This is a genomic window from Lampropedia puyangensis, from assembly GCF_004833285.1.
Lineage (GTDB): Bacteria > Pseudomonadota > Gammaproteobacteria > Burkholderiales > Burkholderiaceae_C > Lampropedia > Lampropedia puyangensis.
On sequence record NZ_STFG01000012.1, the window covers coordinates 56,167 to 113,449 of the forward strand.

Sequence of the window (57,283 nt, forward strand, 5' to 3'; positions counted from 1 at the left end):
GCTTTCATGCGTTTGGCGTTTTCTTCCTCATAGCCCATAGAGGTCCAGACATCGGTGGTGACCAGGTGTGCGCCTACGCAAGCTTCTTGCGGACTCTCAAAAGTTTGGAAGTGGGCTGGATCGGCTTTGGCACCAAGCGCTAATTTTTCATCTAGCTCATACCCTGTTGGGGCGCTGATGTGGAGTTTGAAATCCAGCAGTTGCGCGGCTTGCAGCCAAGTATTGGCCATGTTGTTGCCATCTCCGATCCAAGCGACAGTTTTTCCTTGGATTGGGCCACGATGCTCAATGAAAGTAAAAATGTCGGCCAGAATTTGGCAGGGATGGAATTCGTTGGTCAGCCCGTTGATGACGGGTACACGCGAGAACTCTGCAAATTTTTCGATTTTTGTTTGTTCGTAGGTGCGGATCATCACCAAATCGACCATGCGACTGATCACGCGTGCACTGTCCTCAATGGGTTCAGAGCGTCCTAACTGGCTGTCGTTGGTAGTCAGGTGGACAACTGAGCCACCTAATTGGTACATGCCTGCTTCAAAACTCACGCGCGTACGCGTACTGGCCTTTTCAAAAATCATGGCCAGCGTGTGGTCAGTCAGAGTTTTGTGGTTTTCGTATTTTTTGAACATCTGCTTCAACTTGGCCGCACGCGCTAGCAGGTAGGCGTATTCGTCGGCTGAAAAGTCGTTGAATTGCAGGTAATGTTTGATGGTACTCATGGCAAGTTCTTTGGTCGCAAGGCATTGGGCCCCCGACTGAGGATTTTCAGCCAAGGGCATGCCAAGCCAGATTACTGCGGTTGATCGAGGAATTTTTGGACGACAGGCAGCAAGCGATCAACCAGCTCATCGGCTTCTGCTTCGTTCATGATCAAGGCGGGCAGCAGTCGGACGACGCGGTCGGCGGTGACGCTGATCAACAGGCCTTCATCTGCAGCCTGTTGAATCAAGGCTGCGCATGGGCGGTTGAGCTCTATGCCGATCATCAAACCTTCGCCGCGGATTTCCACAAAGCCAGGCAATGAGCCAAAACTTTCGCGCAGGCGCTTGTGAAGGTGCGCGCCAACGCGTGTGGCATTGTCCAGGAGTTGGTCTTCTTCAATGATGCGGATGGTTTCTACGGCGGCGCGCATAGCCAACGGGTTGCCGCCAAATGTCGTGCCGTGGTTGCCCGGTTGAAAAATATGGGCTGCTTTGGGGCCTGCTACCACAGCGCCAATGGGAACGCCTGAGGCCAAACCTTTGGCTAGCGCCATGACATCGGGCTTGATATCAGCCCATTGGTGCGCAAACCATTTTCCTGTACGCCCCATGCCGCATTGCACTTCGTCAACCATCATCAGCCAATTGCGCGCATCGCATAGCGCGCGAACTTGCTTGAGGTACTCCATGCGTGCAGGGTGGATGCCGCCTTCGCCTTGAATGACTTCAAAAAATACCGCTGTGATTTCCTCTTCACCCTCGACGATGCGCTCAAGTGCGTCGAAATCGTTCAGTGGTACACGGATGAAGCCTTCAACTAAGGGGAGAAAACCCGCATGAATTTTCGGATTGGCCGTGGCAGACAGGGTTGCAATAGAGCGGCCGTGGAAGGCTTGTTCGCACACCACTACTTTGGGATTTTTGTAGCCGCGGTCGTTGCCCAGCTTGCGGGCGAGCTTGAGCGCTGCTTCGTTGGCTTCAAGGCCAGAGTTGCAGAAGAACACATTGGTCATGCCCGAGAGTTCAACTAATTTTTTGGCTAGCTGTTCTTGACCAGGGACGTGGTAGTAATTGGAGGTGTGAATCAGCTTAGCTACTTGGTCTTGCAAGGCAGGGACCAGTTTGGGGTGGTTGTGCCCCAAAGTGTTGACGGCAATGCCACTCAAGCCATCCAGATACTCTCGGCCGTTGGTATCCCATACGCGTACGCCTTGGCCTCGCTCCAATGCAATGGTGACTCGACCGTAGGTGTTCATGACATGGGGGGATGCAACGGGGGCATCGTGGCTCATAGCGTAGCTCCTTCTGGCTTTGCGACAAAACGTACATTCTATGCGAGCCATTTGTCGGTTGAGTGACGTAATGGGTCCATTACGCAGTTGATTGGCACTGGAGAAGCCGAACTGTATTTTTTTGTCGCTATGGAACATGAGAATGCAAAAATAGCCATTCCAAGTGACAAAAAAATGTAAACTGACGAGATGTATGTCTGTCGTTAGGGAGATCGCTGATGGGTGATCGTGTGTCTGCCCCTCCGACGTTTCGGCTGGGGTACTTTGCGCTTCCCGCAGAAGATGTGGAGGAGCTGCGGCTATGGGTGGAGTCGTCTCAAGTCGCGATGCCTATGCGTATAGAAATGGTGCGCAAAGGGCCTTTTTCTGCCATTGCAACAGATATTGGGAGCATGTTGGTGCCCCAGCGGGTGGCACAGCTCAGCAAAATTGGTTGCCCCGTTCTATTAATTGCCGAGCATGACCCCACTGGGGCCGTGCAGGCGTCTGTCAGGTCTTCGATGCCACAGGCGGTAGTGATCCCGCGGCCTTTGCGCACAGATGTCTTGTCAGTGTGCTTGAATGCTTTGGCGCCGCTGACGCGTGCGGCCCCTGAGGTCTTGTTGGCCTGTGTTCATGCCTTGACGCCTTTGGTTCGCGTCATTTCTGAAAAACATGTTGGCGCTGCGCCAGAGTTTGTGGCGCGCAGTCCTGCTGCAGTTGTGGCGCAACGCGATCAATCCGAGCCACCGGCGCGTGCGGGTGAGGGCGCCGCTTTGGCGCACCAGCGTCCTCCGGTGCAAGAAGACGATCTACGCACCACTTTAATGGGGCGCTTGCCTGAAGCCTTGGGTTTGCAAACAGATATGGGGAATTTGCCTGAATTGGGTGAATCCTCTGCATTGAGCCCAGCCATTGCGGTGGACGACGATAGCTTGCAAGAGGTGTTTTCCCAAGAAGCTTTATTTGCTACGGCTGATTTGACAGAGCGTGTAGAAGCTCCGCAAGCTATTGAAGAGGAGTTTGAACCTGTTGAAGCCACTGCGCCTATTTCTGTGCAGCAGGAATGGGAGGCGATGGAAGAGTCCGTGGAGGCCAGTACGGCGTTTGCCCCGGCGGTTTTGGTATTGACCGATGTGGTGAGTGATTCTCAGCCATCAGATCCCTTGTCAGAGGATTCCCCATCAGAGCCGGTGACCCGTGCGTTGGAGTCTGAAAGGCCGGTGCTACAAGGCGCAGAGTCGGTAGCATCCTCTACGGAAGTGCTAACTGCTCAGAATTTAGCCTCCGCAGAGGTTTCGGTGCCTCGCGCGCATGACACGGATGCAGCGCGCCGCTACCAACGTCTTGTGCGGGCCGTTGCGGATTGGAAGGACGCAGGTGTCAAAGTCGATTCCATGGCGCGCTACAAGCTCAAAGGCTGGCCTACCGAGCAGTGGCTGCAGGAAGATCCGTTGCGCGTGCGGGTGGCGTCTCTGTTGGCCAGCAAGCCGCTCATGCTCAATGAAGTGGCCAGTGCCACTGGCGCATCGTGGGTGCAGTGTCAGGCATGCTTGAGTGGCTTGATGGCGGCAGGCTTGCTGCAGCGGCAATCCAAAAGCGCCACGCTCGATGTCGTTCGGAAAACGGCATCGAAGTAATGAGTGCATGGGCAGGTGGCTATGGCTGATTAGCGGGTTTGCTTTTTGATCGGACGGCTCCAGCCTTGCACGGTGATGGCCTTGGCACGGGTGACGGTGAGGCTGTTGGCTGGGGTATCTTTGGAAATGGTTGAGCCCGCCCCAATGGTGCCGCCAGCACCCACTGTGACTGGCGCAACCAGTACGCTGTTGCTGCCCACATGGACATCTGCCTCAATCACTGTTTTGTGTTTGTTGGCGCCGTCGTAGTTGGCGGTGATGGCTCCTGCGCCATAGTTCACGCGTTCTCCCACGCTGGCATCGCCCAAATAGGCCAAATGGTTGGCCTTGGCGCCATTGGCAAGCGTGGAGTTCTTGACCTCTACAAAATTCCCGATATGCACGTCGTTGGCTAATGTTGCACCTGGCCGCAAGCGGGCAAAGGGGCCAATGCGGGCGTCATCGCCCACGGTGACGCCCGCAGTTTCACCATCAATGTGTGTGTAAGCGGCGATCAGGCAGTGATGGCCAATGCTGGCTTGGCTGATGTGGCAATAGGCGCCAATGTGTGAGCCAGCACCAATGTGTACTTGGCCACTGAAAATACAGCCTACATCAATCTCAACATCGTTTGCGCATTCCAAATGGCCTGCTAAAGCACTGCCAGGGGCTGCACGCAGGTCAAACCGGGCTGGATCGGCCAGGCGCACGCCTTGTTCCATGAGTTGTTGGGCTTGCAGTTGCTGGTATTGGCGCTCGGTGTGTGCGAGTTGCGCAGGGCTGTTGATGCCTGCCACTTCCCAAGCCTGAGTGGCTGGCAGGCAATGGGTTTGCACCTCCACGCCATCAGCGACGGCCATTCCAATCACGTCGGTCAGATAGTACTCTTGTTGTGCATTGTTGTTGGTTAACTTGGCCAACCAGGGTTTCAACAGTCGGGCGGGGAAGGCCATGATGCCGCTGTTGATTTCGCGGATGGCGCGTTGCTCTTCGTTGGCATCTTTGTGCTCGACAATCGCTTGTACGTGCCCGGTCGCGTTGCGTACGATTCGTCCGTAGCCGGTCGGGTCTTGCAGCGCCACCGTGAGCAGGGCTACCCGCTCGTTATTGCATAGCGCCACCACGGCTTGCAGTGATGCAGGCTGAACCAGCGGAACATCCCCTAATGTAATGAGTACGATGGCCTCGTCGTCAAGTGCGGTTGAAGTCAACTGAACCGCATGCCCTGTGCCATTTTGTGGTTCCTGCAACACGGTAGTGCACTGTGCTGTGTTCAGCAGCACTTGGCGGTGGCGATCAATGTATGCATTGACATCTGTTGCACCATGTCCGGTGACAGCGATCAAGTGGCGTGGCTTTAATGTGCCGCATGCCTGCAAGACATGTGCGAGCATGGCACGGCCACCCAGTGGCTGCAATACCTTTGGGGTTTGACTTTTCATTCGCGTTCCCTTGCCTGCGGCAAGTACAACGACAGTGAGTGGGTGAGAAGGAGCGAGAGGTGCGTTCATAGTCATCCAGCGCTTGCTTTGGTGGAGATCCAAACGCAAGACAAAATAAACAGCCATTATCGCGGCTATGGACTGCTGCTATTCGGGCGGTGAGACGGGATGGCCTCGTTATTACGGTTCTTTGCGGCTTACGGGGCGTGGATAATGCGCACTGGGCAGTGGTTGCTGCAACCTAAGATAAAAAGAGATTTGACATGAATTGGACATATTTGGCATTGGCTGCGTTGGGCGCGTATGTGTTGGGTTCAATCCCATTTGCTGTAGTGGTCAGCCGTGCTATGCGGTTAAAAGACCCGCGAACCTTTGGCAGTGGGAACCCCGGCGCGACCAACGTACTGCGCTCAGGCAGCAAGGTGGCTGCCGGATTGACCTTATTGCTTGATGCTGCCAAAGGTTGGTTGCCGGTGGCATTGGTAGGCTGGTTCGGGGCCCCCTATGGACTGTGGGAAGGGGCGCAGGCCTTGGTAGGATTGGCTGCGTTTGCTGGCCATGTGTGGCCTGTATTCTTGGGTTTTAAAGGCGGCAAAGGGGTGGCTACTGCCATTGGAGTGCTGCTGGGCTTGAGTGGCTGGCTGGCGCTGGCGACGTTGGCTGTGTGGGCACTGGTGCTTGCCATTTCCAAGATGTCATCGCTGTCTTCGATTGTGGCAGCCCTGATTTTACCTTTGGTGTACTTGCTCGGCGGTGGGCCACTTTGGGATTACAACCGCACCGTGTTGTTTGCGTTGGTTCTGATGGTTGTGATTCTGGTTTACCGCCATGCAGCCAATATAAGCCGCATTCTTGCTGGCACTGAGCCGCGAGTTGGCGCATCCAAGAAGTCCATGGTTGAGCAGCAGTCCAAACCTACCCGAAAGAAGAAGGCTCGTTAAAGATGTCTAAAAAAAGACGCTGCCATGACTTTGTGTGGTTATGTCAACGTCTTTGTTGCTGCGGCGCAAGGGCGTCGCGCTTTTGTAGGTTCAGCCTCTACTGGTGGCGGAGTGTTGCCGCATTCCCTGGCGAGCGGTGAACAGGCCCAGGCTGACCAGTGTCCGGTGACTAAGGCTAGTGCCCAGCGCAGACCAAGGCAGGCTGCTGAGGATTTTGGGTTTTCCACTGGAGGTAAGGTACACCGGGGGCTTGTCGTAGGCTTGGCCTTGTGCATCAATCACGCCTGCCACGATAGGATGGTTGATTTCTGCGGAGCGTCTGAGCACGATAGCCATTTCCTGGGTGTCAAGTTTGACTAGGGTTCCTGGTGGATACAGGCCGGCCATCGTGGCCAAGGCTTTGCCTACTTCATCACGGGGATCGAAGCGTTGTCCCATGATGGCGCGCAAAGAATCTGCCACAGTACGCCCTGGCCGTGATTTGCGCGGGCTGATCATGGCCGCGTAGCGGTCAATGGACGACAGAATACGCGTTAACCGCTGCGGCACGCTCAGTGAGGCTAGAGGGAGCGTCTCAACAGGGGGGTGGTGGTGCTCAAGCACTACTTGCAGCCAGACGGGGTCTTTAATGCCCCATTGGTTGAGTAATTGGGTGCCTAAGGTTGCATGGTTTTTGATGATTTCTTCTTGCGCAAGTGAGGGGCGTTCCGCTTGAATGGCCAGCCGATCTTGTTGCTCCGTCATACCGACGTTCATCGTCAGCGCGCTATGCACCAGCGTCTTGCGTTCAAAGTCAGACAGGTTCAGGGCTTGACCAACCAATTGGCACAAGGTGGCGCACACCAGCGCATGGGAGGTGCTGTAGCCGGCTGTGGAGGTAGCTGCTACTTGGAACATCAGGTACAGCGCAGTGTCGCTGTCTTGTGCAATCAAGTCATTGAGCCAGCGGCGAATATCGATGATTTTTTGCTCGAAACCGTTGACTTGCTGTGGATAGTGCAGTGCTGTCTGGAGTGACGATTCGAGATCGCTCCAAGCTGAGACAAGGCGTTCATACCCTTGTTCGTTCAATGCGCCGGAATCTGAGGGGGCTGTGTTCGATAGCATAGGCAATCACTTTCAATGCTAGAAATGGGAGGCGCTACAGAGAGAGTAAAGCACGGGCTCTATCGCGGCTCCAGCACCATGGATGTGGCGTCGCGTGTCATACGGTAATGGTTCAGAAATGAGTTGCCCAACAAGGCAAAAGGCATGGGTTGTTGCACGATGGTGGCGCTGACATTGTGTTGTTGTAACTCTCCTACGCGTAGATTGGGCAGTGTGATGAGCCAGCCTTGGGTTTGGCCGTTGGCAGTATTGACGGTGATGGAGCGGCCTTTTTGAAAGTCGATTCCTAGCCGTGCTGCCAACTGGGCATCAAGTGATACGGTCGAGGCTCCGGTATCGACGAGAAACTGTACGTTTTGGCCATTGATTTGACCATTTGCGTAATAGTGCCCACCAGGTTGCGCAGGTAATTTCAAGGTTTGCGCTGCATGGCTACTCAGGCGTGTGGGTGTTTGTCCCACGGTCAGTGTGAGCTTTTCACCTTGGGTTGCGAAAGTAGCTGTATTACGGTCAATGCTCAGCAGGGTGATACCGTCGCGCGGCTGGCCGACGGTGAGCGTGCGTGATTTGCCATCACCGAGTACAACAATGGCACGGTTGGTGCCCACTGTGCCAACCAAACGCAAATCCTGTGCGGATGCCGCGCTAGGAAGGCTAGAAGCCAATACGCCGCACAGCCCCAATGGCACAAGCCATGAATGAAACCACAGTCTTCCGTATGGCTGGTGGGTTGAGGCGTTCATCGCTGTATTCCTGAAAGCTTAGTCGCGGAAGTTATTGAAAGACAGGGGCATTTCTGTCACTTCTTTGCGAATCAGCGCCATGGCCGCTTGCAAGTCGTCTCGTTTGGCGCCGGATACCCGAACGCTATCACCCTGGATGGAGGCTTGCACTTTCAATTTACTGTCTTTGATGTGCTTTTGAATTTGTTTGGCCAGTGTCGCGTCAATCCCGTTGCGCACGCGCACGATCTGTTTGACTTTGTCGCCCCCTATTTTCTGGGCTTTGTCGATGTCCAGAAAACGCACATCTACATTGCGTTTCGTGAGTTTATTGCGAAGAATATCCTCTACTTGCTGCAGTTGAAAGTCGGCATCGCCAAACAACGTAATTTCCTTTTCCTTGAGTTCAATGGCTGCAGAAGTGCCCTTGAAGTCAAAGCGGGTTGTGATTTCTTTGCTGGTGTTGTCCACCGCGTTGCGAACTTCGACCAAATCGGCCTCGAGTACAGTATCAAAAGAAGGCATACCAATTCCACATTCAAACAAACTATCCACTGGTGCGAGCGCTGATGCCAGCGCGTGGGCATTAGGCCCTTGGCTGTAATTAGGTGTAATTGCGCATTGATCAAAATCACCTTGCAGCAGCAGTGGGACAATACACCCGATGTTAGTTGAAAAAAATGTCTCTCTGAAGTCCTTTAACACCTTTGGTATCGCGGCCAAGGCTTTGGGGCTGGTTCGTATCCGTTCGGTGGAGGACGCGCAGGCGTTTGCGCGGCTGTCTTTAGAGCAACGTGCTGCAGAATTGCCTCCCAGTAAAAGGGTGGCGCCCGAGTGGGATGCGCTAGTGCTTGGCGGTGGCAGCAACATGGTGCTCACTGGCGACGTGCGGCGCCCTGTGCTGAAAATGGAAATCATGGGCAAGCGCATCGTTGAAGAGAACGAGCATGGCTGGTTGATTGAAGCTGGAGCTGGCGAACGTTGGCACGATTTAGTGCAATGGACGGTGGAGCACCACATGCCAGGCTTGGAAAACATGGCCTTGATCCCGGGAACGGTGGGCGCGGCGCCGGTCCAAAATATCGGTGCTTACGGCGTTGAGCTCAAAGACCGCTTCCATTCTTTGGATGCGGTGGACCTGTGGACAGGGCAGCGCTTCAATCTCGATGGAGCGCAGTGTGCTTTTAGGTACCGAGATTCGATTTTCAAGCATGTGCCAGCAGGTGCTCCACGTGTGGCAGGCCTGAGCGGTTCTTCTATTGCTGAGGGTGCAGGCTTGCAACGTCTATCGGCATCAGACCTTTTTTTCGGTAGTGCGCTGAATGCCCAGAGCCTAGCGCGACCGCAAGCAATTGCCCAAGGAATGGGCTTGGCCGGGCGCGCTGTGATTACGCACGTACGGCTTTGGTTGCCCAAGCAATGGACGCCGGTGTTGGACTACCATGATTTGGAGCGCTGCATGGCGCAGACCGGAGTGCACTCACCCAATGCACAGCAGATTTTTGATTGGGTCGTCCAGGTGCGGCGTGACAAATTGCCTGATCCGCAAGAAATTGGCAATGTGGGGAGTTTTTTCAAAAACCCGACGGTTACCGCAGAGCAATGCAATGACATTATTGCGCGCGAGCCCCGTATCGTGCATTACCCCATGCCCGATGGCAGTGTGAAGCTGGCTGCGGGCTGGATGATTGATGCGTGCGGCTGGAAGGGTAAATCGGTTGGGCATGCGGGTGTGTACCCCAAGCAGGCCTTAGTACTGGTGAACCTAGGCAAAGGAGATAGCAGTGCCACGGGGGGCGAAGTCATGACCTTGGCCAAGGCCATTCAAACCAGTGTGTATGAGCGGTATGGCATCCGGCTGGAGCCAGAGCCGGTCGTGGTCTAATGGATCGTTGATTGGTGCATTGCGCACGTTCTCTCTTTGTTTTGTCAGGGTAAGGCCGATTCTATGCAGCAAGTTCATTCACCTGAGATTCAGCACATTGATGCCTTTTGGGTCGCCGGTGCTCAAGTGCGAACACAAAATGCGGCGGAGTTCAATCCGCTAACGGCCAAATTGCCAGCACTGTGGGGGCAGTTTTTCACTGGCGGAATGGGGGTACATACCCCCAAAAAGACGCCAGACGCACGGGTTTTGGCCTCTACCACGACTACGCCAGCAATGAACTGGGGCTCTACAGTGTGGTTGCAGGTGTTGCAGTCCATGCGCCCGATCCTTCCATGGCTTCTGTGCAGGTGGCTGCAGGGCCTTATTTGGTGTTCACTGGCCAAGGGCCGATGCCTCAGACAGTGGTACAAACTTGGGGGCGGGTGTGGGCTTATTTTCAAGGTGATGTGCCCCATCAGCGGGCGTTTACGACCGATTTTGAAGCGTATAGCGGCACTGATTCTGTGGCCATTTACATCGCTGTTAAAGAGAAATAAGACGCGCGAGACTCTGCGCGGTTACCCTACATCGTCTCGCGTTACGATCATGTTATGACCAAGCATACTGTTCGCCTATATGGCATTCCCAATTGCGATACCGTGAAAAAAAGCCGTCAGTGGTTTGCAGACCATGGGATAGAGGTGCAATTTCACGATTTCAAGAAGCAAGGCCTTGAAACTGCCACTATGGCTGAATGGGCACAAGCCCTTGGCGTGGAGGTGCTGTTAAATCGCAAAGGCACTACTTGGCGTCAATTCAGCGACAGCGAGCAAGCCATGGCAGCCACGGCCAATGGGGCGCAGGCTTTGATGCTGGCGCATACCAGCAGTATCAAGCGACCTGTGGTGCAGTGGGGTGGGCAAACACCACGCTGGACAGTTGGGTTCGTGCCTGAGCAATGGCAGGTTTGGTTGGCCGAGGGCTGACTTTAGGCCGCAATGTGCTGCGGCCTTTTCAAGGCAATTGCCAGTGGCCACGCCAGGGTTGTGTAGGCCAGCTCGCTTGGGCGGCTGCGGTGGCCACCAGCGTGATTTGGTGAGCCGCGCGGTTGCGTACAGCCAAGGCGTACCAAAGAGTTTGGATGGAACGCTGATCCAGGGCTGCTGTGGGTTCATCCAACAGCACCAATGGGCGTGGCGATAGCAATGCCGCCAACAGAAACACTTTGCGGCGTGTGCCAGTCGAGAGCATGTACATGGTTTTGTGCAAGTGTGCATGCAGTCCCAGCCCGTTGAGCAGGAAGTCTTGGCTGCGGCGATGTGGGCTCCATGCCCTTCCATCTTCGTCTTTTGCAGGCTGCAGCAAATAGGCCAATACATCGTGGCCACTCATGGCGTCCCAGCGTGTGTCGTTCGGATCTTCACAAAATACTTGTGCAGGCCAAGCTTTGCTGCCCCAAGCCACGTCTTGTAAAGCAATAGAAGCAAACGCGCTTGAGGCAGGAGGCTTGCCAGCCAAAAGGTTCAGCAACATGGTTTTGCCACTGCCCGATTCACCATGCACGCCATGTACGCCTGGTGCCATGTTCCAGTTGGTCAGTCGTAGCAAAGCTGCACTGTCGCCAGCAGGATAGTGCAAAGTCTCTATCGTGAGTGAGGCTGTGTTTCGGACTTGGGGCGTTGTCATGCGCTAGGCGTTTTTGGCGTATCGTTTTGGGGGGCGCTTGCGGATGCGCCAGCAGGAGGGGGAGCCATGTTTTGTTCTGATGGTTGCGGCGTTGCCGCTACGGATGCGACAACGCGTGCATAACGGCGGTAGGTCCAATATGCACTGGCCCAGTCCATCAAAACTACGAGGCGATTGCGAAAACCAATCAAAAAGTACACGTGGGCGAATAGCCAGAACTGCCAAGCCAGTAAGCCCGAGAAGCGCAAGTGGCGCCCACCTGGTAGCGGCAGATCCACCACCGCAGCATTGCGACCAATGGTGGCGAGGTTACCGTAATTCTTGTACCGGAAGGCCTGCATCGCCTCGCCTTGAATTTGGCGCTGGATGTTGGCTGCAGCCAGTCGGCCCATTTGTTTGGCTGCCGGCGATACGCCCGGGACAGGGGTGGGTTCTGTCCCTGGATCGTGGCTTTTTGCTGCGGCCAGATCACCAATGGCAAAAATCGAATGACTGGCGTCCACCGTCAATTCTGGGGTAACGATGATGCGACCTGCGCGGTCTGTTTCTGCGCCAGTGGCATGGGCCAGCTGTTTACCCAAGGGCGATGCAGCAACACCTGCGGCCCAGATAATGCATGAACTGGGCATGGCCGTTTCCTCTTGTGTGTCGCCAACAGGGGTGCTGTAGCGCAGGCCTTCTGCGTCAATATGGGTCACGCGCGCGTTGAGCAGCACTTTGACCCCCAATTTTTCGAGTTGTTCTTTGGCGCGCTGGCTCAAGCGTTCCGGCATGGTTTGCAGCACGCGAGAACCTCCTTCGATCAAAAAGGTTCGCGCATCGGCTGGGTTGATGCGACGAAACTCGCCTTTGAGCGTGTGGCGCGCAATTTCAGCAATGGTCCCGGCCATTTCAACACCGGTAGGACCCGCACCAATGATGGCAAAGGTCAGCAAGGCTTGGCGTTCAACTGGGTCGTTGCTCAATTCGGCTCTCTCAAAGGCCTCGACCACTTTGCGGCGAATATCAAACGCATCGCGCAATGTTTTGAGGCCAATCGCATAAGGCGCCCAATGGTCGTTGCCAAAATAACTGTGCGTGGCCCCTGCCGCCACAATCAACCAGTCGTAGTGCAAGCGCTCACCGTTGGTCAGTAGCACTTGCTTTTGCGCAGCGTCAAACTCGGCCACCTCAGCTTGCAGCGTAGTCACTTGCGGCCGATCGTGCATGATGGTGCGCACTGGCGCTGCAATGGAGGGCGCAGCCAAACCAGCCGTGGCCACTTGGTAAAGCAAGGGCTGAAACAGATGGTGGTTGGCCTTGTCAATCAAGGTAATTTGAACATACGGAATTTTGCACAAGGCGCGGGTGGCTTCCAGGCCACCAAAACCGGCACCAACCACAATGACTTGGCGGGGAACAGGGGTCGTCATAACAGGCTTGTCTATATTTCTGAGGAGTAGGCGCAAGAGTGAGGGCGCACAGCCAATGTATTCTTGTGCCAGATTGCAGCGCTATTGTCGCTGCAGTTTGCGTGATTGTTAGGGTAAATACTGAGTGGAAATGACGTTTTATTGACTGTGGTTTCTTTGCCATGCCAAAGGGATTCGCATTGTCATCAGTGCTCTGGAGGGACGAAACAGCGACAATAGCGGGTTATTGAGCGCGCAAAACACTATGCCCACGACTACTTCCACGAACAAAAGCACCCCTAAAGTAGGGTTCGTTAGCCTTGGCTGTCCCAAGGCATTGACCGATTCCGAATTGATCCTCACCCAATTGAGTGCCGAAGGCTATCAAACGTCGAAAACCTTCGATGGGGCCGATCTGGTCATCGTCAACACCTGCGGCTTTATTGATGATGCAGTCAAGGAGAGCTTGGACACCATCAGTGAGGCCTTGGCTGAGAACGGTAAAGTCATTGTGACCGGGTGTCTTGGTGCCCGGGCCGCAGAAGATGGCAGCAACTTGGTGCAACAGGTGCACCCCAGTGTGCTGGCTGTGACGGGGCCGCATGCCACGCAAGAAGTGATGGATGCGGTGCACACCCATTTGCCCAAGCCACACGATCCTTTCCTTGATTTAGTGCCCGGTGGATTTGGTGAGGCAGGGCTCAAGCTCACCCCTAAACACTATGCGTATTTGAAGATCAGTGAAGGCTGCAACCACCGTTGTACGTTTTGCATCATTCCGTCTATGCGGGGTGATTTGGTGTCTCGTCCCATTGGCGATGTGCTCAAAGAAGCGCGTGCTTTGTTTGCTGGTGGCGTCAAAGAGCTATTAGTGATCAGTCAAGACACTTCTGCCTACGGCGTGGATGTGAAATACCGCACCGGTTTTTGGGATGGCAGACCTGTTAAAAGTCGTTTGTATGAAATGGTGCAAGAACTCGGCGCCTTGGCGCGCGAGTACGGTGCGTGGGTACGCTTGCACTATGTTTATCCATACCCTAGCGTGGATGCCGTGGTTGAGTTGATGGCGCAAGGGTTGGTCTTGCCCTATTTGGATGTGCCATTCCAGCACAGCCATCCTGATGTGCTCAAGCGCATGAAACGCCCTGCTAGTGGTGAGCGCAATTTAGAGCGTATTCAACAGTGGCGAGCCACATGCCCTGAACTGATTGTTCGCAGCACGTTTATTGCAGGTTTTCCCGGAGAGACCGAAGAAGAATTCCAGCACCTGTTGGATTTTGTGCAAGAGGCGCAAATTGACCGTGCAGGTTGCTTTGCCTATAGCGATGTCAATGGCGCTGTCGCGAACCAGCTCGACGGTATGCTGCCAATGGCCTTGCGCCAAGAACGCCAAGCCCGCTTCATGGAAGTGGCCGAACGCGTTTCGATCGAAAAACTCCAACGCCGCGTAGGTGCGACCATGCAAGTGCTGATTGACCATGCGCCCGCCCTGGGCCGCAAAGGTGGTCGTGGCCGCAGCTATGCCGATGCACCAGAGATTGATGGCGTGGTTCATTTGTTGCCACCGCAAAAAGCGAGCAAGACCTTGAAGGTGGGTGAATTCACCCGTGCACAAATTGTGCAAGCGCAAGGGCATGATTTGATTGCACAGCCGATTTGATCGATTTGATGGTTTTGTAGCCACCGATCTGCTTTGAACAAGAACGCGACCAATGGTCGCGTTTTTTGCATTCTGCTCCTTCTTTATGGATTGCAGGCATTTGCTTATGCGTGTGATGTTGAAAAATCATTTAATAACAATGGTTTATGTTTATTCGATTGCACATAAACAAATGAGAAAAATGTAGTGGTGTGAAGCAGCGTGTCGCGTTTCAATCGAGTCCTCTCCAATACCGTAGCCCAACCACTTTGGGTGGTGCTCTTGGCGGTGCAAGAACAAGGACTAAACAATGTTGAAGCGTTTCAAGCATGTGATAGTGGCTGCGGCCGTTGCGTTATCGATCGTTCCCTCCATGGTTTCGGCGGCAGACAAGCTGCGCATTGGTGTGGTGCCCGGTGCGTACGCCGATTCGATTACGGTTGCGGCCAAGGAAGCAAAGGCTAGCGGTATTGAGGTTGAGGTGATTGAATTCACCGATTGGACAACGCCCAATGTGGCGGTGAACAACGGTGATATCGATATCAACTACTTTCAGCACCAGCCATTTCTGGACAACGCTATCAAGCAGCAAGGCTACGAGCTGGCCAGCGCTGGCACGGGGATTCTGGCCAATGTGGGGTTGTACTCGCTCAAGCACAAAGCAGTGGATGCAGTGCCTCAAAACGGCAAAGTGGGCATTGCCAGTGATCCGGTTAACCAAGGGCGTGGCTTATTGCTGCTGCAAAAAGTCGGATTGATCAAACTCAAGCCCGATGTCGGCTATCTCGGCACGATCAATGACATCGTTGAGAACCCCAAGAAGCTGAGTTTTGTTGAGGTCGAGGGGCCGCAATTGGTGCGTATTACAGGGGATGTGGATATTGCACAAGGCTACCCGCATTTCATTGTGGCTGCCAAAGCGTTTGATCCTTCCAGTGGCCTGGCTTATTCGGGGATTGAAGACAAGCAGTTCTCCATTCAATTTGTGGTGAAGAAAGACCGTGTGCAAGATCCGGTGGTGCAAAAATTCATTGCGATTTACCAGAATTCTGAAGCGGTCAAGGCAGAAACCCATCGCGCTTTTTCCAATGACGATCGGCTTTATACGCTGGCTTGGCGCGGTCAGTGATGTCTGCGTCAGGGCTTGAATGAAGAGGAGTGAATGATGGTGATCAAACAATCAAGGCGCAGCGTATGTGGTGCTGCTTTGCTGATGGCGTTGGCGCTTTCTGTGGGAATGGGCTCTGCCGCTGCCCTGGAGGTCGTTAAGGTCGGCTCTACGCCCGGGGTAACGGCGGATGCGATTGAAGCCCTCAAGGATGAGGCCAAGACGCAAGGCTTGGATGTGCAGTTGGTGGAATTCACCGATTGGACGCTTCCCAATGAAGCATTGAACAATGCAGACATTGATCTGAATTTCTTTCAGCACCAGGCGTTTTTGCAAAATGCCGTGAAAGAGCGGGGCTACCGTATTGAGTTGATTGGATTGGGCTTGTTGCAAAACATTGGCCTGTATTCCAACAAACACACCACGTTGGATGCGCTGCCTGTCGGGGCCAAAGTGTCTCTGCCGAACGATCCTGTCAACCAAGGCCGTGGCTTGTTATTGCTGCAAAAAGCGGGCTTGATCACCCTCAAAAATGGTGACGATACTGGCGCGACAGTGCATGACGTGGTGGGTAATCCCAAGCGTTTGCAATTAGTAGAAATTGAAGGGCCGCAGTTGATTCATTCATTGGCTGATGTGGATTTGGCTGTGGTGTGGCCGAGCTATTTTGTCAATGCCGGTAAGAAAGAGCAGGCCGGAAAAGGCTTGGCCTATTCCGGTATTGCCGACACCTATTACGCCATGGGGTTTGCTGCGCGCAGTGACCGGGCTAAAGAAGCCAAGCTCACGCAATTGGTGCAGTTGTTTCAGCGTTCGCCCAAAGTACGCGAAGTGATTGATGCCAGTTTTGACCACAACAAGAACCTCTACACGCTGCCTTGGCAGCAGTGAAACGTTGAAAAGGATTGCCCTTATGTCCAGCTCTGCTGTGTTACGCCGCTCGCTTGCGCAGGTTTCCGAAGTATTCAGCTTGAGTGATGCGGAGCAAGAGTCGCTTGCGACGCCGTCTGTGCCGCTTACGCAAAAGTCTGGCGGTTCTGTGTCGTTCCAGTCCGTGGCCAAAGTCTATGCATCGTCTTCAGGGGCGGTGCATGCGCTCGATGGCATCTCCTTGGATATTCCAGCGGGCAGCATTTTTGGCATCATTGGCCGCAGTGGTGCGGGTAAGTCAAGCTTATTGCGCACCATCAATCGGCTCGAAAAGCCGACAGGCGGGCGGGTGGTAGTCGATGGTGTAGATATTGGTACGCTGGGTGAAGCTGATCTGGTGGCTTTGCGCAGGCGTATCGGCATGATCTTTCAGCACTTCAATCTGTTGTCGGCCAAGACGGTGTTTGACAACGTGGCTTTGCCATTGAAAGTGGCTGGCGTGCGGCCCGCTGAGATCAAGCAACGCGTCACAGAATTGTTGGCATTGGTGGGGTTACAAGACAAGCATCACGTTCATCCTCGTCGCCTCTCTGGCGGACAAAAGCAGCGTGTGGGGATTGCCCGTGCGCTGGCTACGCGACCTGAGATTTTGCTGTGCGACGAGGCCACTTCAGCACTCGATCCTGAAACCACCCAATCGATTTTGCAATTGCTGCGCGACATCAATCGCCGTTTGGGCATTACGGTGATTTTGATCACCCACGAGATGAGCGTGATCCGTGAGATTGCCGATCAAGTGTTGGTGCTCGAGCAAGGGCGAATTGCTGAGTTAGGTGAAGTTTGGAAAGTTTTTGGTTCGCCGCAACATGACGCGACCAAAGCCCTGCTGGCGCCTTTGCAGCACGGCTTGCCTGATGACTTGCAGCAGCGTTTGCAGTCACAGCCGCCTGCATCGGGCCATTATGACGTGGTGCTGCAGCTCGATTACAACGGCGAAGATGGGCTGGAACCAGATTTTGCGCGCATTGCTCAGGCCTTGAATGCGCAGACTCGATTGGTACACGGTGGTGTAGACCGTATTCAGGGGCATGCCCACGGCCGATTGCTTTTGGCGCTGGATGGGGCAATCGCATTGCCTGCTTTATCAAATCTGACGCAAGGGCCACAGGCCATTGCACATCGCATTGGAGTGCTCGGTTATGTCGTTTAATTTATCTATTCCTACCGAGCGTTATTGGCAGGCTTTGCTCGACACTTTGGTGATGGTGGGCGTTTCTGGTGGGATCGCTTTTCTGGCTGGAATCCCTTTGGCCGTGTTGTTGATTGTCACAGCGCCTGGCGGATTTTTGGAGTCGCCCAAAGTCAATCGCGTAGTGGGTAGCGTCGTCAATGGTTTCCGCGCTACGCCATTTATCGTGTTATTGGTCGCGTTGATTCCTTTTACGCGACTGGTTGCTGGCACCACGATTGGGGTATGGGCGGCCATCGTGCCATTGGCCATCAGTGCCACACCATTTTTTGCACGAATTGCCGAAGTGAGCTTGCGCGAAGTGGATCCGGGCTTGATTGAAGCGGCGCAAGCTATGGGCTGCAAGAAGTGGCACATCATCCGGCATGTGTACTTTCCAGAGGCGCTGCCCGGCATTATTGGTGGGTTCACCATCACTTTGGTGGCGTTGATTAGCTCCTCAGCCATGGCTGGCGCTGTTGGGGCAGGGGGCTTGGGCGACCTGGCTATCCGGTATGGATACCAGCGCTTTGACACCCAAGTCATGCTGATTGTGATTGCCGTACTGATTGCGCTGGTGACGATGGTGCAGTTCAGTGGCGACTTGTATGTACGCCGCTTGCGCAATCGCTGATGCATGTGTTTGTACGTGTAGGACCATGGTGCTTCAGACGTTCGTTGCTATGACGCGCTGTACACACCATGTGTCGGCTGCTCTCACGCCATGGGTGGGTTGACGGCACTGTCCGAATAGAGCAGATCACAACCTGGCCTGCTGAACCAACGGGTGCCATTGCACACGTTGAGATGTTTTATTGTTCCCTCTAAGAAAGAAGCTCCGCATGTCTTACTCGGATGCTCAAGGCACTTTGCATGCCTCTTCATCGGGCACGGCTCAAAACCGTTTGCCTCTTGCGCCTACTCAGCCGCATCGCATTGCCACTGAGGCTGAGGCACTGGCAATTGCCGCTGATTTGGCCAGACATTTTGCACAAGGCGCTGCCCAGCGCGATCGTGAACGGCGCTTGCCCTGGGATGAGCTTGAACGTTATACCGCCAGTGGGCTAGGGGCCATCACGATTCCGCGCGCTTACGGTGGCCTTGGTGCATCGTTTGAGACATTGGCGCAGGTATTTGTCACGCTGTGCGCGGCAGACCCTTCGCTTGGGCAAATTCCGCAGAACCATTTTGCTTTGATTCAAAACCTGCGCGACAACGCTACGCCTGCGCAGCAGCAGCGCTGGTTTGCAGATGTTCTGTCTGGCCACCGTTTGGGCAATGCAGGGCCAGAGAAAAAAGCCAAGGCTGCCAACATCGCGGTGCCCACTGCACGTTTGCACCGCGATGCGCAAGGCCAGTTGCGTGTGTCGGGTTCGCGGTTCTATTCCACAGGCGCATTGTTTGCGCATTGGGTGCCATTTCGGGCGGTGGATGAGCAAGAGCGTTTCGTACAGGTTTGGGTGCGGCGTGATGCGCCAGGTGTCACCATTACTGACGATTGGGACGCGTTCGGTCAACGCACTACAGCCAGTGGCAGTGTGAGGCTAGAGCAAGTCGCTGTTGAACCGGAGGATGTGGTCGCGATGCATTTGAGTCCGAATCCTATCAACTTGTCAGGCCCCATTTCTCAGTTGATTCAAGCCTCGATTGACCAAGGTATTGCCCAAGGGGCGTTGGCCGATGCCAAACAGTATGTGCGCGAGAAAACCCGCGCGTGGGTGCATTCGGGTGTCGACAACGCGTGGGAAGACCCCTACATCATTCAGGAATTTGGACAGCTGACCACGGAGGTTGATGCTGCGCGCGAAGTGCTGTTGCAAGCCGCTCGCGTGATTGATGGCTTTGACCCGCATCCTGTGACCGAAGCCATCAGTGCCGAGGCCTCAGTGGCTGTGGCGCGCGCCAAAATTTTGACGACTGAGGCAGCCTTGCATGCCAGCGAGCGGATGCTGGAGTTGGCAGGAACCTCATCGGCACGCGAAGCACACAACTTTGATCGCCATTGGCGCAATGCCCGTGTGCACACCTTGCACGATCCGGTGCGTTGGAAGTACCACTTGCTTGGCAACCATTTGCTCAATGGCGCGGCTCCGCAACGCCACCAGTGGAACTAACGCTTTCAAGACGGCCTTCGATGCTGCGCGCTGCTACCGCTGCAATCCATTTGTCTTCTGGCCCTTCGCTGTTGACCAGCGCTCGCCCAACCATTGCTATGCGACACCATGTCTGAACCAACCCTTCAATTCTCCAGCACGGCGGCTGCCGTTGTGCACAACAGTTTTCGGCAAGTAGTTGCTCCTGTAGCCGCTCCGGCACAGCGGCCCCACCACATTGCCAGCGAAGCAGAAGCGCTGGCGCTGGCGCAGCACTATGCGGCGCAGTGGGCGCCTACGGCATTGCAGCGCGACCGCGATCGCCTTTTGCCATGGGCCGAAATCGAGACCTACAGCAATAGTGGTTTGTGGGGCATTACCGTGCCCAAAGCCTACGGCGGTTTGCAGGTGCGTAATGCAACCTTGGCGCAGGTGATTGCTACCATCGCTGCGGCAGATGGTTCCTTGGGGCATATCCCGCAGAACCATTTTTATGCGCTGGAGGTCTTGCGTGTAGGTGGTAGTGATGCGCAGCAGCGGTTTTTCTTTGACCGTGTGCTCGCTGGTGAACGCTTTGGCAATGCCTTGTCAGAGATTGGTCATCGTGACCACAAGCGTCGCACGCGGCTGGAGCAAGCTCCAGCGGGTTGGGTGCTTAATGGCGAAAAATTTTATTGCACTGGCGCGTTGTTTGCTCATTGGATTCCCGTGCAAGCCATGCAGTGGACTGGCGATACAGAGCCTATCAGTGTGATGGTGTTTGTACCGCGCGATGCCGTGGGGGTGACGGTTACTGACGACTGGGATGGCATGGGTCAGCGCGTTACGGGCAGTGGCTCAGTGTCGCTGCAGAATGTGCAAATCAAGCCGGAATGGATTGTGCCGTTTCAGGTCAGTTTTGACACACCCACCACGATTGGCCCTGTGGCCCAGATCATGCATGCTGCTATTGATCTGGGGATTGGTGAAGGGGCTTTGCAGGCTAGTTTGCCATTCATTCGCGAACATGCCCGCCCCTGGATAGATGCCCATGTCTCGCAGGCCAGCGAAGACCCGCTGACTTTGCAGGCGCTGGGTCAGGTGGATGTGCGATTGCATGCTGCACGCGCGATGTTGCTACGCGGCGCGGCGATCACCGATGCGGCGCAAGCTGCCCCGACCGAAGCCAGCGTCGCTGCGGCCTCTGTTGCAGTGGCACAGGCCCGTGCACTTTGCCATAGCGCAGGCCTTTTGGCTGCGAATAAATTGTTGGAGCTGGGCGGTACATCCGCCACGTTCTCACAGTGGGGCTTTGATCGCTATTGGCGCAATGTGCGCACCCATACTTTGCATGACCCCGTGCGCTGGAAATGGCATGCGATTGGTAATTACACCCTCAATGGGGTCATTCCTCCACGTTATGGAGCGCTGTAATGTCACTGCACGCACAGCGGCGCGGCGCGCCAAGTCAACCCCTGATCCTCAATGCGTTCAGCATGAACAGTGTTGGCCATATCAACCACGGTTTATGGACGCACCCGCGTGACACCTCCGCGCAGTACAACACCCTTGCTTATTGGCAAGACCTTGCGCGTGAGTTGGAGCGGGGGTTGTTTGATGGCCTGTTTTTGGCTGACATTGTCGGCGTGTACGACACCTACCAGCAGTCGGCTGAGGTGACGCTGCGCGAATCGATTCAATTGCCTATCAACGACCCGACGTTGGTAGTGCCCGCCATGGCTGCTGTGACGCAACACCTCGGTTTTGGCGTCACAGTCAACCTCAGCTACGAACAGCCGTATTTGTTGGCACGGCGCTTTTCAACCCTGGACCATTTGACCCAGGGCCGCATAGGCTGGAATGTCGTGACGGGCTATCTGGATTCCGCTGCGCGGGCAATGGGGCAAGTGCAACAACTCGCACACGATGCGCGCTATGACCGGGCTGATGAGTTCATGGAGGTGGTCTACAAACTGTGGGAGGGCAGTTGGCAAGAGGGCGCAGTCGTGCGGGATCGGCAAGCGCGTGTGTTTGCTCGGCCTGATTTGGTGCGTCCTGTGCGCCACCATGGCCAGTACTTTCAGGTCGAAGGCTACCACCTGTCAGAGCCGTCTGTACAACGTACGCCGATATTGTTCCAGGCAGGCAGTTCCGGGCGAGGTTTGCGCTTTGCTGCGCGCCATGCTGAGTGCGTTTTCATGTCGGTGCAAGACAAAGCTGCTACCGCTGCTTTGGTGCGGGAGTTGCGCCAGGAAGTCGTCCGCGCTGGCCGCCGCCCAGAAGATGTGAAGGTGCTAGTGGGCTTGACCCCGGTTGTTGCGGCCACCGAACGCCAAGCACAGGAAAAGTACCAAGAGTATTGCCGTTATGCCAGTGCCGAAGCGGGGCTGGCGCATATTGCGGCTACTGCTGGGGTCGATTTTGCGCAGTTCCAGCGTGATACCCCTTTGCTGGCCCAGCACAAAAGCAATGGCATTGAGAACAGCATCAAACGTCTGGCCAATGGCCGAGAGAACTACACCTTGGGCGATTTGTTGGATGAACTCGCATTGGGTGGGCGTTACGAAACGGTGGTGGGCTCTCCCGCACAGATTGTTGACGCCATGCAGTCATGGGTAGACGAGGCGGGTGTGGACGGTTTCAACATTGCACGCACGGTCGTCCCCGAGAGTTATACCGATTTCATTGATCTGGTCGTCCCTGAGCTGCAAAACCGTGGTTTGCATAAGACTGCCTACGCGCAGGGAAGCTTACGGCACAAGCTGTTTGGCCAAGGCGATTACCTGCAGCGGCCGCATGTGGCTGCACGCTGTCGATGTTCCCAGCCGCTTAGCGCAGAAGCCGCCGCTGCTGCTTGATGTGTACGAGTGTGCAGTAGGGCTGCATGCCCAACTGGCCTTTCGCTATTTCTCCCCGATATTGACCATCAGCGCAGTGATGTGCGCTGGGCAATGCATGCTTTTTCAACTGTTTGACCGATGGACACTACCATGAGTGATACCCCCTTCTCAACATTACATCGCCGCGGCTTCATGACAACTGCGCTGGCTGCTGCTGGTGGCGTAGCCACGGGTCTGTGGGGCCAACCCGCATTAGCGGCCAATACGCCTGCCACACAGAAAGTACTGAAAGTTGGCGTGACTTCTGGCCCCCATGAACAGGTTTTTGAAGCCGTTAAGAAGGTGGCCGAACGCGACTATGGCTTGAAGATTGAGATTGTTTCGTTCAGCGATTATGTGATGCCCAACGCCGCCTTGGATGCCGGTGATCTGGACGCCAACAGCTTTCAGCATGGTCCATTCTTGCAGGCAGCCATCCGTGCGCGGGGCTACAAGCTCCATGGTGTTGGGCGCACGTGGGTGGGGCCGATTTCTTTGTTTTCCAAGAAATACCAATCACTGGATCAGTTGCCGCAGGGCGCGCAAATTTCATTGCCAAACGACCCTGCCAACGGTGGCCGTGTTTTGTTGTTGCTGGCCAAAGGCGGTTTGATCAAACTCAAGCCCGGTATCGACCCACTGCAAGGCGTGTTTGCTTCGCAAGACGACATCATTGAAAACCCCCGAAATTTCCAGTTTGTGGAGCTGGAATCCCCTTTGCTGGTTCGCTCGCTCGACGACGTCCATGCCGCTGCCATCAATGCCGATTACGCCTATAAGGCCGGACTCAATCCTGTGCGGGACTCTCTGCTGACGGAGTCTGGCGACAGTCCTTACGTATGCCTGATTGCTGTGCAAGCAAAAAACAAAGACGTGCCATGGCTGCCGCAATTGGTTGCGGCCTACCGCACGCAGGAAGTGAAGGACTTCATCGTCAAAGAGTTTGATGGTGTGGTGATTCCTTCGTGGTGATGGGGCAGCGTTGATCGATTGAAATCCTTAGAACGTCAACACGTTCTTACAGCCGCTAACACCCCATTGGATACGCCGTTAGTGCCGTACTGTTCCTGTACAGCCTTTGGTTTGCTTGGGCGTGTTAGCTGTCCTTGGCCTGCGCTACTGAGCAGGCATTAACGAATACAACAGGAGTGACATGATGCGTACGACCGTATGGATGAAGAAAATGGCCCAAACTTTGGTGGGTGTGGCGTTGGTGGGAAGTGCTTGGGCTGCGCCGCTGAAAATTGGTGTGGTGCCCGGCGTGTTTGCCGACTCTGTGAGTGTGGCGGCACAGGAGGCCAAAAAGCAGGGCTTGGATGTTGAGCTGGTGGAGTTTACCGATTGGGCTACGCCGAATGTGGCCTTGGATGCGGGCGACATCGACCTGAACTATTTTCAAAATAGCAACTATCTGGCCAATGTTATTCGTGACAGAGGCTTTGATTTTGTCAGTGTCCAGCCGGGGATTCTGTCGTATTTGGGCTTGTACTCGCTCAAACATAAAACCTTGGCGGATATTCCAGATGGTGCACGAGTGGCCATTGCCAGTGACCCTGTGAACGTGGGGCGTGGCTTGCGTTTGCTCAGCCATGCCGGCTTGATCAGCTTGCGCCCGGATGCGGGTCTGCTCAGCGAGCTCAAGGACATTGCAGACAACCCCAAACATCTGAAGTTTGTGGAGGTCGAAGGCCCGCAATTGGCACGTGCTACGCAAGACGTGGATTTGGCTCAGGGCTTTCCGTATTTCATCCTCGCCTCCAAAGTGTTTGATGCGACCAGTGGTTTGGCATACACCAGCTATGAAGACGATTCCTGGGCCATTCAGTTTGTAGCCCGTAAAGACAAGACCAGTGATCCGCGTATTGCCCAGTTCCTGCAGGTCTACAAAGAGTCTCCAGCTGTGCGCAGCACGATTGATGCCTTCTACCAGCACGAGAAAAAGCTCTACCGCTTGACTTGGCTGAAAGACTGACCACGCCACCCATTGACCTGAGGGCACATACCATGACGCGCCAAAAGCATATCCACGTCAACGCGTTCAATATGAACTGCGTAGGCCACATTCACCACGGTTTGTGGACTCATCCGCGAGACCGTTCGACCGAGTACAACACACTCAAGTACTGGACTGACATTGCTCGCACGCTGGAAAAGGGGCTGTTTGATGGCCTTTTTATTGCCGATGTGATTGGGTATTACGACGTGTACCAGCATGCCCAGCGCCACGGTGTGGACTTGACATTGCGTGAGGCCATTCAGCTGCCGGTAAACAATCCGTGGTTGATTATCTCGGCCATGGCCGCTGTGACTGAGCACTTGGGCTTTGGTGTGACGGCCACCATCAGCGCGCACAACCCGTATACCTTTGCGCGCGATGTGAGCACGTTGGATCAACTGACCAATGGCCGCATTGGCTGGAACATCGTGACCGGGTATGTAGACAGTGGTGCGCGTGGATTGGGGCAGGAAGGTTTGGACGAACACGACCGCCGCTATGACCGTGCAGATGACTTTCTGGCGCTGGCGTACAAACTTTGGGAGGGAAGTTGGGAAGATGGGGCCGTGATTGCAGACAAGGCTCGGCGTATTCATGCCCTGCCTGAGAAGGTGCACCCCGTTGTGCACAACGGTCCGTTTTACCGTGCCAATGCTATTCACATGAGTGCGCCTTCACCGCAGCGCACACCCTTGTTGTTCCAGGCGGGGACATCCAGCCGTGGTTTGCAGTTTGCGGGGCAACACGCAGAAGGGATTTTTATTGGCGCCACCACACCAGAGGCTGCGCGAGAAGCTTCTCGCAAGTTGCGTCAGGCCGCAGTGGATGCAGGCCGCAGGCCTGAGGACATCAAAATTTACGCTGGTATGGCTGTGGTGACAGGCGATACGCAAGCACAGGCGCAAGAGAAATATGCCGAGTACCTTCAGCATGCCAGTGCAGAAGGAGGTTTGGCCCATTTTGCCGCGAGCACCGGGGTGGATTTTGCGCAATACGACCTTGATGAACCCATACCCTTTGGTAAGAGCAATGCCATTCAGTCTGCCGCGGCGGCAGCGCAGGCACAAGGCTGGACAACGCGGCGCAAATTACTGGAACAGTTCAAGCTGGGAAGTCGCTACAACACGGTGGTGGGTGACGCCAACCACGTAGCTGATGAGTTGACGCGCTGGATTGACGAAGGCGAGATCGATGGTTTCAACCTCACCCGCATTGTGGTGCCTGAAACCTGGGAGGACTTTGCCAACACGGTCGTGCCAGAGCTTCAAAACCGTGGTCGCTACCGCACTGCGTATGAGCCTGGCGGATTTCGGCACAAGCTCTTCGGCCAGGGCGACCGTTTGCCTGCCAACCATGTTGGTGCGCAATGGCGTGATGCGCTTGCGCACAAAGCGGGGCAAGCCGCAGCTTCCGTTCAGGCTGACACGAAAGGGGGCCCAGCGCACCCGTTGACTACCAAACCGATTGCCGTTTGAACGTGCGGCCACCCAACACAACCACATCAAGTCAACTCTGTAGAGGACATATAGCGATGAAATCAACCAAATTCTATTGGGGCGCACTAGCCTTTGCTGTGACGTTCAGCAGCAGTGTATGGGCCGATGGTGCATTGAAAATCGGTGTTACTCCAGGCTCTCTGGCGGATTCGGTCACGGTTGCAGCGCAAGAGGCCAAAGCGGCAGGCTTAGAGGTGCAGGTGATTGAGTTTACCGACTGGACGACGCCCAATACGGCGCTGGAGGCAGGGGATCTGGATTTGAACTATTTTCAGCATCAAGCCTTTCTGGACAACGTGATCAAAGAACGTGGCTACAAGATTGAGAGCGTTGCTTTTGGCTTGCTGCCCAACATTGGCCTGTACTCCAAGAAATACACCACGCTGGATTCCATCCCAGATGGCAGCAAAGTTGGTGTGGCCAATGACCCTGTTAACCAAGCACGGGGTTTGTTGCTGCTGCAGTCTGCCGGGTTGATAGGACTGCGAGATGGGGCAGGTGCCACCGCCAGCGTGGCAGATGTGGTGCGTAATCCGCGCAAGCTTGCGATCGTGGAGGTTGAAGGACCACAGTTGGTGCGTGCGGTCGATGACCTGGCTTTGGCCCAAGGTTACCCTGCTCACTTCGTCAATGCCGGGCAGCCCGAATGGGCCAGCAAAGCCTTGCACTACTCCACGGTTGATGACCTGTATTACGCCATTCGCTTCGTGGCCCGCAGTGACCGCAAGGGCGATCCGCGTATTCGGCAGTTTGTTGATATTTACCAAAACTCGGTTGCAGTAGCCCAGCAAATTGATGCTTCGTTTGCGCATGACGCCAAGTTGTATTCGCTGCCATGGAAAGAAGCGAAATACCGCTCCATTCAGCCCTGATTACCGTGACTAATTTTTTGAAGTGAATGCGATGATGACCAAAACAATGCAATGGGTAGCTGCAGCGGTGCTGAGCCTGTCAGCTTCTGCATGGGCTGCGGGCCCTTTGAAAGTAGGCGTTTCTGCTGTGACGGCACCGTCACTTGAAGCCGCTGCGCAGGAGGCACGCCGGCAAGGGCTGGATGTGCAGGTGGTGGAATTTAGCGACTGGACTGCCCCTAATGCAGCTTTGAATGCGGGCGACCTAGACGCCAATTTTTTCCAGCATTTGCCTTTTTTGGGCAATGCCATTGAAAAGGCGGGTTACCAGTTGCGTCCAGTCGGTGTGGGGTTACTGACCAATATTGGCGTGTTCTCCCGCAAGTACACGTCGCTCAGTGCTATCCCTGAGGGGGCAACGGTGTCGGTGTACGACGATGTGACCAACCAGGGGCGCCACTTGCTGTTCTTGCAGAAATTGGGGCTGATCGAGCTCAAGGATCCCAGTAACAGGTTCAGCACTATCCATGACATTGCCCACAATCCAAAAAAACTCAAATTGATCGAAATTCCAGGGCCGCAGCTGGCTCGCGCCTTGGCTGATGTGGATATGGCTGTAGGCGCACCGCTGTATTTTGTTGCTGCAGGGCAATTGGATGTGGCTTCAAGCGGCTTGGCCTATTCCGGGGCAGAAGATGTGCAATATGCGATTCATTTTGTGGCGCGAAAAAATGCCAATGGCAGTGACGCGGTGGATCCTCGCTTGCAGCAGTTGATTGATATTTATCAAAATTCTGATGTGGTGCGTCAGAAAATTTTTGAAACGCAAGGGCGTGATGCGCGTTTGTATTCCTTGCCATGGTTGAATGAGGCCAAGCAAGGTCAAGGGGGCGCTGCAACGGCTCAGCCCGCGGGAGCGCAACGTGCCAATCAATGAGATCAATGGGAATGCAGGTGCACCGACTCTGGCTGAATTACAAACCCGTTTTGCGCCGGTTTTTGCCCGAATTGCTGATGGTGCAGCTGAACGTGAAAACCACCGCACCTTGGCATACGAGCCCATTGAATGGTTGCGCGATGCGGGCTTTACGGCTTTGCGTGTGCCGCTTCAATGGGGTGGCAGCGGTGCCCGTTTGGAAGATTTGTTTGAGCTGTGGATGGCCTTGGCGCAAGCCGATTCCAACGTGGCCCAAATACTGCGACCGCACTTTGGTTTTATTGATCGCTTGCTGATTGACCGCGATGCCCAAACGCAAGAGCCTTGGCTGCGTTTGGCAGGGCAGGGCGCTATTTTTGGCAATGCCACCACGGAAGTGGGGCAAGGCGCTGTGGGCGAGTTGCAAACCTCCTTGGTGCCAGACGCGCAATCGAGCGGACAGTGGATTCTGAATGGACGCAAGTTCTACAGCACAGGATCGCTTTATGCTGATTGGATCAGCGTAGTGGCCAGTGCACATCAGGCAGGTGAGGCTGCGGCGATTGTGCATGCCATAGTGGCCGCCGATGCGCCAGGCGTGCAACTGCTTGACGACTGGAATGGTTTTGGTCAGCGGCTAACGGCTTCAGGTTCTGCTATTTTTGAGCAAGTGCGGGTAGCGGATGCGGCAGTACTGCGGTTTGAACGACAACAGCCCAGCGCGTTGGTGGCGTATTTCCAGTTGGTGCATTTGGCAACTTTGGCAGGCATTGCACGGGCTGTTCAGCATGATGCCGTGGCGTATGTGCAAGCCCGCAAAAGGGTCTTCAGTCATGGCAATGCGACATTGCCCAAAGATGATCCTCTGGTGCAGCAGATCATTGGCCAGTTGGCCGCTACCGCTTATATGGCACAAGTGGTTGTGCGCGATGTGGCTGCGTCTGTGGCAGAGGTTGCGCGATTGCGCGCTCATGCCATCGAGGTGACTAAGGCACAACTTGATGCACTGGAGTCGCGTACTGCCCAAGCCCAAGTGGCTGTGGTGGATTCGGTATTGCAAGCTGCCACGAAGCTTTTTGATGTGGGCGGCTCCAGCGCATTGGCTGAAAGCATGCGACTGGACCGGCATTGGCGTAATGCACGCACGCTGGCATCGCACAACCCTGTTATTTACAAGGCACAAGCCGTAGGCGATACGCTGCTTAACGGAGCTGAGCCGGTCTATTACTGGAATGTAGGCATCAAAGCGGCGTGATGTGCGACCTGCGTTCCGCGTGTGCGTGCGGCTTCTGGTTTCTGTAGTGGGCGCCAATGACCGGAATGCTATGGCATGGCCTCAGTTACCTCGCCTAAGCCATGTCTCGTATTCAACCCGTTTGATCGCGCGCATCTCCTTGTCGGTGGGCGTTCATGTATAAACGATAAAAACCCTTTTGGCGATAAAGATATACATCTAGATATATCTTTATGCCATGAATCGACAACACGCTTCTCTTAAAAAGCCCACTTCTGCACAAGTCAACTTGGCAGAAGACGCGTCTGCGCGTTTGGCTGAATCTAACCCGATTTCAGAAACATCGACGCGAAGTCGACCAGCGCATGTGCACCATGGGTTAGACCATGCCAGCATCGATATGGGGGGACGCAGTGGTCGCAGCCCCAGTGTTTTTGGGCGTGGCGGTTTGCAGTTGGTGCTGTTGCAACTGATCAGTGAGCAGGCCAGCCATGGTTATGAACTGATCAAAGCCATTGAGGAGCGCTTGCAAGGGCGTTACAGTCCCAGTCCCGGTGTGGTCTACCCACGTTTGGCCATGCTTGAAGACATGGGGTACATCTTGGCGCAGAAGCCCGATACGCAAGGGCGCAGGCGCTACAGTATTACCCCTGCTGGGCGCGACTTTCTGCAAAAGCAAAAATCCCAAGTCGATGTATTGATGGCGCGCATGGAGGGGGGTGTGGACGGTGCAGGCTTGCGTGGCGGTCGACCCGCCCCGGTGGCACGGGCCATTGAAAATCTCAAGATGGCCATGCGCCTGCGTTTGACGCAGCCGCTCAGTCAAGAACAAGCGCTGGCGTTTGCCGCCATTCTCGATGAGGCTGCCAGCCGCATCGAGCGTCTTCCTTCGGAGCCAACAAACGCGTGAATTGTGGCCAACCGCGCAAGCTATGGCGCGCGCGATTACGGTATAGGGCACCCACGCTTTTGCAGCCAATACTCTTTCTTTGCGATTCAAGGAATCCAGATGACCAATACCCATCCTCCTGCCCAAACAGCGGCTAAACCTGAGTTCGCCTCTGATCATGCAAGCCAAGCATCCGCTAAAAATCGCCAAACCGAACGGGTTCGGCACACTTTGCACATGCGCCGTGTAGAAGTTGTTCACACAGAACGCATCACCCCGCACTTAATCCGCATCACTGTGGCAGGCGACGCGTTGAGCGGTTTTACCAGCCCCGGTTTTGACGACCATGCGAAATTGTTTTTCCCTGATCCAGAAACAGGGGCGCTGACGTTGCCTACGGTGAGCAGTGACGGCAAGATTGATTGGGGCGAGAGCGAACGCCCACAAGCGCGTGATTACACCCCCCGGCAGTTCGATGCGCAGACCAACACCTTGACGCTGGATTTCGCATTGCACCAAGCGGGCCCAGCAACCGCCTGGGCAGAGCGCGCTAAACAGGGGGACGCGCTGGGTGTGGCCGGACCACGCGGTTCGTTTTTGATTCCTACCGATTTTGATTGGCACCTGTTGGTGGGAGACGATACCGGATTGCCTGCGATTTGGCGCCGTTTGCAAGAGCTGCCCACAGATGCCAACGCCTTGGTGGTGGTTGAAGTGGATTCTCCTGCAGACCAAGTGCCCCTGCCAAGTGCTGCGCAGGTGCGTGTGGTATGGGCCTACCGACAAGAGGGCCGTGCAGCGCCGTTGCTTGATGCGGTGCGCGCGCAGGATTTCCCTTCAGGAGATTTTTATGCATGGGTGGCATGCGAGTCGTTGGCGGCCAAAGCCATTCGGGAGCACTTGGTGACGGAGCGCCAAGCTAACCCCCGTTGGGTACGGGCGTCGGGCTATTGGCGCAAGGGGGCAGCAGCCACCCACGAAACGCACGAATAAGCGTGTAGGCTGATTTTCTTGTCCAGAGTTCTGCGTGCCGTGGTCTGTGGGCAAAAAAATCGTGGGAGTGCTCCCTTTGGCGCGTTACGTAGAGCCTATGAACTGCACTGGTTGATGCATACAAATTGCACTGACCGGTGCTTTTTTACGGCCTCTATTTCATGCGTTGATTTTTGTGTTGCGGGCCAATGGATTTTTAATCAGCACAGAATATGAGTCTGATCTAATTGTTGTTTTTATGTGAAATGTATTGGATTGTTTTAATTGAATGATAAGGATTCTTATTAAAATTACTATTTTTAATCTGTAATGGTGTTGACTATGCGCTTTCTCGCATCTCCTGTTTTCCGTCCTCATCGATTGGCCTTGGCCGCTTGTGTGGCCGTTTCTGCCATCTATCCGCAGTGGTCTGCCGCGCAAGCGAGCCAAGCTGAGGACGATGTGACTCTTGGAGAAGTGACGGTGACCGCGACAGCGGAAGACCAACTCAAACAAGCGCCGGGCGTGTCGATCATCACCGCCGAAGACATTGACGAGCGCCCGCCTGCCAACGATTTATCAGAATTGATTCGTACCATGCCAGGGGTGAACTTGACCGGCAACAGTTCATCTGGCGCATATGGCAACAACCGCCAGATTGATTTGCGTGGCATGGGCCCAGAAAACACCATGATCCTCATTGATGGGGTGCCCGTGAATTCACGCAATTCCGTGCGTATGGGCCGCAACGGTGAACGCAATGCGCGTGGGGACTCCAACTGGGTGCCCGCCAGTGCGATTGAACGTATTGAAGTGCTGCGCGGGCCAGCAGCGGCACGCTATGGCTCTGGCGCAGCAGGGGGGGTGATCAACATCATCACCAAAAAACCAACCAAAGCGCTGGAAGGCTCAGTGACGGCTTACACATTGGTGCCGCAAGACGGGGACTTCTCTTCCACTCGCCGCTTGGGAGCCAACCTATCGGGGCCTATTTCAGAAAATTTGTCGTTCCGCTTGTATGCCAGCGCTGCCAAGACAGATGCCGATGCACCTGATATCAATGCAGTCGCAGTCGATGAAGACAGCACACCACCGGCAGGTCGTGAAGGGGTTCGCAACCGCGATATCAACGGCTTGCTGCGCTGGGATTTGACACGCGAGCATGTATTGGAATTCAATGCAGGTTTTTCACGACAAGGCAATATCTATGCTGGCGAGCGTTTGTTTGACGGCAGCAATGCAGTGATGCAAGAGCTGGCCAACGCAGGCATTGAAACCAACCGGATGTTGCGCAACACTGCCAGCGTAACCCACCGGGGCGACTATGGCGAAGGACGCACATCGCGTGTGACGCTCTCTTTTGAACAAACACGCAACACCCGCGTCAATGAAGGTTTGGCCGGTGGCGGTGAGGGCTCGATCACCAATCCTGACAACCGTTCAACCAGCAAACTCAAACAATACTTTGCCAGCGGTGAATACCACACGCCGGTAAAGCTCGGCCAGATCGACCAGATGGTGACCTTGGGCTTTGAATACCGCAGCGAGAATTTGAACGACCCGTATGCCACCGCGCGTGGACAGACGCTGAACAACAATACCAACGCCACCAGCAAATCCAGCACCAAAGCCTTGTTTATTGAAGACAACATGGCGTTGACCGATGCATTAGTACTAACACCCGGACTGCGTTTTGACCACCATGACAAATTTGGTGGCAACTGGAGCCCGAGCCTGAATGCCTCTTATGACGTGAGCCAAACCGTCACGCTCAAAGGTGGTATCGCCCGTGTGTTCAAGGCGCCTAACCTCTTTCAATCAAACCCTAATTACCTCTACACCACAGGTGGTAATGGCTGTCCTTACTTGCCTGATGGCACCCGTGTACAGGGGCCATGCTATATCTTTGGCAATGAAGAGCTCGATCCAGAGATCAGTGTGAACAAAGAATTGGGCGTAGCGTTCAACAAAGATGGTTGGGGCGCAGGCCTGACCTACTTCCACAACGATTACAAAAACAAAATCATTGCGGATATGGGCGACCAGGATATTCCAGAGTTCATCAATATTGGGGGCAGCAACGTGCGGCCCTTTGAATGGGTCAACACTGGCGCAGCCATCATTCGCGGGCTTGAGGGGAATCTGAATATTCCGCTGTTGGGGCAAGCTGGCGAGACGCTGAAGTTGAACAACAACTTCACCTATATGTTGGAGAGCAAGAACAAGAATACAGGTCAGCCGCTGTCGGTGATTCCCAAATACACCATCAACAGCTCGCTCGATTGGAAGGCTACTGACCAAATCAGTGTGCTGGCAACAGGTACGTTCTATGGTCGCCAAAAACCGCGCAATTACAACCCGGCCAATGCCACCGCGATTACTGGGGATGCATTGAACATTCGCGGCTCCTACGCCATTTATGGTTTGAGCGCGGGATACCAGTTGAGCAAGGCTTTCCATGTCCGCGCAGGGGTCAACAACCTGTTTGACAAGCGTTTGTACCGCGAGTCTTCCGGTTCATCCCAAGGCGCTGCTACTTATAACGAGCCTGGCAGAACCTACTTTTTGACTTTGGTGGGGAATTTCTGATTGCATTGATTGCAAGGCGCAATGAAAGCGCCTGTAAGCAAATGATTTGTTCTTGATGGCGGTGGCAAGCACGGTAGCGGTTTGCCACCGCCATTCGCATTTGGGCTCGCCGAGGAGTGACCAACCGCATGGCACTTGGCCTGTTTGCCAACGCCGCTGGATGTGTGGGGCGCGGATATGAACCCTTAATCTCGCGCTAAAACCTGTTGGGAAAATGGCTGCGTTTGGTGTTAGAGCGACTAACACAATCCTTGATACGTCGAAAGCAAAACCTTGTCGTACTACTCGTACTGCCTGCGGTTTTGCGCCTAGTCTCAACCGCAAACCTTCGGTTTGCTGGGGTGTGTTAGCCGCTCTTAATCAATCAAGCCATTTTTCAAGGCGTAATAAGTCAGGTCACTGTTGGAAGCTAAAGCCATTTTTTCCATCAGGCGTGTGCGGTAGGTACTCACGGTTTTCACGCTCAAAGACAACTCGTTGGCGATATCGGTGGCCGTTTGGCCTTGTGCCAGTTTGAGGAACACCTGAAATTCACGCTCAGAGAGTTGCTCGTGTGGGGAGCTCGCGTTGGGCTTGTCCAGTTGCTGGGCCAGCAAGTTGGCCACTTCTTGGCTGATGTAGCGTTTGCCGGTGGCAATCGTGCGAATCGCATTGACGATTTCGACTGGATCGCATTCTTTGTTGAGATACCCGCTTGCGCCTTGTTTGATCAGATTGAGGGCGTAATGCTCTTGCGCATGGGTGGTGAAAATCAAAATGCCCACATCAGGTGCTTTGGCGCGCAGCATGGGCAGGGCATCCAGGCCGCTGTGTTCAGGCATAGACAAATCCATGACCAGAACATCCAGGTCATGCTGGCGCACGATATCGATGGCCTCTTTGCCGTTAGCGCCTTCTGCGACGACACGCAAATCCACGTGATGGGAGAAAAACTCTTTCAAGCCAGTGCGCACGATTGCGTGGTCATCGACGATTCCAATATTAATCATCCATCGCTCCTTTGTATGGAGGCCATTGTGCCTATTCCATCGTTCGGCCTCAGCGGCAGTAGGGGGATTTTCCTACTGCAAAGCGCTTTTTTCGAGCCCGCTGCTGGGTTACATTGGGTGTGCTGCGGCCTGTGCATGTGCATGGTGTCAGGCATGAGGTTGTATGCAACAGTGCTGACCTCTCCTTTTCAGTTTGAGTACTGCGTTCTTACCCTATTTACAAGGCCGTTATGTCTTCTACGCATTCGTCTCAAACCTTGATAAAACGAAGTGGTGCGTTGATGCGCAGCCCGTCGTTGTTGATGGCTATTGCATCTTTGATCTTGCTGGGGATTTTGGGTGTCAATGAGGTCGCTTTTCGCGGTGCCAATAGTGCTTTGGACAACAGCATTGCGTACCAAGAAGAGAATGCAGCTGCCAATGCGGTGGTGCAGAGCGTGCTGCAAACCCAGGCCCTGCTTAAAGGGTATGTGGCCAGCCACGACACATCAGTTCGGCAGCAGTACCAAGCGTCACGCCAGCAAGTGTTGGCGCAGTTGGCTCATTTAGAGAGCATCTTGGGGCATGATGGGCTGGCTTTGCCTGAATTCGCGATGCTGAAAAAAGAGGTGCAAGACAACCTGCATGAACTGGAAATCATGCAGGATTTGCACGACGCAGGTGAAACCGATGCTTTGGCTATTGCCTTGAGCAGCTACCCCAGTGACAACTCCATCAGCAGCATCCAATCGGTTGAGGCACGTTACCAAGCTGCGCAGAAAGCGCAGATAGCCAATACGCACCAGAAAACGGCGTTCTTTTTACGTTTGTCACAGCTGGGTGTTGCGTTGGTCAGCCTGGCGGCGTTGCTGGTGTTTTTTCTGTATTTGAAAAAAGTCAAAGCAGATCGGGCCCAGCAGTTGCAGCGTCAACAGCAGCTTGAAGCAGAGCAAATGCGTCTCGAAAGCATTGTGCGCCAGCGGACTGCATCGCTTTTTGCATTGGCCAGCCATTTACAAAATGTCAGGGATGAGGAGCGCGCCGCGCTGGCGCATGAATTGCATGACGAACTGGGCTCACTGTTAACGGTTGCCAAGTTGGATGTCGCCAATACTAAAACCATGATTGAAGGCAAGAGCCCGGATGGTGCAAAAGTGCAGGGCAAACTCGAGCACTTGCAGGAAACGCTGGGCCAGTTGGTGACGATCAAAAGACGAATCATTGACCGTTTATTTCCTTCAGCACTTGATACGCTTGGACTGACGCAGGCCTTGGAATTGCTAGCCCAGCAGTTCTCCAATGCCAGTGGCTTACAGGTGCAAACCCAACTCGATGAAGTCGCACTGCCCGAAAAATTGGCTTTAATGGTTTACCGTGTAACGCAGGAAGCGCTTAACAACATCAGCAAATACGCACAGGCGTCTCGCGTGAATATCAGTTTGGCAGTCGCAGCCTCGGATGGGGCGATGACACTGCAAATTCAAGACGATGGAAAAGGGTTTGACCCTGCTGCTATTTCTGCCACTAATTACGGCATCCGGGGAATGAAGCACCGCGTAGAGTCGCTGGGTGGTCAGTGGGCGATTGATTCAGGTCCATCTGGCACACGCATCAGCGTGGAGTTGCCCCCAGATACACAGCAGCAGCGCGTGTGATGTGGCGCAGCTGTGCCGGTGCAGCGTCACTGGCTGCACTGCACACTTGCTTGTCTTCATCGTTGGGCATAGCGCCATAGCCATCGTATTGGTGCATTGTCAGCATCGTCCTACAACCATGCAGGACGAAGCAGACAGACAGTTGCGTACGGCTCTGACAGACAAGAGCGCGCTGCGCGCCTATCCTTCACTTACCGTTCAATTTCACTGATTTATCAGTAGCACTGAATGGCAAAAATCAACCCCTTTGGCTCAACAGATATTTGTTTTTGGGCTGTAGAAGACAAGCAAAGGAGGCTTCGATGCTGAGGTATGCCGTCATCTTTTTCATCATTGCGCTGGTGGCTGCGCTATTTGGTTTTGGTGGGATTGCCGCAGGTGCCACTGAAATTGCCAAGATCCTGTTCTTTATCTTCATCATCATTGCGGTGATCACTTTTGTGTTGAACCTTATTCAACGCAAATAGGCTAGCGAAATCACAAATCAACGCGTGTGCAGACCTGCCTGAATGGTGCCGAGAACGCGTTCAGTGCCGGACAACACAAAACAACGATGCGCTTTGGGCGCAAGACCAACCCTAAAGGAGAGTAACGATGACAAATAAGTTTTTGACTGCAGTGGCACTGGCTTCTGTTTTGGGTGTGACCGCACTGTCAACCACGGGCTGTGCAGTAGCACGCGATCAGCAAACCGTCGGTTCGTATATTGATGATGCAGCCTTGACGACACAAGTCAAAGCGAAGTTGGCTGAAAGCCCACAGACATCAGCGATGGCCATCAGTGTTGAAACCCTCAAGGGTGAAGTGCAACTGTCAGGGTTTGCGAAATCCAATGAAGAGAAAAATCGCGCAGGTGAAATTGCACGCAGTGTTGAACACGTCAAATCCGTGAAGAACAACATTACTGTGCGCCCCTAAATGGCATAGGCCGCAGTGAGGCCCCTGTGCTTTCATTGATGGCCCTTTTGGGGCTATCAGTAAACACCAACCGCGCTCAACCTTTGCGTTGTGCGCGGTTTTTTTTATGGAATTAGCCTGTTGTGCATTGACTGCATGGCGCGTGTTTGGCGTTTGACCATGGCCAGCTCAAACAAGCGCATATAACGTGGTGCAATTTTGGAAATGTGGAAAGCCTCGCCCGTTTGGCGAGCTGCAGCGGCATAACGTGCGCGACGTGCAGGATCATCACGCAATTGTCTGATCGCGCCCAGCCAGGCATCATCTGAATCGGGCATCAACATGCCGTTGACATCGTGTCGAATGAGTTCAGGCACAAAACCCCAGTTCGAGCCAATGACGCAGCCACCTCGAGCCAGAATTTCCATCAGCCCCCAGTTGGCGACCCCGTAGCGCAATGGGTAGAGGAACAAATCGATGGAGCTGAGAGTGGCAGAAAAGACGTCATAAGGAAGTTTTCCTGGAAATTCAATGGCTTGTTTTGCAGCCGGATATTGTTGCAACAAGTGGTCTCGAAAACTCTTGAACTGACCCTCATAGCGGCGCTCTACCCATTGTTGCTCGTAACCATAGGTGGTCGCTTGCGGATCGCCCAACGCGACAAAACGCATGTGCTGGCCATCCCCTTCGCGAACCAGACGATCTACCAAGCGGATATAGGTTTCGAGCCCTTTGGCGCTGGAGAGGTCACGGGCAGAAAAACCGATGGTAAAGCGCTGGTCCTGTCGCTGCGGTGAAGACGCAAGGGGGGCAATATCAAAACCTTCAAATTGCACTTCAATCTGGCTTCTCAGGCTTTCTGGAAACAGATTGCGTGCGTGCTGGCTGGGCACAATGGTCAAGTCGCTGTTGAGCACTTGGTGAAAATGCAGCATCTCCATATTGCGATCACCCATACGTTGGGCTTGATCTGGTGGATAGGCAGCATCCCATCCATGCGCTCGGTAGCTGGGAAATTCAATGTAGCTGACAATGGCAGCGTCGGTCTCGTCATAAAGAAAATGGGGTGCGCCCCAAAGCGAATGGGCCACAATCAAATCAATGGGTTGTTTTTTTTCAAACGCTTGAATGGCTTTGAGCACCCCCCTGCCAATGCGGGCAGACCGCTCCAACTTGCTGGTGTAGTAGTAGCTTTGTGGGCCTACGATTTTCCCATCTGGCTTGAAGGGCAACAGGTGGTCGTACGTGTTTGCGAATTTTTGGGCATTGCCTGGTGTGGTCATGTACCAGCTTTGCGCCAGGCCTGTTTGGCGTAAATAGCTGCACAACAGGCTGTATTGGGCAGGGCAAACAGCGCTGACAAAAACAATAGTTGGGGGTGTGGTCACGGTGTGTTTTTAATGGTGCGCTGTGGCCCAGCGCGTCAACAAAGGCAAGCCGTATCGGTTACAGCGTGTGGCTTTCTGGGGCAGTCTTTTCGACCAATGGCACTTCAGGTTCACCATCGCTGATCTGGTATTTACGCATTTTTTCCCACAGCACTTTGCGGCTGATGCCCAAATGCAAGGCCGTGTTTTGGCGCTTCCAGTCATTGGCCTGGAGTGCGGCAATGATGCGATTGCGCTCTTCTTGGTCCCAGTTGCGCCGATCCGCTAAAACAGACTGGGTGCTGCTCTCCTGTGAGGAGGGGGCATGCAGAGACAGACTCTGAGCTTGATCGAGAATGCGTTGTACCGCACCACAACCTTCCCAGTTGCCCAGCTGGCGCGCAGTCACACCAATGCGCTCGGCCAGATTGCGCAGCTCACGTACATTGCCAGGAAAGTACATTTGCGCCACCGCATCCAGAATAAAGAACGGCAACTCGCCCAATTGTTGCATCAGCTCAGGCCCCACAACTTGCTGCAAGATGCTGTGGAAAATGGCCAATTTGTCAGCTTCTCCACGCTCTTCAAGGCTCGGGATATTCAGCTCAATCACGGCCAAACGGAAGAATAAATCTGCGCGGAAAGCGCCTGTCTGTACCAATTCCCGTAAGGATTTATTGGTGGCGGCCACGAGCCGAAAGTCCAAGCGAACTGGTGTGGCTGATCCCAATCTGCTGATGGTGCGCTCTTCCAGCACGCGCAAGAGTTTCACTTGCTGGTACAACGGCAAATCGGCAATTTCATCCAGGAACAAGGTTCCGCCGTTGGCCTGTTCAAAATACCCTTTGTGGGCTGCCACAGCACCGGTGAATGAGCCCTTGGCATGCCCAAAAAACAAGGACTCGAACAGACCATCAGGAATGGCGCCGCAGTTCACCACAATGAAAGGGCCGCGTCCGTAATGGCTGTTGCGCTCATGCAGCCGCTCGGCAATGCGCTCTTTACCGACCCCTGTCTCACCAATGATCAACACGCTGTGTTCGCAATCAGCAAAGGTATCGACATCTTCCAGCAGGCGCTGCATGCACGGAGCTTCGGCAATGATGTCGCCTGAACGTTGCACCTGCCGCTGGTTGCTTTGCAGCCTTTGCAAAATGCGCACCAGCATGGCGCGCAGCTCAGCACCAGTGAAGTCAAAGGGCAGAACGTGCGAATACTCCATCGCATAGCTACCCGGACTGACCTCACGCTGATTGGCGCTGACCCAGAGCACTGGCATGCCAAACTTGCCTTCGACACCTTGCCTTGTGAATCGCGCCCCTTCTAACACCGTGACGCTGATCACGGCAATTGCATTGCCTAAATCAGTCGAATCCGCAGAAAGATTCAGCCCGTCAGCACGAATGACCTCCACGCCGAGGTTGAGCACACAGCGCTCAATCCGCTCAGCAATATCGGCCTGGCCTTCCCAGACATAAATCACCAGTTCGTCAAGATTCACGGTGGAGTTCCTGTAGTTTTTTCATTGTCTTGTTGTTATTGATTTCGTCAATAAACAATGTGAGCCGTGTCACACTCAATTGCCAAGGCCTTGACGTCTGTACGACCCAGTTCTAGCCCGAGTACGTCATCTAGTAAGGTGGTTAATAGGCTTCCGACGCCGTTGAGTACAGGCTTGAGTACTTGCAGGACTGGTTGTAGCAGCATGCACAAAGCCCCATTGCATTGCACTTCATTAGTGTTGGGGTTCATGATCTGATTGACGATGCTGTTAGTTGTTGCATTGTCCATTCCAACTTGATTTTTATGCTGGCGCAGAAGCTCTTTGAGGTTGTGTTGAATACAATTATTTCTGTTGAGCAATGAACTCAGCAGACCTGCACAGCTTTGAAAGTTATTGCCGAGCGTTGGAATACCCACGACGTCCAGCAGACTGTAGGGCGTGTTTGCATAGGCGTTGAATGCCTGACTGAATGAACCACTTTGCCATTGTGAAGGGGGGCAAACAAAGAGAACGCAACTAGTGGGAATCGCGTTACTAAACGTGAAATTGTTGACCAAGGGCTCAATTGTGACTGTCTGGCCATCACGAACAATGGTGGCACCATTGATCATCAGATTGGTGATCCCTGCGACGTTGTAGAACCCGGCATTGTCTTTGACCTGGTTGCGCAGTTCAGGCATTTCAAGGTAAGTATCCACTAAAGCATCAATGAGGGAATCTGCGTTATATGTTCCGTCAAAGTATGGAGATGGTGCTGGTTGTCTGAACAATCCGCTGAGCAAATTCAGGAGATTGGTGACCAGGTTATCTACTGTGTTGCCAAGTTCAAGTTGGTTTGCTTCTGTGGAACGTGTTTCGCCAACCACCATATCCAGACCAGATTCGTTATCGAAATATTCCAATGCAGGAATGTGCAATTTCCCTGAGAGAACAGGAATGTGAAGCAGCTTGATCAGTTCTTCTTCAGCCAACCCTTGCTCACAGCGGTTGGTATGCGAGAAGATACTGCTCGGTTGCATCTTGCCAACACAGATGTTGGCGACAGAGGAGTTCACTTCAAGATCAATCGTTTGTGGAACTCGGCGGCACTGGATGTTTGTCAATTCAGCTTGTGCTGTTACCACATCAACCCCGATAGGTAGATTGACGCGAATGCCCAAGATGTTTTCAACCAGCAAATTCAGCACGCCACCCAGTAAATTACGTGTGTCAATATCCAGGTTCAGTCGTACTTGTGCGCTGTAGCCTTTTGTGCCGACCGGGCCAATCGCGATAGTGGGAGGTTCCACCACGGTCGCTTTAGCTTTGACCAGCCCGAGGATGTTCAGTTCTGGGATTTCGATTGCATGGCCATTGATACCAATGCCAATCGCAGTTTTGATCAGGTCGCCTAACCCTAGGCGAACATCTGCTGCAGCGCCGAGTGGGTCATCTCGACCTATGCCGAGAAAGGCCAGTAAACCACCTTGATCTGGAATGCCGTCCTCGTCGAGATCAACCCCGGCTAGAGGTATTTTGATTTGCTCCAATGGAATTTCAAGTGCATTGCTGTTTTCCAGTGAATTGATGATGCGGTCAAGGGCACTGATTTCTTCGCTGAAATTTCGGCTACAGGTATCTGCCGCACCTTCGATGACCAAACCTACGCTGGCACATAACGCATCGTTTCTCAGTGCGCTTAAGGTTAGTTCAAGAAAATTGAGTAATGACACGTCTGTTAACTGGGCCACACCTTCTGGAGTCAGTACGCTAAGACTATCAACTCCAATATTAAGTCCAAGTAAATCCAAAAGACCTGAGGGTGTGATTTTGATATTGGCAAGGCCTTCTGAGTCTAAAAGCCTCAGATCATTGATGTTGAGACCTACGGCTCCTAGCAAACTTCCTAGAACGGCATCTTCATCAAAGCGCAGCAATTGCGATCCAACCTGAAAAGCTGCTACTGGCTCGTTCTTTTTTGCAATGGCTTCAGCCCATACTGTACGACTCCATGGGCCGGGCAAGATGACGGGGGATGTGCCTTGTACGGTGACATGTGCCGCATTGAGCAAACCGGTCATGCCGAAATAGTGGGGAGCATTGTTTTTCACGGGATCCCAATTGCCGCATACCACCTGCGTTGTTTGCTCATCCCGATTGATCGCTGCAGGCCAGTTGTTGGTAATGCTGGTGTTGCCAGCGGCTAAACAGCTGTCAGTATTAGGTGTGGAGTAGTCAATATTCTGCACGGCCTCAACAGCAGCAAGGTCTGCAATACGTTGCAGGTCTCGCTTGGCGTAGTGCATATAACCTAGATCGACAATGCCTAAAATGGTGAGCAATACACCAATTAGCAACGCAAACTGAATAAGAACAGCGCCTTTTTGGCTTCGGCCAGGAGAGCGTAGAGGCGGGCGCTGGGGCAATAGGGGCGTGCGTGCGTGCATGGTTCTTCTCCTGTCTGTCACTCGTTGATCGAGAACGAAACTGTTGAAGTGGCCTGCAGTAAGGCCGGTTGTGTGAGTGCCCATTGGCCAAGATTCAATGGCTGAGGCTGATGGTCGGCTGTGCCTGTACTGAAGATTGCAGGCAGACGATAGGAAACCTGCAAGAGCAATTGGGTTGAAGACTGCTGGTTGAGTGTGACTAAGGTCATTACAGAAGGATCGCCTGGAATTGCGCTATTGAGCAGGCTTGCCTTGACAATGCTTTCGGCTGCAGCCTGCATGTTTTCGATGTTTTCAATGCCATAGTCAGGCAAGGCGCCATAAATAAGGTTTTGCACCAGTCGAGCACCATCGCCTGTAGCGCGAGCGACGGACTGTTGAGCCTGCAACGCGCGCCAATACACGAACATGCCGAGCAAAATCAAAACCATCAATATTGCAATCAGTGCAAACTCAAGTGAGGCAACGCCCGCATTGTGTTTGCGCCGTGTAGGGTTCATATTGGGGAGCGGCATCACAAGCCTCCTCTGTCCACCAGAATGCTGGCGCTTGCAAACAGTGTCTCTGGATTGAGAACCTCCATATCCATGAGCCGCAAGCCAGGGACAAGTGGTGATGCGGCGTAGTGGATGGAAAAGTCCAAGTGCACCATGCATCGTTCATGTAAAAGCATGCCGCAAGCGAGGTTTGACGCACAGTCATTGGCATCCATGGCTTTACAGATACGCACATTCACACTGTTGGGGTTTGGTCGGATGGCCGCTGGAAGCCATTGCATTTTTTTTGCGACCATGGCTTGCGCCGCTTCCACTCGGGCATCTCGAGTAGGGTGGTATTGCAACACTGCACGTGCCCCGTCCTCGGCTACCCTCTGCATCGACTCCCTTACCAAAAATGTCAATCCGTAACTGATGATGGCGTATAGCAGCATAAAGAACACGGGGAAGATGATGGCCCACTCCAGTGCGTACACACCGCGTTGCAGACGCGCGCGCGCAGTGAAAGGGCCGACTGTGTGCAAGCTGCTTGGATGGTTTGGAATAGCAACCATGGCGTTCATCCTTGTCCGGTGTTCGCAGCCATCGTGGCGATGGCTTTAATTACTTGTTCCTGTTTTGATACCGGTTTCATAGAACTCGGGAATTTCGGTCTCAAAACTCTTGAGGTAGCGGTTGTAGCTGCGGCTGGCTTGCTCTCCCTCTATCCAGCGTGGGTGCTCTGCGCTGGCTGCGCGTTGCGCCGCCAGCAAATGGTTGGTCGCTCGGCCTATATCAGTACGTTCCGAGGCTGGTTTGAAGCGCAATGGCTGGGGCTGGTGGTCTATTTCGTTGAGGTTGCCAGCTCTGGGGTAGTGTGTCAGTACGGCTTCTGCAGGCGTAGTGGAGAGTTCACTGGGGTCTTCAACTTGCGCAAGGGCGATATTGGCGCAGCCGATCGCCATTGCCGTGCCTAATAGTGTGCTCAGCCATGTGCTTGGTGATCGTGAAGAGATGTGGCGGTTAATGATCATGGCGGGCTCCTTATTGCAGGCCTGAGTCTGTGTGTATAGAAAGAGAGGGGCGCGGTTGCGTGTCAGCCACTGTGGATGCTGGGCCTGCTGCTGCTGTTGGCATGACCGCTGCATTGCGGGCCATAGCAGCTTGCTGCACACTGCTGAGTTGACGCTGCAGCATTTGGGTTGAGGATTGGTCAATCAGCGGGGCCGCCCCTTTGGACTGCGGTTGCGATAAGCGTTGCAGCAGGCGGTTGGCCTCATCTTGCTGGCCAGTAGCTAACCAATACAGGGCCAGATTCAGTTGCACTCGTGCATTGGCAGGGGCCAACTGGGCTGCTTGCAGTATGGGAACGCGGGCCGCATTCAGGTTGCCATCGAGCATGTGGGCATAGGCGATATCACTGAGCAAGCTTGCATCAATCGGATTGAGCTGGCGGGCTTGTTCCAACTGCGCAATGGCTTGTGTGTATTGCCCCTCACTGGCGTACAGCAGACCTAGCCCTCGTTGTGCGCGTGCTGCACTGCTGGTGCCCAGTAGTTGTTGGTACGCGCTGCGTGCCGCTTCTGATTGACCGGTGTTGCGCAAGGCGTCTGCGCGCAGCAGGCTCGATTGGGGGCGCGCACCGTGCTGTGCTTCAAACGCATCAGCATGGGCGAGCGAGGCATACCATTGCCCGGCTTGTTGCATTTGGGCAATCAGATCCAGGTAGGTTTGCGCTGCATCGGGTTGGTTGGCTTGTTCTGCTGCGGCCAATTGCTCTTGCGCTTGCGCCGCAGTGCTTTGCGATGCCATCACGCCGTAGCCGGTCGGTGTTTGGCTGGCACAACCGGCCAGCGCAAGAAAGGCGAGGCTGGTGGTGATACGGGTCAACGTGTTGTGTAGCATGGTGCTATTGGCCTCCCATTTTCGACAAGGAGCGGATCACGGCCATGAAGCCAGGGCCAGCGGTAATGACCAGCAACGCGGGAAGCAGTGTCAGCACCATCACACCAGTCATCTTCACGGTGATCTGGCCGATTTTTTCTTTGAAAGAGGCTTGGCGTTTCTCGCGCAAACGAATACCGAATTGGTTGAGGGGTTCTTGCACGGCGCCGCCATGGCGGTCAACTTGCACCAGCAGGCTCACCACTGCAGTCATGTCATCGTCGGCGCTCAGGTTGGCTAGCCGCTGGAATGATTGCTCCCGCGTGCGCCCGTTGGCGTAGAGTTGGTTGGCCAGGCGCAATTCACCACTGAGCACACGTAGCACGCTGCCAAATTCGGTGGCCAGAATCTGCAGGCTTTGGTCAATACTCAGGCCTACGCCTTGCAGCAGGCGCAACAAGTCCACAAACAAAGGCAGTTCTTCGACCACTTGATTGCGGCGGCGTGCTGCTTTCGAGCGGACATACCATTTGGGCAGCATGATGCCCAGGCCAAAACCAAAAAAGCCGACCATCAAGGTTTTGGTGCCGCCAGTGCCCAGCAGCATGATGCCCAGCAGTGGCAACGCGATGGCCAAAATGGCCCTGCTGGCAACAAACAAAGCACTGCCAGTGCGCAGCGAAACGCCAGCCTGGTCCAGCAGTTTTCGGTCTTCCTCGGCCAGCAAGGCTTTGGCCACGCCTGTGTCTAACCAGGCTGGGGCTTGCAATTGGGCCGCTAATGCCTCTTGCGTATTGGCTTGCCCATCGCCAGCCAAGGGGTTGAGTAAAAGGTTGTCGCGCCCGTTGCTGGTGGTTGATGGCATGCCCGTAAAACCAGGGAACGGCGCTGCATTGGCCATGTTGGTTGCTACAGTTTTAGCTGAATGGGTTTGCTGCAGCACATGCTGAACGCGATGGCTTGCATGGGCAGATCGGCGCAGGCGCCAGAACAGACTGCCAGCCCACAGCAGTAAACCCGCAGCGGCCAACAGCAGGCTGAGTGCAAGAAGCTGTTGAGGTGTCATGCCAGGCCCTCCTGAGTGGTTGGTTGCATAAGGTAATGCTTGTTCATTTCAAACGTGCCAGTCGATAGAGCAAGAACGCACCAAATGCTTCTAGTCCTGCGGCCAACAAAATCATGTTTTGCCCTGATGGGTCGCGCCACATTTGAAGGAAATAGCCTGCGTTGAGCACCATAATCAGACCGCCCACCACGATGGGCAGTAAGGCAAGCACCCAAGCCGACAGACGAATTTCTGCTGACAGGGCATGCAACTCACGCTCAGCGGCTTGTCGATCGCGGATATAGGCGCAAACGCGCTCGAGTACCAAGTCGGCGCGACCTCCGTAGCGCACACTCATGCGGAACACTGCAGCCAACAAGCCAAACTCAGGCAAGCGCCAGCCGCGTTCTAGTTGGGCCATCGCATTGCCCAGATCAGGATTGGCACTGAGCATGGCGTTGGCTTGTTCCAGCGCCTCGCCCAGTGGCTCAGGAACGTTGAGAACGGCCAGTTGAAAAGCGGCATGGGGGGAATTGCCGATGGTGATCAAGCGCACCATGTTGTCCAGAAAGCTGGGCAGTTGTTGGACGAGTTTTCGTCGCCGCTTGCTGATGCGTTGCCAGATGAGAAACGATACCAACATGCTGTAGCAAGCCAGTGCCAGCAAACTCGCCAGTAAACCAGCTTGTGCACCAGCCAGTACGGTCAAGAATAAACCGGTGATGGCAAGGATCAGCAAGGTGCGTGGATGAATGCCCCAAGCTGCCATACCAAACCGTTCATCCAGCCAGCGTGTAAGCGGGTAGTGTGCAAAAGGCGAGTGCGCTGTTGCGGCCAAAGCCGGTTGGCCAGGAAAGGCCGCTGCGGATGGACTGGCCGTGGTGTGTCGCCCAAGACTTTGTTGGAGATGGCGGTGAACGGATTGTTGCTGCTCTTTCTGGCGTGTCTGCGCGAACAGCCACAGCGCCAGCGCCAGCAGTATGACTGCTAATGCGACGATGAGCAAAACGGCGGGAACCAGCGTTGACATTGCGGTGTTGTCCTTGGTGATTGGTATCAGAAATGGGTGTTGCGCTGGGCTTGCTGTTGCATGCGCCACCAGTTCTGCAGCTTGCTGGAATGGGGGGAGATGCCCATCGAAACCCATTGGTCTTGTTCTTGCCCATCAGGGCCGACCGTGGGTTCGTAGCGGTACAACTCCTGCATGGAAATCATGGTGTCGGTCATGCCGGTGACTTCGGTGAGCGAGAGCAGACGTCTGCGGCCATTGGAGAGGCGCCCGATCTGCACGATGAAATCCACCGCATTGGCGATTTGGCGGCGCAGGCTGACTTCGCTGCCTTGGAACCCAGCAAATCCGGCAAGCATTTCGGCGCGGTACAGACATTCACGCGGGGAGCTGGCATGGATGGTGCCCATTGAGCCGTCATGTCCAGTGTTCATGGCCTGCAGCAAATCCAGCACTTCGCCGCTGCGCACTTCTCCCACAATGATGCGGTCTGGGCGCATGCGCAGGCTATTGCGCAGCAGGTCACGAATGCTGACATGGCCCGTGCCATCAAAGCCACCGGGTCGACTCTCCAGTCGCACCACATGGTTGTGGTTGAGTGAGAGCTCTGCGGTGTCTTCAATGGTGACGATGCGCTCGCTCGATGGGATGAAGTTGGCCAACGCATTGAGTAGCGAGGTTTTGCCTGAACTGGTGCCACCGCTGACGAGAATATTGCAGCGCGATTGCACTGCCATTTCCAGAATGCGGCAAATGTCTTCGTTGAAGGTACCCAGTTGCACCAGTTCAGTGGGGGTCAGCGGGTCTTTGCGGAATTTGCGGATGGATACGGAAGGCCCATCAATGGCCAATGGCTCAATGATGACGTTGATGCGCCCGCCATCGGGTAGGCGAGCATCCACCATGGGACTCGATTCATCCAATCTACGGCCAATGGGCGCCAGAATGCGCCGCACAATGCGCAGCACATGCTCATCGTCCTTGAAGCGCACGCTTTCGCGTTGCAGCACCCCCCCGCGTGAAACGTAGATGTTTTCATGCCCGTTGATGAGAATATCTTCGACATGAGCGTCTTCCAGCAAGTCCTGTAAAGGGCCCAACCCAGTGAGCTCACGCGTGAGCGCTCGCGCCACGATCAACACTTCTTGCTCATTGACTGGGATTGAATGCAGGCGAATGAAGCTGTCGAGCTCGAGTAACACGAACTGTGCAATTGAGGCTTGTGACCAGCGCCCAAATTCAGCCCCAAGCTCTTCAATGCGACTGAGCAGGTGTTCGTGCGCCCGGTATTTGAGGTCGGCGAATAGCGGGCCTTTTTCGAACTCTAAGGCCTGGGCTTCTGCCATCGGTGGTGGTGCGATTGGGGGCATGGATTTAAGCGCTTGGGTTGCGTTGGAAGAATCGACTCAGTCCCCGTGGGGCTTTGTGCACGGGCGCAAGCTGGTGCTGACTGGTCAGTTGGTCGGTCAACTTGTCAATAGCTTGCACATACGGTTCGCGGTGCAATGTGCCATCCAGCATCTGGCCTTGATTGACCGCTTGTGCCAATACCATGCGGCGATCGGCGATGGTGGCCAGCAATGGAAGATGCAATTGGGCTGCGATTTGCTCTGCACTCAATTCAAGCCGTGCGTCATGGCGGTTGACGATCAGTTGGATGTTGCTGCGATCGACTTTTTGCGCTGCCAGTTGCTCTAACAATGCAGCTGTGCTCACAACGCTGGGGACACTTTGCTCACACACGATCCAGATTTGACTGGCACGCAAAGCCACGCGTTCAGCCAGGCTGCTTTGGCGAACGGCGCCCAAATCAGCGATCACATGGCGAAAATATTGCCGAAGCCGCAGCAAGATCAGATCGGTATCGGAATGCGCGATATCAGGGGATGAGTCGCCCTTGGGCAAGGCCAGTATGCGCAAGCCCTGCGCATGCCGTGCCAAGGCTGCAGCAGTCAACTTGCGGTCAAAGCGACGCAGGTTGCGCACCGCCTCAACAAAGTCGAAATCGCCGGGGCAGTTGAGGTACATGGCGCAGTCGTTGGCGGGGTGGCCCAAGTCAATCAGCAAGGTATCGAGCGGGGTCTCTGTGGCCTCGCTGTGTGGCACAGCTTGTGCGCTTGAATGTTGGCGCAGGCGTTGCTGCAGGTACAGCGCAAGGTGGCTGGCCAGTAGGCTGCAACCAGTTCCTGCACGGGCCGAAATGAGTGCGGTCAGTGGTGCGAATTGGCCCGTGTCAGCCACCGTCGCAGGTGTGCGCAAAATCAGCTCGCGAACAGCTTCTTGTGCGGCTTGGCTGGTGCCATCGAGATCAAGGAAATCCTGTACGCCAGCGCGCAACGCCGCCAGTGTGCATTGTGGGTTGCGCATTCTGCCCACTGCCACCAATGGCAGGTGGGGATGGCTTGTGCGTATCTGTTCTACCAAGTGCGTGGCCAGGTCGAGCACGGGCGCGTCGAAGTGGATGAAAACGACATGGGGCGTGAGCAGGAGGATTTGCTCTTTGATGTTTTCTTGGTAACGGGCATGGTGCAGGCGTGCGCCATCAAACACGCGTCGCATCCAAGTCGTGGCCAGCGTGCTCTCGGAGGTGCCCGCATGGATGAACAGCAACTCCGCATCCAGGTCTGCGCAGGCCGTGGGCTTGACCGTTTGCGCATGCAGCACTTCCAGTGCGCTGCGTTGAGGGGGAACTTCGGGTGTGGTGCCAGCGGTTTTTTCCTGGCGCTCTGGGGCAGACGCTGCAGCAGGGCGCATGGACAGCAAGGCCTCTAAGGTTGCTGGCGCCAAGGGATTGGGGGCACCTGCTGGCGTGTCAGCCTGCGGTGCGGCGTTTTTTTCAAACCGCATTGCAGAGGCGTCCAGGGCCGGTTCCTGCCGACGGTCTATCGCTAGCGTGTTCATCAGGTCTGATGGCAGTTGGGTTGTCATGGCATGCCTCGCTGTGAAAGGGCTCAGTACAAAAGAATTAGTACGAGAAGCCGGGTAAGGCTGCATCGGGTTTGAGGCCTCCTGCGACATAGGGCTCCCACACTTGCGTGGCATTGCGCCGCTCAGAGGTGGCTCCAGGCAGCAAGGCTTCAAAATCAGTACCTGCAGGCAAGGGGTTGACCAATCTGGGGGTGACGATGATGACTAACTCGGTCTCTTCTTGCGAATAGCTCAGATTTTTGAAAAATGCGCCCAGCACGGGCAAGTCACCCAGCAAGGGAACCTTGTTCACATTGGAAGAAGTGTTGCGGCTGACCAAACCGCCAATCACAAAACTTTCACCATCGGCCAGTTCCACCATGGTGTCGGCGCGGCGGGTGCGGATCGCGGGAACAGAAACGCCGCCGACGGAGACTGCATTGCTGAAGTCCAGATCGCTTGCCTCGGGGGCGACCTTCAATGCAATGCGGCTGTCTGCCAAGACGGTCGGGGTGAGTTGCAGGCGCACGCCAAATTCTTTGTATTCGATGCCGATATTGCCATCGTTGGCCGAGACGGGAATGGGCAACTCGCCTCCGGCAAGAAAGCTGGCGCTTTGGCCAGAATGCGCCAGCAGCGTGGGTTTTGCCAGTACGCGTGCCAGACCATTGCCCTCAAGCACACTGAGCCGAACACTCATGCCTGCGCCACTGAAAGCATTACCAAAGCCCATGACCAGGTTCATGGCATCGGCGATGGGGGATTGGCCCGATCCAGTTGCAGGGTTGTACAGGCCAAAGTTGAAGCCATGGTCATTGGCGCCAAGACTGGCGATGTTGATGCCGGCTTTTTTCAAGGCAGATTTCTTGAACTCAACCACTTGCACATCTACCTGCACCGTATTGCTTTTGACGGCAATTTGTGAACGATCGAACAAGGGCGTATCTGGTGGGGCGCTTTGGCGCAAAGCGGCAACGGCTTGTGCATGTTCAGGAATGCTGGCGAGTTTGCGCTCCAGTATCAGGCTTTGTGCACGTACCTGAACCTGCCAGCTTTGCGGTGGCCCGGCCCGGCGTGGCCATACCACCAAGGTGGTGCGCCCAGGATTCTTGGCCGTCAGCAGCAGTTCGGCCACGTCGGACGCGCTGCCGGGCTTTTCACGCAGTACCTTGACTTCAAGCACGTCGGGGTTGCCCACAGCAATCCGTCCAATGCCCTGGCCGGGGCGCAGCATTTGTTGGTGGCCGCTGTGCAATTGCAGAAGCTCACCGTAAAACGATTCGTTGGGGCTGGGTGTTTCAGCTTGCGCCAAAATGGGCGAGCTAGAGGCGCTGGCCGAGATGTCAGGGGACGAGTTTGCGTCTTGAGCAGGTGTTTGTGCTTGTAGCGAAGCGCTGGCCAGTAAGGCCATGGCCAGTGCACACCACACAGGGCTTGGAGGCTTGCTGCAAGGCCGTGTGTTGACTGGTGTTGGCATTTCGGTTGGTTTCATGGTGCGTTCTCCCTCTCTCATCAGTAGCGCACGGTTTGCACTTGGGCGCCGTTGTGCATTTCGACCTCATGCAGGCGTGGACGTGGCGGAGCTTTCTCGCCAGGGGCTGGAAGCAACTGTGCTGCCGCGCGCTTGCGATTTTTTTCATCACCGCCAGTGGCCAGATCATCAAAGCGCATGCCTGCAAAAGCGCGGTCCAGGCCTTGTAACTCCTGGCCTTGGGGCAGGCTACCCGGTTTGGGGCGCAATACGGCAGGCAGTGCGTTGAACAGTGCGGCGTCTGGCACGGCTTGGTCATCTGGGTGGCGCAAGGCCAGAGTCAACTGGCCGTATTTTTCGGCTAAGTTCAGGCGCTGCACATCGTCCAGCGGTACGGCCAGTACGGCTGTTTTGGCATTTTCTGGGCGCAGGCTTTGGTCTTCGCGATTGGTTTGGTTGCTAGTGCGGCGGCTACTGCTCAGTGCGGAGGCATTGTCTTGCTGCTCTTGTTGGGCTTTTTGCTGTTGTGCGACCGTGAGGGGGGGATTTTCTACCGTTGCCCCGCCATAAGCGAGCACACGGGTGCGTGCCATGAGCAGTCGGTTTTGTGTATCCACGGGGCTTTGCTCGCGTGTGTCCGCCCCCAGAGTCACGAATACGTCTACATAGTCGCCCGGGCGCACACGATGACCAGCGGCCATGTTTTCATTCACACCAATGGCCACCGCGCGCTGGCCGGGTTCGAGCTGCAATGCCAAGCCGCTGATGAGGTTTTGTTCAAACAGCGGTGTTTTTTCGCGCAGGGCCAAGGCGGTGGTGTGGCCAAGCACGCTGTCCAGCGCGTCAAAGCTGCCGGGTACTGCGGCGGGTAGTTGCGCCAGTTGCAGGTCGTCGCGCGTGAGTTTGTGGCCTGCGGGAACGTCTTTGGCTAGAACCACCACGCTGTATTGGGGCTCTTCTTTCTTGGCCTGAGGTGCTGGTTGGCTTGTTGACTGCGAAACCATCGGCACAGGGGCCACTGGGCGCGACGGCTGGCGCAGCATGTACCACGCCATCAAAGCCAATGCCATGGCCAGTACGACCAACAGGCCGGCAATGATTTTGGTGAGTTTCATGGCTTGGCCTCCTGCATGCCTAAAGTCAATTGCGAAGTGGTGTTGTTCATGGGGTCCTGGAAAATGGATATGTGCATCAACAATGCCATTGCGGATACTTTTCTCTCAGCGTGCAAGGTGTGTGCGCACTGACAGAGAAATACCAGCAACCGATTTGGTGTTGGGTTGCGACTGGCTTGTTCATGCTGGGCCATACGCCATCAGCACAATGGCCGCTATCGCCATGTAGCCTGCATAAGGAATTGAGCGTGCCCGATTGCGTTGCGTGAAGTTCAAACGCAGTGGCACAGTGTTTTCGCGTTGTGCCCATGCGCCTGCGTGTGCTTGCAGCCATAAGCCCAAGGGGCGTTGCTGCAAAAAGGCCCAGCCCAGCACAGCACTACTGTGCAGGCCAGCCAACAGACTGCCGCCTAGCCAGATGGCCAGCAGTTGGGGGGTGAGACCCAACCAAAGCCCTACTACGGCGGCAAATTTCACATCTCCAGCACCCATCCAGCCCAGTGCGTAGAACGGCAGCAAGGCGACAAATGCCACCAGCATGCCGCTCAAACCATCCCAAGGCGATACCTGAAAGGGTTGTACGCCACTGAACAGTGCCCACGCGCCGGTTGCCAGGCCCACGAGCACCATCCAGTTGCGCACCTTGCGGATGCGCAAATCCATGACAGCAATGGCGATGAGCCAGAGTAGCCATTGGTAGGGCAAAAGGCTGAATAGCATTGATTCAGTATTCGAGACTTTTATTGCTCTGTCCCTGATTGCCCTGTCCCTGGCGCATCGCCTAATTTCTCGGCGATAAATTCGAAAAAGCTTTTCAGTTTGGTTCCAATTTCACCAACTGAGACAATGATCGCCACAGCAATCAGCCCCGCAATCAGGCCATATTCAATGGCGGTTGCGCCTTCTTCATCTTTCCAGAATTGTTTGATGATGTTGGTCATGACATCGTCCTTTCGGTTGTGAAACGCCCATCGGATTGAGACGTGCTGTAGCGGGCGATGGGATAACCTGCTGCAGCGGTGAAAACAAGTCTTATGCCTACCACCAACTGGCCGTTCGTGGGCCGCTTAGTGGTTGCAATTGCCGTGCTACGCGCAGTTGCAGGGCAGGTAAGTGATGCATGGGTGTTGGGCTGGCCACCGAGGGCTTTGGCGCACTGGTGGTGCGTGCCGGGGCAAGCGTGGAGTTGGCCGCCATGTCGCTTTGCTGAAACAGTTGGTTCAGGCGCATGGCGCTACTGCCTGTAGGCAACAGGGCGCCGGTGGTGCGCACCAATTGCAGTTCATTGATGTGCTGGTCCTGCTGGGCATCGATTTGTTCGAGCATGAGGTTTTGCATGTCGAGCTGGGCATCGAGCACTTGCGAGAGGCTGCCTCGCCCGGCTTCAAGCAGGCGCCTGCGCCCTTCGAAGGCAGCGCGCGCTTGGGCTACAGCGTCTTGCAGTTGATTGGCGCGTTCGCGCCCGGCCTGCACACGCCCCCAAGACGATGAAGTGGCTTCGCGCACTTGGCGCTGCACGGCATCTTGCTGTGCTTTTTGGCTTTGCAGCTCATTGACGGCTTTGCGGATGCGGTCGCGCAATTCAAAACCGTTGCCGAAATTCCAATTGACCTCCAGCCCAAAGCGCGTGCCATCGTTATAGAGCACGCCTTTGGGGTCATAGGTGTGGCCGACCACAGCTTCCAGTGTAGGCAGGCGCTGGGCTTCACTGCGTTCGACTTCGGCTTCGGCTTTGGCAATTTGCTGGGCAATTTCCTGCAGCTCTACGCTGTTGGCTTCTGATTGCTGCTGAGCCTGCGCCTCGCTGATAGGCAACCATTGCAAAGGTACGGCCAAAGCGGGCAACCAGCCCGATTGCGGGCTGAAACTGTAGTAGCGGGTAAAGCGCGCCAGTGCGTCAGAGCGCTGTGCCTGCAGCCCCAGCGCTTGGGCACGGGCACTGGCTTGGCGTGAGAACGCCTGACGCAAGTCGTTGCGGCCCACAGCGCCTAGCTCTGCACGCCGTTCTTCAATGCGTGCCAGTTGCTCAATGATGCGGGCAGACTCGGCGGCAATGTCGGCCTTTTGCTCATAGCGCTGCAGTTCAAGCAGTGCCGTCAATGCGTCGAGCAAGGTGTTCTCGCGCGTGCCTTGCACAATATTGGCTTGCGCCGCTTGTTGGAATTGGGCTGAGCGCACGCCTGCGCTGATGGCGCCACCGTCAATCAAGCTCATGCGTACTTCGGCGTTGATGGCGTTGTAGTTTTCTTTGCCACTGCTGCGGTCAACGCTGCCCGAGTTGGTGCCAATTTTGAAGCTGGGCCAGCGGGCGCGTTCTGCGGTGCTCAGGTCGTGCCCGGAAGCCTCCAGAGCCGCTTTGGCTTTGAGAATGTCGGGGTGGGTTTCCACCAGATCTTGCAATGCATTGAGCAGGTGTTGCTGGGTGCTGTTGCTGGCCAGACTGTTTGCAGTCAGGCGTTGTGCCAGTTGCAGCGAAGTGGTTGTATCTGTCTGCGTTTGGGCGACTGCAGGCATGCCAGGGCACAGCAGTGCAACGGCCAGCCATATAGACATGCTGGGCCAATGTTTGGCCGGCTGCGATGGCTTCTCCTGTGGTGAGGCGTGCCAGTGGTTAATCCACCCTAGAGGGGCGCGCAAAGGGAGGTGCAAAGGGGCGTGAAAATGCGGTGTCATGTCACGGCTCCCTGAAGGCTTCACTCTGGATGCGCAGAACAGGGCGCAGCAGGTACCAAATAAAAGGCTCATGACCCAACAGAAGATCCACATCGGCTTGCATGCCGGTGGTGATGCGGTTGTCGGTGCGGCCGACCCAAGGCTGCGCCAGACTGGCCTGAATCCGGAAGTACGACGGTGCATCGGGCACATCCTGATCGCGGTCTGCATCAGCGGCCACCAGAGTGACTTTACCGGGCACAGCACCATAGCGCAGAAAGTCATAGGCACTGACTTTGACTTTGACGTCTTGGCCGTTGTGTACATAGCCGCGGTCTGAAGGGTTCAAGCGTGCCTCCACCAGAATTTCGTCTTTGTCGGGCACCACCTCCATGATGGGTTCGCCGGGTTTGACGACCCAACCATTACCGCTGCTGCGCAAGCCTTTGACGATGCCGTCGGTTGGTGCCAATACGACTGTGCGGGTGCGTTGCGTGCGGGCTCTGGTGAGGTCTTCGGTCAAGCTGTGCAGGTCACGCTCAACGCTGGCCAACTCTTCAGATGCACGGCTGCGAAACCCTCCTTGGGTTTCTTGCAACTTGGCTTGAGCCAGCGCCACTTTGGCGCGTGCACTGACCAGGTTCTGGCGCGAGGCGGCGAGTTCACTGCGTACTTGCTCAAGCGCACGCTGGCGATCGAGCACTTCTAGCTGACCAATCAATTGTTCTTCTGCCAATTGACGGGCGATATCAGCCTCTTGCTGAAATAAGTTCAGGCGTGTTTCCAGGCCCTGAATGCGTGCTTGCGCTTCTGCGACTTCGCCGCGGGCTTGCTGCAAACTCGCTTGTGCAGCGGCGACGCTGCCTTGGTATTCCAGCGCACGGGCCGCAAAAGCCCCCAGTTCTGCACGCACGACTTGTTGGCCCAGCTCTGGTGCAAAGTCGCTTTCCGTCAAGGTCGAACCCAAACTCTCTGCGGTCAGTCGCACTTTCATGGCTTGTGTGGCTGCGTGCCGCGCAGAAAGCTGTTCCAGATTCAGGCTGTTGCTGCCTAGGTCAATTTCCAGCAGTGGCTCATCACGCTGCACAGCTTGGCCTTCACGCACATGCACGGCAGTGACAATGCCGCCTTCCAAGTGCTGCACGGTTTGTACCCGGTCTGATGGGATCACCTTACCTGGCGCAACCACTGCATTTTCAACCGGGTAGAGCAGGCCAGTGATCGTCAGGGCACCGAGCAGCAGCAGCAGGAGCTTGCGTTTTCCCGAGAGCAGACTGGGTGCCGAGACTGAAGAGGGCGCTGAGCCAGCCTCAGTGCGGGCTTGCTGTTGGGCCTGCGCCTTGCGAAGAACCAGTGGAATGTCGCTGCGCGAGGGGCTGACTTGGTTCATGCGGCCTCCTCTTGCAGTGTGTCCGATGCGGGCGTTTGCGTGTGTTCGCTGGCCTGCGCTGGACGTACGCCAAACAGTTTGGGCAGCAGTTGTTGTGGGGTGCCAACTTCGAGTTGCCCATCGCCACAGACATGGTAGATTTTTTGTGCGACCGAGGCGACCCGAACGGAGTGGGTAATGACCACAACGGTGTGTTTGCTTGCAATTTTCAACAAAGCTTGCAGTAGTGCGGTTTCGCTTTCAAAGTCCAGGTCGCTGCTGGGCTCGTCGAGAATCAGCACCGAAGGGTTGCGCAGGAACAGTTGGGCCAAAGCGAGTTTGCGCAGCTCACCTGCAGAAAGTCCTGCACCGCCTTCACCCAGCGTTGTTTGATAGCCTTGCGGCAGTCGGCTGATGAAACTGTGCGCGCCTGAGAGCTGACAGGCTGCGACGATTTGTGCATCAGTAGCCGATTCATTGACCATGCGCAGGCTCTCAATAATGGGGCCGCTGAACCAGTAGACCTGCTGGCTTAAACAGCCAATCCATTGGCCGATATCGACCCTGGAAAATTGCGCCAGATCGTATTCATCGATAAAGAGATGTCCTTCGGTGGGGCGATAAAGCCCTGCGAGCAGTTTGCCCAGTGTTGATTTGCCAGCACCGTTGCGCCCTACGATCGCGTGCAGTCCACCTGGTCCCATTTCCAGACTGACTTGCTCCAACGGGGTATGGCCAGCATGGTATTGGAAGCTGACTTGTTCAAGGCGCAGGCGCCCTTGTGGACGGGGTAACTGCAAGTTCTGAGGCGCGGGCTCCACAGGCTCTTGCAGCACGGTTTGCAGACGCCGGGTGGCATCATGGGCGCGTGCCAGAGATCGCCAGTTTCCAGCCAGTTGGGCGATTGGCCCCAGGGCTTTGCTGGCCAATAAGTTCACAGCCATCAGACTGCCGATGCTCATCCATTGTGAGTTAATGGCGATCGCCCCCACTGTGATGACGGCAATGGAGAAAAACGACAGCAGCATGGTGCTGGCTTCACGGGCGTTTTC

At 55.1% G+C, this 57,283-nt stretch carries 53 protein-coding genes (2 of these 53 running past the window's edge); 25 read left to right on the forward strand and 28 right to left on the reverse strand.

The features are described 5' to 3' along the window. Both argF and E9531_RS11405 read right to left on the reverse strand, forming a co-directional pair. Positions 1 to 719 carry the 5' portion of an ornithine carbamoyltransferase gene (gene argF / locus E9531_RS11400; RefSeq protein WP_136573889.1) on the reverse strand. 217 nt of this gene lie to the left of the window's left edge, so 719 of the gene's 936 nt are visible here — the first part of the coding sequence; its start codon is at positions 717 to 719; its stop codon lies off the left edge, out of view. A 71-nt stretch (positions 720 to 790) separates the two neighbouring features. Further along, positions 791 to 1,993 (reverse strand): aspartate aminotransferase family protein, encoded by a 1,203-nt coding sequence (locus tag E9531_RS11405; RefSeq protein WP_136573890.1) that lies wholly within the window; start codon positions 1,991 to 1,993, stop codon positions 791 to 793. 218 nt (positions 1,994 to 2,211) lie between these two features. On the opposite strand from E9531_RS11405, the gene E9531_RS11410 reads away from it, so the two are divergent. After that, the gene (locus E9531_RS11410) at positions 2,212 to 3,612 is read left to right on the forward strand and encodes a hypothetical protein (protein WP_136573891.1); all 1,401 of its coding nucleotides are present in this window, start codon (positions 2,212 to 2,214) and stop codon (positions 3,610 to 3,612) included. Positions 3,613 to 3,641: 29 nt separating this feature from the next. Here the strand turns inward: E9531_RS11410 and glmU are convergent, their stop codons facing one another. Then, positions 3,642 to 5,102, reverse strand: a complete 1,461-nt coding sequence (glmU, locus tag E9531_RS11415; RefSeq protein WP_136573892.1) for a bifunctional UDP-N-acetylglucosamine diphosphorylase/glucosamine-1-phosphate N-acetyltransferase GlmU — start codon at positions 5,100 to 5,102, stop codon at positions 3,642 to 3,644. A gap of 194 nt (positions 5,103 to 5,296) precedes the next feature. Between glmU and plsY the strand changes: the two genes are divergently transcribed. Beyond that, entirely contained in the window at positions 5,297 to 5,974 is a 678-nt protein-coding gene (plsY, locus tag E9531_RS11420) for a glycerol-3-phosphate 1-O-acyltransferase PlsY (RefSeq protein ID WP_136573893.1), read from the forward strand. A gap of 90 nt (positions 5,975 to 6,064) precedes the next feature. Here the strand turns inward: plsY and E9531_RS11425 are convergent, their stop codons facing one another. From E9531_RS11425 to E9531_RS11435, 3 genes are read right to left on the reverse strand one after another with little or no spacing between them, the layout of a single operon-like run. After that, complete coding sequence (locus E9531_RS11425) at positions 6,065 to 7,081, reverse strand: HD-GYP domain-containing protein (protein WP_136573894.1); 1,017 nt, start codon at positions 7,079 to 7,081, stop codon at positions 6,065 to 6,067. Between the two features lie 59 nt (positions 7,082 to 7,140). Beyond that, positions 7,141 to 7,824, reverse strand: a complete 684-nt coding sequence (locus E9531_RS11430; protein ID WP_136573895.1) for a retropepsin-like aspartic protease family protein — start codon at positions 7,822 to 7,824, stop codon at positions 7,141 to 7,143. Between the two features lie 18 nt (positions 7,825 to 7,842). After that, entirely contained in the window at positions 7,843 to 8,328 is a 486-nt protein-coding gene (locus tag E9531_RS11435; RefSeq protein WP_136573896.1) for a YajQ family cyclic di-GMP-binding protein, read from the reverse strand. Between the two features lie 139 nt (positions 8,329 to 8,467). On the opposite strand from E9531_RS11435, the gene E9531_RS11440 reads away from it, so the two are divergent. The 3 genes from E9531_RS11440 to E9531_RS11450 all read left to right on the forward strand — a co-directional run bounded on the left by E9531_RS11440 (position 8,468) and on the right by E9531_RS11450 (position 10,656). Further along, entirely contained in the window at positions 8,468 to 9,688 is a 1,221-nt protein-coding gene (locus tag E9531_RS11440; RefSeq protein WP_136573897.1) for a UDP-N-acetylmuramate dehydrogenase, read from the forward strand. A gap of 182 nt (positions 9,689 to 9,870) precedes the next feature. Continuing rightward, a complete protein-coding gene (locus tag E9531_RS11445) occupies positions 9,871 to 10,227 on the forward strand; it encodes a GyrI-like domain-containing protein (protein WP_158291771.1) in 357 nt (118 codons plus the stop codon). A gap of 54 nt (positions 10,228 to 10,281) precedes the next feature. After that, positions 10,282 to 10,656, forward strand: a complete 375-nt coding sequence (locus E9531_RS11450) for an arsenate reductase (RefSeq protein ID WP_136573899.1) — start codon at positions 10,282 to 10,284, stop codon at positions 10,654 to 10,656. A gap of 28 nt (positions 10,657 to 10,684) precedes the next feature. On the opposite strand, the gene E9531_RS11455 is transcribed toward E9531_RS11450, so the two are convergent. Further along, positions 10,685 to 11,356, reverse strand: coding sequence for an ABC transporter ATP-binding protein (locus E9531_RS11455; protein WP_136573900.1), 672 nt, complete (start codon positions 11,354 to 11,356; stop codon positions 10,685 to 10,687). After that, on the reverse strand, positions 11,353 to 12,768 hold the full coding sequence (locus tag E9531_RS11460) for an NAD(P)/FAD-dependent oxidoreductase (RefSeq protein ID WP_136573901.1): 1,416 nt from the start codon (positions 12,766 to 12,768) through the stop codon (positions 11,353 to 11,355). The genes E9531_RS11455 and E9531_RS11460 overlap by 4 nt, the downstream gene beginning before the upstream one ends. Positions 12,769 to 13,012: 244 nt before the next feature. Between E9531_RS11460 and rimO the strand changes: the two genes are divergently transcribed. The 17 genes from rimO (at position 13,013) to E9531_RS11545 (ending at position 33,486) form a co-directional block, all read left to right on the forward strand. Continuing rightward, positions 13,013 to 14,407 (forward strand): 30S ribosomal protein S12 methylthiotransferase RimO, encoded by a 1,395-nt coding sequence (gene rimO / locus E9531_RS11465; protein WP_136573902.1) that lies wholly within the window; start codon positions 13,013 to 13,015, stop codon positions 14,405 to 14,407. A gap of 352 nt (positions 14,408 to 14,759) precedes the next feature. Further along, the gene (locus tag E9531_RS11470) at positions 14,760 to 15,515 is read left to right on the forward strand and encodes a MetQ/NlpA family ABC transporter substrate-binding protein (protein WP_244610089.1); all 756 of its coding nucleotides are present in this window, start codon (positions 14,760 to 14,762) and stop codon (positions 15,513 to 15,515) included. A 36-nt stretch (positions 15,516 to 15,551) separates the two neighbouring features. Then, a complete protein-coding gene (locus tag E9531_RS11475) occupies positions 15,552 to 16,385 on the forward strand; it encodes a MetQ/NlpA family ABC transporter substrate-binding protein (RefSeq protein WP_244610082.1) in 834 nt (277 codons plus the stop codon). Between the two features lie 22 nt (positions 16,386 to 16,407). Then, positions 16,408 to 17,574: a methionine ABC transporter ATP-binding protein gene (locus tag E9531_RS11480; RefSeq protein ID WP_136573904.1), complete on the forward strand. Its 1,167-nt coding sequence runs from the start codon at positions 16,408 to 16,410 to the stop codon at positions 17,572 to 17,574. Continuing rightward, positions 17,564 to 18,226, forward strand: a complete 663-nt coding sequence (locus E9531_RS11485; protein WP_136573905.1) for a methionine ABC transporter permease — start codon at positions 17,564 to 17,566, stop codon at positions 18,224 to 18,226. The genes E9531_RS11480 and E9531_RS11485 overlap by 11 nt, the downstream gene beginning before the upstream one ends. A 208-nt stretch (positions 18,227 to 18,434) precedes the next feature. After that, the gene (locus tag E9531_RS11490; RefSeq protein WP_136573906.1) at positions 18,435 to 19,706 is read left to right on the forward strand and encodes an SfnB family sulfur acquisition oxidoreductase; all 1,272 of its coding nucleotides are present in this window, start codon (positions 18,435 to 18,437) and stop codon (positions 19,704 to 19,706) included. Positions 19,707 to 19,814: 108 nt separating this feature from the next. Continuing rightward, entirely contained in the window at positions 19,815 to 21,098 is a 1,284-nt protein-coding gene (locus E9531_RS11495) for an SfnB family sulfur acquisition oxidoreductase (protein ID WP_136573907.1), read from the forward strand. Continuing rightward, positions 21,098 to 22,522, forward strand: coding sequence for an LLM class flavin-dependent oxidoreductase (locus E9531_RS11500; protein WP_136573908.1), 1,425 nt, complete (start codon positions 21,098 to 21,100; stop codon positions 22,520 to 22,522). Before E9531_RS11495 ends, E9531_RS11500 begins: the two co-directional genes overlap by 1 nt. A 132-nt stretch (positions 22,523 to 22,654) precedes the next feature. Beyond that, positions 22,655 to 23,515, forward strand: a complete 861-nt coding sequence (locus E9531_RS11505) for a MetQ/NlpA family ABC transporter substrate-binding protein (protein ID WP_136573909.1) — start codon at positions 22,655 to 22,657, stop codon at positions 23,513 to 23,515. Positions 23,516 to 23,699: 184 nt separating this feature from the next. After that, positions 23,700 to 24,515 carry a MetQ/NlpA family ABC transporter substrate-binding protein gene (locus E9531_RS11510; RefSeq protein WP_136573910.1) on the forward strand — a complete coding sequence of 272 codons (816 nt, stop codon included), beginning with the start codon at positions 23,700 to 23,702 and terminating at the stop codon, positions 24,513 to 24,515. Positions 24,516 to 24,547: 32 nt separating this feature from the next. After that, positions 24,548 to 26,014 (forward strand): LLM class flavin-dependent oxidoreductase, encoded by a 1,467-nt coding sequence (locus E9531_RS11515; protein WP_136573911.1) that lies wholly within the window; start codon positions 24,548 to 24,550, stop codon positions 26,012 to 26,014. Between the two features lie 56 nt (positions 26,015 to 26,070). Next, positions 26,071 to 26,907 (forward strand): MetQ/NlpA family ABC transporter substrate-binding protein, encoded by an 837-nt coding sequence (locus tag E9531_RS11520; protein ID WP_136573912.1) that lies wholly within the window; start codon positions 26,071 to 26,073, stop codon positions 26,905 to 26,907. Positions 26,908 to 26,938: 31 nt separating this feature from the next. Continuing rightward, the gene (locus E9531_RS11525) at positions 26,939 to 27,823 is read left to right on the forward strand and encodes a MetQ/NlpA family ABC transporter substrate-binding protein (protein WP_244610083.1); all 885 of its coding nucleotides are present in this window, start codon (positions 26,939 to 26,941) and stop codon (positions 27,821 to 27,823) included. Then, on the forward strand, positions 27,810 to 29,057 hold the full coding sequence (locus E9531_RS11530; protein WP_244610084.1) for an acyl-CoA dehydrogenase family protein: 1,248 nt from the start codon (positions 27,810 to 27,812) through the stop codon (positions 29,055 to 29,057). The genes E9531_RS11525 and E9531_RS11530 overlap by 14 nt, the downstream gene beginning before the upstream one ends. A 217-nt stretch (positions 29,058 to 29,274) precedes the next feature. Then, complete coding sequence (locus E9531_RS11535) at positions 29,275 to 29,946, forward strand: PadR family transcriptional regulator (RefSeq protein WP_244610085.1); 672 nt, start codon at positions 29,275 to 29,277, stop codon at positions 29,944 to 29,946. Between the two features lie 216 nt (positions 29,947 to 30,162). Continuing rightward, on the forward strand, positions 30,163 to 30,918 hold the full coding sequence (locus tag E9531_RS11540; protein WP_425293587.1) for a siderophore-interacting protein: 756 nt from the start codon (positions 30,163 to 30,165) through the stop codon (positions 30,916 to 30,918). Between the two features lie 321 nt (positions 30,919 to 31,239). Then, positions 31,240 to 33,486, forward strand: a complete 2,247-nt coding sequence (locus E9531_RS11545; protein ID WP_211343425.1) for a FepA family TonB-dependent siderophore receptor — start codon at positions 31,240 to 31,242, stop codon at positions 33,484 to 33,486. Between the two features lie 356 nt (positions 33,487 to 33,842). Here the strand turns inward: E9531_RS11545 and E9531_RS11550 are convergent, their stop codons facing one another. Beyond that, positions 33,843 to 34,475, reverse strand: a complete 633-nt coding sequence (locus tag E9531_RS11550; RefSeq protein ID WP_136573915.1) for a response regulator — start codon at positions 34,473 to 34,475, stop codon at positions 33,843 to 33,845. 230 nt (positions 34,476 to 34,705) lie between these two features. Between E9531_RS11550 and E9531_RS11555 the strand changes: the two genes are divergently transcribed. Beyond that, on the forward strand, positions 34,706 to 36,109 hold the full coding sequence (locus tag E9531_RS11555) for a sensor histidine kinase (protein WP_136573916.1): 1,404 nt from the start codon (positions 34,706 to 34,708) through the stop codon (positions 36,107 to 36,109). Here the strand turns inward: E9531_RS11555 and E9531_RS17500 are convergent. After that, positions 36,066 to 36,206, reverse strand: a complete 141-nt coding sequence (locus E9531_RS17500; protein WP_211343426.1) for a hypothetical protein — start codon at positions 36,204 to 36,206, stop codon at positions 36,066 to 36,068. The genes E9531_RS11555 and E9531_RS17500 overlap by 44 nt on opposite strands. 205 nt (positions 36,207 to 36,411) lie before the next feature. On the opposite strand from E9531_RS17500, the gene E9531_RS11560 reads away from it, so the two are divergent. Continuing rightward, positions 36,412 to 36,576, forward strand: a complete 165-nt coding sequence (locus E9531_RS11560; RefSeq protein ID WP_136573917.1) for a DUF1328 domain-containing protein — start codon at positions 36,412 to 36,414, stop codon at positions 36,574 to 36,576. Between the two features lie 127 nt (positions 36,577 to 36,703). After that, on the forward strand, positions 36,704 to 37,027 hold the full coding sequence (locus E9531_RS11565) for a BON domain-containing protein (RefSeq protein ID WP_136573918.1): 324 nt from the start codon (positions 36,704 to 36,706) through the stop codon (positions 37,025 to 37,027). 104 nt (positions 37,028 to 37,131) lie between these two features. Here the strand turns inward: E9531_RS11565 and E9531_RS11570 are convergent, their stop codons facing one another. The 18 genes from E9531_RS11570 to E9531_RS11655 all read right to left on the reverse strand — a co-directional run. Further along, positions 37,132 to 38,394, reverse strand: coding sequence for a glycosyltransferase (locus E9531_RS11570; protein WP_136573919.1), 1,263 nt, complete (start codon positions 38,392 to 38,394; stop codon positions 37,132 to 37,134). Between the two features lie 58 nt (positions 38,395 to 38,452). Further along, positions 38,453 to 39,874, reverse strand: coding sequence for a sigma 54-interacting transcriptional regulator (locus E9531_RS11575; protein ID WP_136573920.1), 1,422 nt, complete (start codon positions 39,872 to 39,874; stop codon positions 38,453 to 38,455). Between the two features lie 47 nt (positions 39,875 to 39,921). After that, complete coding sequence (locus E9531_RS11580) at positions 39,922 to 42,303, reverse strand: TadG family pilus assembly protein (protein WP_136573921.1); 2,382 nt, start codon at positions 42,301 to 42,303, stop codon at positions 39,922 to 39,924. A gap of 17 nt (positions 42,304 to 42,320) precedes the next feature. Further along, a complete protein-coding gene (locus E9531_RS11585) occupies positions 42,321 to 42,818 on the reverse strand; it encodes a TadE/TadG family type IV pilus assembly protein (RefSeq protein ID WP_136573922.1) in 498 nt (165 codons plus the stop codon). Next, positions 42,818 to 43,354 carry a TadE/TadG family type IV pilus assembly protein gene (locus E9531_RS11590; RefSeq protein ID WP_136573923.1) on the reverse strand — a complete coding sequence of 179 codons (537 nt, stop codon included), beginning with the start codon at positions 43,352 to 43,354 and terminating at the stop codon, positions 42,818 to 42,820. The genes E9531_RS11585 and E9531_RS11590 overlap by 1 nt, the downstream gene beginning before the upstream one ends. A 45-nt stretch (positions 43,355 to 43,399) precedes the next feature. Further along, positions 43,400 to 43,813, reverse strand: a complete 414-nt coding sequence (locus E9531_RS11595; RefSeq protein ID WP_136573924.1) for a DUF3613 domain-containing protein — start codon at positions 43,811 to 43,813, stop codon at positions 43,400 to 43,402. A gap of 10 nt (positions 43,814 to 43,823) precedes the next feature. Next, positions 43,824 to 44,684: a tetratricopeptide repeat protein gene (locus E9531_RS11600; RefSeq protein ID WP_136573925.1), complete on the reverse strand. Its 861-nt coding sequence runs from the start codon at positions 44,682 to 44,684 to the stop codon at positions 43,824 to 43,826. A 4-nt stretch (positions 44,685 to 44,688) separates the two neighbouring features. After that, positions 44,689 to 45,729 (reverse strand): type II secretion system F family protein, encoded by a 1,041-nt coding sequence (locus tag E9531_RS11605; protein ID WP_136573926.1) that lies wholly within the window; start codon positions 45,727 to 45,729, stop codon positions 44,689 to 44,691. A 43-nt stretch (positions 45,730 to 45,772) separates the two neighbouring features. Further along, the gene (locus tag E9531_RS11610; RefSeq protein ID WP_136573927.1) at positions 45,773 to 46,738 is read right to left on the reverse strand and encodes a type II secretion system F family protein; all 966 of its coding nucleotides are present in this window, start codon (positions 46,736 to 46,738) and stop codon (positions 45,773 to 45,775) included. A 26-nt stretch (positions 46,739 to 46,764) separates the two neighbouring features. Next, the gene (locus tag E9531_RS11615) at positions 46,765 to 48,063 is read right to left on the reverse strand and encodes a TadA family conjugal transfer-associated ATPase (RefSeq protein WP_136573941.1); all 1,299 of its coding nucleotides are present in this window, start codon (positions 48,061 to 48,063) and stop codon (positions 46,765 to 46,767) included. 28 nt (positions 48,064 to 48,091) lie between these two features. Further along, positions 48,092 to 49,645 (reverse strand): CpaE/TadZ family protein, encoded by a 1,554-nt coding sequence (locus E9531_RS11620; RefSeq protein ID WP_244610086.1) that lies wholly within the window; start codon positions 49,643 to 49,645, stop codon positions 48,092 to 48,094. 37 nt (positions 49,646 to 49,682) lie between these two features. After that, complete coding sequence (locus E9531_RS11625; protein ID WP_244610087.1) at positions 49,683 to 51,116, reverse strand: type II and III secretion system protein family protein; 1,434 nt, start codon at positions 51,114 to 51,116, stop codon at positions 49,683 to 49,685. Between the two features lie 20 nt (positions 51,117 to 51,136). Then, complete coding sequence (gene cpaB, locus E9531_RS11630; RefSeq protein ID WP_136573928.1) at positions 51,137 to 52,210, reverse strand: Flp pilus assembly protein CpaB; 1,074 nt, start codon at positions 52,208 to 52,210, stop codon at positions 51,137 to 51,139. Positions 52,211 to 52,390: 180 nt separating this feature from the next. Next, positions 52,391 to 52,930: an A24 family peptidase gene (locus E9531_RS11635; RefSeq protein ID WP_136573929.1), complete on the reverse strand. Its 540-nt coding sequence runs from the start codon at positions 52,928 to 52,930 to the stop codon at positions 52,391 to 52,393. Between the two features lie 20 nt (positions 52,931 to 52,950). Then, complete coding sequence (locus tag E9531_RS11640; RefSeq protein WP_136573930.1) at positions 52,951 to 53,151, reverse strand: Flp family type IVb pilin; 201 nt, start codon at positions 53,149 to 53,151, stop codon at positions 52,951 to 52,953. Positions 53,152 to 53,248: 97 nt separating this feature from the next. Further along, positions 53,249 to 54,883: a TolC family protein gene (locus E9531_RS11645; RefSeq protein WP_136573931.1), complete on the reverse strand. Its 1,635-nt coding sequence runs from the start codon at positions 54,881 to 54,883 to the stop codon at positions 53,249 to 53,251. A 1-nt stretch (position 54,884) separates the two neighbouring features. Further along, positions 54,885 to 56,252, reverse strand: a complete 1,368-nt coding sequence (locus tag E9531_RS11650; protein WP_136573932.1) for an HlyD family type I secretion periplasmic adaptor subunit — start codon at positions 56,250 to 56,252, stop codon at positions 54,885 to 54,887. Beyond that, on the reverse strand, positions 56,249 to 57,283 hold the 3' portion of the coding sequence (locus E9531_RS11655) for a peptidase domain-containing ABC transporter (protein ID WP_136573933.1). Its footprint extends 789 nt past the window's final position; only the last 1,035 of its 1,824 coding nucleotides appear in the window; the start codon falls outside the window, past its right edge — the gene reads right to left on this strand; it ends in the stop codon at positions 56,249 to 56,251. Before E9531_RS11655 ends, E9531_RS11650 begins: the two co-directional genes overlap by 4 nt.

Excerpts from the sequence above, each read along its gene's own strand:
- E9531_RS11405 (WP_136573890.1), bottom strand. The coding sequence starts at position 1,993 with ATGAGCCACGATGCCCCCGTTGCATCCCCCCATGTCATGAACACCTAC.
- E9531_RS11410 (WP_136573891.1), top strand. The coding sequence starts at position 2,212 with ATGGGTGATCGTGTGTCTGCCCCTCCGACGTTTCGGCTGGGGTACTTT.
- glmU (WP_136573892.1), bottom strand. The coding sequence starts at position 5,102 with ATGAACGCACCTCTCGCTCCTTCTCACCCACTCACTGTCGTTGTACTT.
- plsY (WP_136573893.1), top strand. The coding sequence starts at position 5,297 with ATGAATTGGACATATTTGGCATTGGCTGCGTTGGGCGCGTATGTGTTG.
- E9531_RS11425 (WP_136573894.1), bottom strand. The coding sequence starts at position 7,081 with ATGCTATCGAACACAGCCCCCTCAGATTCCGGCGCATTGAACGAACAA.
- E9531_RS11430 (WP_136573895.1), bottom strand. The coding sequence starts at position 7,824 with ATGAACGCCTCAACCCACCAGCCATACGGAAGACTGTGGTTTCATTCA.
- E9531_RS11435 (WP_136573896.1), bottom strand. The coding sequence starts at position 8,328 with ATGCCTTCTTTTGATACTGTACTCGAGGCCGATTTGGTCGAAGTTCGC.
- E9531_RS11440 (WP_136573897.1), top strand. The coding sequence starts at position 8,468 with ATGTTAGTTGAAAAAAATGTCTCTCTGAAGTCCTTTAACACCTTTGGT.
- E9531_RS11450 (WP_136573899.1), top strand. The coding sequence starts at position 10,282 with ATGACCAAGCATACTGTTCGCCTATATGGCATTCCCAATTGCGATACC.
- E9531_RS11455 (WP_136573900.1), bottom strand. The coding sequence starts at position 11,356 with ATGACAACGCCCCAAGTCCGAAACACAGCCTCACTCACGATAGAGACT.
- E9531_RS11460 (WP_136573901.1), bottom strand. The coding sequence starts at position 12,768 with ATGACGACCCCTGTTCCCCGCCAAGTCATTGTGGTTGGTGCCGGTTTT.
- rimO (WP_136573902.1), top strand. The coding sequence starts at position 13,013 with ATGCCCACGACTACTTCCACGAACAAAAGCACCCCTAAAGTAGGGTTC.
- E9531_RS11470 (WP_244610089.1), top strand. The coding sequence starts at position 14,760 with ATGGTTTCGGCGGCAGACAAGCTGCGCATTGGTGTGGTGCCCGGTGCG.
- E9531_RS11475 (WP_244610082.1), top strand. The coding sequence starts at position 15,552 with ATGGTGATCAAACAATCAAGGCGCAGCGTATGTGGTGCTGCTTTGCTG.
- E9531_RS11480 (WP_136573904.1), top strand. The coding sequence starts at position 16,408 with ATGTCCAGCTCTGCTGTGTTACGCCGCTCGCTTGCGCAGGTTTCCGAA.
- E9531_RS11485 (WP_136573905.1), top strand. The coding sequence starts at position 17,564 with ATGTCGTTTAATTTATCTATTCCTACCGAGCGTTATTGGCAGGCTTTG.
- E9531_RS11490 (WP_136573906.1), top strand. The coding sequence starts at position 18,435 with ATGTCTTACTCGGATGCTCAAGGCACTTTGCATGCCTCTTCATCGGGC.
- E9531_RS11495 (WP_136573907.1), top strand. The coding sequence starts at position 19,815 with ATGTCTGAACCAACCCTTCAATTCTCCAGCACGGCGGCTGCCGTTGTG.
- E9531_RS11500 (WP_136573908.1), top strand. The coding sequence starts at position 21,098 with ATGTCACTGCACGCACAGCGGCGCGGCGCGCCAAGTCAACCCCTGATC.
- E9531_RS11505 (WP_136573909.1), top strand. The coding sequence starts at position 22,655 with ATGAGTGATACCCCCTTCTCAACATTACATCGCCGCGGCTTCATGACA.
- E9531_RS11510 (WP_136573910.1), top strand. The coding sequence starts at position 23,700 with ATGCGTACGACCGTATGGATGAAGAAAATGGCCCAAACTTTGGTGGGT.
- E9531_RS11515 (WP_136573911.1), top strand. The coding sequence starts at position 24,548 with ATGACGCGCCAAAAGCATATCCACGTCAACGCGTTCAATATGAACTGC.
- E9531_RS11520 (WP_136573912.1), top strand. The coding sequence starts at position 26,071 with ATGAAATCAACCAAATTCTATTGGGGCGCACTAGCCTTTGCTGTGACG.
- E9531_RS11525 (WP_244610083.1), top strand. The coding sequence starts at position 26,939 with ATGATGACCAAAACAATGCAATGGGTAGCTGCAGCGGTGCTGAGCCTG.
- E9531_RS11535 (WP_244610085.1), top strand. The coding sequence starts at position 29,275 with ATGAATCGACAACACGCTTCTCTTAAAAAGCCCACTTCTGCACAAGTC.
- E9531_RS11540 (WP_425293587.1), top strand. The coding sequence starts at position 30,163 with ATGCGCCGTGTAGAAGTTGTTCACACAGAACGCATCACCCCGCACTTA.
- E9531_RS11545 (WP_211343425.1), top strand. The coding sequence starts at position 31,240 with ATGCGCTTTCTCGCATCTCCTGTTTTCCGTCCTCATCGATTGGCCTTG.
- E9531_RS11550 (WP_136573915.1), bottom strand. The coding sequence starts at position 34,475 with ATGATTAATATTGGAATCGTCGATGACCACGCAATCGTGCGCACTGGC.
- E9531_RS11555 (WP_136573916.1), top strand. The coding sequence starts at position 34,706 with ATGTCTTCTACGCATTCGTCTCAAACCTTGATAAAACGAAGTGGTGCG.
- E9531_RS17500 (WP_211343426.1), bottom strand. The coding sequence starts at position 36,206 with ATGCACCAATACGATGGCTATGGCGCTATGCCCAACGATGAAGACAAG.
- E9531_RS11560 (WP_136573917.1), top strand. The coding sequence starts at position 36,412 with ATGCTGAGGTATGCCGTCATCTTTTTCATCATTGCGCTGGTGGCTGCG.
- E9531_RS11565 (WP_136573918.1), top strand. The coding sequence starts at position 36,704 with ATGACAAATAAGTTTTTGACTGCAGTGGCACTGGCTTCTGTTTTGGGT.
- E9531_RS11580 (WP_136573921.1), bottom strand. The coding sequence starts at position 42,303 with ATGCACGCACGCACGCCCCTATTGCCCCAGCGCCCGCCTCTACGCTCT.
- E9531_RS11585 (WP_136573922.1), bottom strand. The coding sequence starts at position 42,818 with ATGCCGCTCCCCAATATGAACCCTACACGGCGCAAACACAATGCGGGC.
- E9531_RS11590 (WP_136573923.1), bottom strand. The coding sequence starts at position 43,354 with ATGGTTGCTATTCCAAACCATCCAAGCAGCTTGCACACAGTCGGCCCT.
- E9531_RS11595 (WP_136573924.1), bottom strand. The coding sequence starts at position 43,813 with ATGATCATTAACCGCCACATCTCTTCACGATCACCAAGCACATGGCTG.
- E9531_RS11600 (WP_136573925.1), bottom strand. The coding sequence starts at position 44,684 with ATGCTACACAACACGTTGACCCGTATCACCACCAGCCTCGCCTTTCTT.
- E9531_RS11605 (WP_136573926.1), bottom strand. The coding sequence starts at position 45,729 with ATGACACCTCAACAGCTTCTTGCACTCAGCCTGCTGTTGGCCGCTGCG.
- E9531_RS11610 (WP_136573927.1), bottom strand. The coding sequence starts at position 46,738 with ATGTCAACGCTGGTTCCCGCCGTTTTGCTCATCGTCGCATTAGCAGTC.
- E9531_RS11615 (WP_136573941.1), bottom strand. The coding sequence starts at position 48,063 with ATGGCAGAAGCCCAGGCCTTAGAGTTCGAAAAAGGCCCGCTATTCGCC.
- E9531_RS11620 (WP_244610086.1), bottom strand. The coding sequence starts at position 49,645 with ATGACAACCCAACTGCCATCAGACCTGATGAACACGCTAGCGATAGAC.
- E9531_RS11625 (WP_244610087.1), bottom strand. The coding sequence starts at position 51,116 with ATGAAACCAACCGAAATGCCAACACCAGTCAACACACGGCCTTGCAGC.
- cpaB (WP_136573928.1), bottom strand. The coding sequence starts at position 52,210 with ATGAAACTCACCAAAATCATTGCCGGCCTGTTGGTCGTACTGGCCATG.
- E9531_RS11635 (WP_136573929.1), bottom strand. The coding sequence starts at position 52,930 with ATGCTATTCAGCCTTTTGCCCTACCAATGGCTACTCTGGCTCATCGCC.
- E9531_RS11640 (WP_136573930.1), bottom strand. The coding sequence starts at position 53,151 with ATGACCAACATCATCAAACAATTCTGGAAAGATGAAGAAGGCGCAACC.
- E9531_RS11645 (WP_136573931.1), bottom strand. The coding sequence starts at position 54,883 with ATGACACCGCATTTTCACGCCCCTTTGCACCTCCCTTTGCGCGCCCCT.
- E9531_RS11650 (WP_136573932.1), bottom strand. The coding sequence starts at position 56,252 with ATGAACCAAGTCAGCCCCTCGCGCAGCGACATTCCACTGGTTCTTCGC.